This window comes from Pullulanibacillus pueri (assembly GCF_014639255.1).
In the GTDB taxonomy this organism is placed as follows: Bacteria; Bacillota; Bacilli; order Bacillales; family Sporolactobacillaceae; genus Pullulanibacillus; species Pullulanibacillus pueri.
Window position 1 is genome coordinate 1 of the sequence record NZ_BMFV01000036.1, and the last position, 48,837, is coordinate 48,837.

Annotated in this window: 42 protein-coding genes; 36 read left to right on the forward strand and 6 right to left on the reverse strand. The window is 42.2% G+C overall.

The features are described 5' to 3' along the window. Nucleotides 1-179 precede the first annotated feature (179 nt). From IEV91_RS21925 to IEV91_RS17700, 6 genes are all read left to right on the forward strand, one after another. Complete coding sequence (locus IEV91_RS21925) at nucleotides 180-314, forward strand: hypothetical protein (protein WP_268236408.1); 135 nt, start codon at nucleotides 180-182, stop codon at nucleotides 312-314. Between the two features lie 90 nt (nucleotides 315-404). Continuing rightward, the gene (locus tag IEV91_RS17680; protein WP_188498765.1) at nucleotides 405-656 is read left to right on the forward strand and encodes a hypothetical protein; all 252 of its coding nucleotides are present in this window, start codon (nucleotides 405-407) and stop codon (nucleotides 654-656) included. 981 nt (nucleotides 657-1,637) lie between these two features. After that, nucleotides 1,638-2,132 carry a phosphoribosylanthranilate isomerase gene (locus IEV91_RS17685; protein WP_188498766.1) on the forward strand — a complete coding sequence of 165 codons (495 nt, stop codon included), beginning with the start codon at nucleotides 1,638-1,640 and terminating at the stop codon, nucleotides 2,130-2,132. 71 nt (nucleotides 2,133-2,203) lie between these two features. Next, entirely contained in the window at nucleotides 2,204-2,668 is a 465-nt protein-coding gene (locus IEV91_RS17690) for a GNAT family N-acetyltransferase (RefSeq protein WP_188498767.1), read from the forward strand. Between the two features lie 32 nt (nucleotides 2,669-2,700). Further along, nucleotides 2,701-3,165, forward strand: coding sequence for a GNAT family N-acetyltransferase (locus tag IEV91_RS17695; protein WP_229745639.1), 465 nt, complete (start codon nucleotides 2,701-2,703; stop codon nucleotides 3,163-3,165). 100 nt (nucleotides 3,166-3,265) lie between these two features. After that, nucleotides 3,266-3,835, forward strand: coding sequence for a dienelactone hydrolase family protein (locus IEV91_RS17700; protein WP_188498768.1), 570 nt, complete (start codon nucleotides 3,266-3,268; stop codon nucleotides 3,833-3,835). Between the two features lie 309 nt (nucleotides 3,836-4,144). Here the strand turns inward: IEV91_RS17700 and lipL are convergent, their stop codons facing one another. Beyond that, on the reverse strand, nucleotides 4,145-4,996 hold the full coding sequence (gene lipL / locus IEV91_RS17705) for an octanoyl-[GcvH]:protein N-octanoyltransferase (RefSeq protein ID WP_188498803.1): 852 nt from the start codon (nucleotides 4,994-4,996) through the stop codon (nucleotides 4,145-4,147). Between the two features lie 186 nt (nucleotides 4,997-5,182). On the opposite strand from lipL, the gene IEV91_RS17710 reads away from it, so the two are divergent. The 4 genes from IEV91_RS17710 (at nucleotide 5,183) to IEV91_RS17725 (ending at nucleotide 8,701) form a co-directional block, all read left to right on the forward strand. Further along, the gene (locus IEV91_RS17710; protein WP_188498769.1) at nucleotides 5,183-6,472 is read left to right on the forward strand and encodes an HD domain-containing protein; all 1,290 of its coding nucleotides are present in this window, start codon (nucleotides 5,183-5,185) and stop codon (nucleotides 6,470-6,472) included. Between the two features lie 16 nt (nucleotides 6,473-6,488). Then, entirely contained in the window at nucleotides 6,489-7,004 is a 516-nt protein-coding gene (locus IEV91_RS17715) for a YwgA family protein (protein WP_188498770.1), read from the forward strand. Nucleotides 7,005-7,040: 36 nt separating this feature from the next. Further along, nucleotides 7,041-7,577, forward strand: a complete 537-nt coding sequence (locus IEV91_RS17720) for a GNAT family N-acetyltransferase (RefSeq protein WP_188498771.1) — start codon at nucleotides 7,041-7,043, stop codon at nucleotides 7,575-7,577. A gap of 182 nt (nucleotides 7,578-7,759) precedes the next feature. Further along, the gene (locus IEV91_RS17725) at nucleotides 7,760-8,701 is read left to right on the forward strand and encodes a ketopantoate reductase family protein (RefSeq protein WP_188498772.1); all 942 of its coding nucleotides are present in this window, start codon (nucleotides 7,760-7,762) and stop codon (nucleotides 8,699-8,701) included. Nucleotides 8,702-9,620: 919 nt separating this feature from the next. Here IEV91_RS17725 and IEV91_RS17730 read toward each other — a convergent pair. From IEV91_RS17730 to IEV91_RS17740, 3 genes are all read right to left on the reverse strand, one after another. After that, complete coding sequence (locus tag IEV91_RS17730) at nucleotides 9,621-10,535, reverse strand: D-alanine--D-alanine ligase (protein ID WP_188498773.1); 915 nt, start codon at nucleotides 10,533-10,535, stop codon at nucleotides 9,621-9,623. Nucleotides 10,536-10,539: 4 nt separating this feature from the next. Beyond that, on the reverse strand, nucleotides 10,540-11,988 hold the full coding sequence (gene pdxR / locus IEV91_RS17735) for a MocR-like pyridoxine biosynthesis transcription factor PdxR (protein ID WP_188498774.1): 1,449 nt from the start codon (nucleotides 11,986-11,988) through the stop codon (nucleotides 10,540-10,542). A 754-nt stretch (nucleotides 11,989-12,742) separates the two neighbouring features. Then, entirely contained in the window at nucleotides 12,743-14,821 is a 2,079-nt protein-coding gene (locus tag IEV91_RS17740; RefSeq protein WP_229745641.1) for a transglycosylase domain-containing protein, read from the reverse strand. Between the two features lie 433 nt (nucleotides 14,822-15,254). Between IEV91_RS17740 and speE the strand changes: the two genes are divergently transcribed. The 10 genes from speE (at nucleotide 15,255) to IEV91_RS17790 (ending at nucleotide 25,826) form a co-directional block, all read left to right on the forward strand. Beyond that, nucleotides 15,255-16,082: a polyamine aminopropyltransferase gene (gene speE / locus IEV91_RS17745; RefSeq protein ID WP_188498776.1), complete on the forward strand. Its 828-nt coding sequence runs from the start codon at nucleotides 15,255-15,257 to the stop codon at nucleotides 16,080-16,082. A gap of 134 nt (nucleotides 16,083-16,216) precedes the next feature. Next, nucleotides 16,217-17,089, forward strand: a complete 873-nt coding sequence (gene speB, locus IEV91_RS17750; RefSeq protein WP_188498777.1) for an agmatinase — start codon at nucleotides 16,217-16,219, stop codon at nucleotides 17,087-17,089. Nucleotides 17,090-17,242: 153 nt separating this feature from the next. Beyond that, entirely contained in the window at nucleotides 17,243-18,316 is a 1,074-nt protein-coding gene (locus tag IEV91_RS17755; protein ID WP_188498778.1) for an FUSC family protein, read from the forward strand. Nucleotides 18,317-18,667: 351 nt separating this feature from the next. After that, nucleotides 18,668-19,921: an MFS transporter gene (locus IEV91_RS17760; RefSeq protein ID WP_188498779.1), complete on the forward strand. Its 1,254-nt coding sequence runs from the start codon at nucleotides 18,668-18,670 to the stop codon at nucleotides 19,919-19,921. Between the two features lie 75 nt (nucleotides 19,922-19,996). Then, nucleotides 19,997-20,641, forward strand: a complete 645-nt coding sequence (locus IEV91_RS17765; RefSeq protein WP_229745642.1) for an ArsR/SmtB family transcription factor — start codon at nucleotides 19,997-19,999, stop codon at nucleotides 20,639-20,641. Nucleotides 20,642-20,719: 78 nt separating this feature from the next. Continuing rightward, complete coding sequence (locus IEV91_RS17770; RefSeq protein ID WP_188498780.1) at nucleotides 20,720-21,817, forward strand: PRK06851 family protein; 1,098 nt, start codon at nucleotides 20,720-20,722, stop codon at nucleotides 21,815-21,817. Nucleotides 21,818-22,182: 365 nt separating this feature from the next. After that, nucleotides 22,183-22,620 carry a YwiB family protein gene (locus IEV91_RS17775; RefSeq protein ID WP_188498781.1) on the forward strand — a complete coding sequence of 146 codons (438 nt, stop codon included), beginning with the start codon at nucleotides 22,183-22,185 and terminating at the stop codon, nucleotides 22,618-22,620. Beyond that, nucleotides 22,617-24,287, forward strand: a complete 1,671-nt coding sequence (argS, locus tag IEV91_RS17780) for an arginine--tRNA ligase (protein WP_188498782.1) — start codon at nucleotides 22,617-22,619, stop codon at nucleotides 24,285-24,287. The genes IEV91_RS17775 and argS overlap by 4 nt, the downstream gene beginning before the upstream one ends. Before the next feature lie 254 nt (nucleotides 24,288-24,541). Then, entirely contained in the window at nucleotides 24,542-25,339 is a 798-nt protein-coding gene (locus IEV91_RS17785; protein WP_188498783.1) for an alpha/beta fold hydrolase, read from the forward strand. Nucleotides 25,340-25,643: 304 nt separating this feature from the next. Beyond that, nucleotides 25,644-25,826: a hypothetical protein gene (locus IEV91_RS17790; protein WP_188498784.1), complete on the forward strand. Its 183-nt coding sequence runs from the start codon at nucleotides 25,644-25,646 to the stop codon at nucleotides 25,824-25,826. Between the two features lie 70 nt (nucleotides 25,827-25,896). On the opposite strand, the gene cls is transcribed toward IEV91_RS17790, so the two are convergent. Next, nucleotides 25,897-27,105: a cardiolipin synthase gene (gene cls / locus IEV91_RS17795; RefSeq protein WP_188498785.1), complete on the reverse strand. Its 1,209-nt coding sequence runs from the start codon at nucleotides 27,103-27,105 to the stop codon at nucleotides 25,897-25,899. Between the two features lie 322 nt (nucleotides 27,106-27,427). Here cls and IEV91_RS17800 point away from each other — a divergent pair, with 322 nt between their 5' ends. The 9 genes from IEV91_RS17800 (at nucleotide 27,428) to pyrG (ending at nucleotide 41,183) form a co-directional block, all read left to right on the forward strand. Then, nucleotides 27,428-29,545 (forward strand): (Fe-S)-binding protein, encoded by a 2,118-nt coding sequence (locus IEV91_RS17800; RefSeq protein ID WP_188498786.1) that lies wholly within the window; start codon nucleotides 27,428-27,430, stop codon nucleotides 29,543-29,545. Between the two features lie 536 nt (nucleotides 29,546-30,081). Continuing rightward, entirely contained in the window at nucleotides 30,082-31,260 is a 1,179-nt protein-coding gene (locus tag IEV91_RS17805) for an acetyl-CoA C-acetyltransferase (protein ID WP_188498787.1), read from the forward strand. A gap of 176 nt (nucleotides 31,261-31,436) precedes the next feature. Next, nucleotides 31,437-32,294 carry a 3-hydroxybutyryl-CoA dehydrogenase gene (locus IEV91_RS17810; RefSeq protein WP_188498788.1) on the forward strand — a complete coding sequence of 286 codons (858 nt, stop codon included), beginning with the start codon at nucleotides 31,437-31,439 and terminating at the stop codon, nucleotides 32,292-32,294. Nucleotides 32,295-32,310: 16 nt separating this feature from the next. Then, a complete protein-coding gene (locus IEV91_RS17815) occupies nucleotides 32,311-33,450 on the forward strand; it encodes an acyl-CoA dehydrogenase (protein ID WP_188498789.1) in 1,140 nt (379 codons plus the stop codon). A 22-nt stretch (nucleotides 33,451-33,472) separates the two neighbouring features. Further along, entirely contained in the window at nucleotides 33,473-34,615 is a 1,143-nt protein-coding gene (locus IEV91_RS17820; RefSeq protein ID WP_188498790.1) for an acyl-CoA dehydrogenase, read from the forward strand. Between the two features lie 41 nt (nucleotides 34,616-34,656). Then, the gene (locus IEV91_RS17825) at nucleotides 34,657-35,295 is read left to right on the forward strand and encodes a TetR/AcrR family transcriptional regulator (RefSeq protein WP_188498791.1); all 639 of its coding nucleotides are present in this window, start codon (nucleotides 34,657-34,659) and stop codon (nucleotides 35,293-35,295) included. A gap of 21 nt (nucleotides 35,296-35,316) precedes the next feature. Then, a complete protein-coding gene (icmF, locus tag IEV91_RS17830; protein ID WP_188498792.1) occupies nucleotides 35,317-38,568 on the forward strand; it encodes a fused isobutyryl-CoA mutase/GTPase IcmF in 3,252 nt (1,083 codons plus the stop codon). A gap of 322 nt (nucleotides 38,569-38,890) precedes the next feature. Next, on the forward strand, nucleotides 38,891-39,391 hold the full coding sequence (rpoE, locus tag IEV91_RS17835; protein WP_188498793.1) for a DNA-directed RNA polymerase subunit delta: 501 nt from the start codon (nucleotides 38,891-38,893) through the stop codon (nucleotides 39,389-39,391). 178 nt (nucleotides 39,392-39,569) lie between these two features. Beyond that, the gene (gene pyrG, locus IEV91_RS17840; protein ID WP_188498794.1) at nucleotides 39,570-41,183 is read left to right on the forward strand and encodes a CTP synthase; all 1,614 of its coding nucleotides are present in this window, start codon (nucleotides 39,570-39,572) and stop codon (nucleotides 41,181-41,183) included. 180 nt (nucleotides 41,184-41,363) lie between these two features. On the opposite strand, the gene IEV91_RS17845 is transcribed toward pyrG, so the two are convergent. Beyond that, nucleotides 41,364-41,885, reverse strand: a complete 522-nt coding sequence (locus IEV91_RS17845; RefSeq protein WP_188498795.1) for a DUF2529 family protein — start codon at nucleotides 41,883-41,885, stop codon at nucleotides 41,364-41,366. Nucleotides 41,886-42,240: 355 nt separating this feature from the next. On the opposite strand from IEV91_RS17845, the gene IEV91_RS17850 reads away from it, so the two are divergent. The 7 genes from IEV91_RS17850 (at nucleotide 42,241) to IEV91_RS17880 (ending at nucleotide 48,478) form a co-directional block, all read left to right on the forward strand. Further along, nucleotides 42,241-42,612 (forward strand): response regulator, encoded by a 372-nt coding sequence (locus tag IEV91_RS17850; protein WP_188498796.1) that lies wholly within the window; start codon nucleotides 42,241-42,243, stop codon nucleotides 42,610-42,612. Nucleotides 42,613-42,876: 264 nt separating this feature from the next. After that, nucleotides 42,877-43,731, forward strand: a complete 855-nt coding sequence (locus IEV91_RS17855; protein ID WP_188498797.1) for a class II fructose-bisphosphate aldolase — start codon at nucleotides 42,877-42,879, stop codon at nucleotides 43,729-43,731. Between the two features lie 287 nt (nucleotides 43,732-44,018). Further along, nucleotides 44,019-45,314, forward strand: a complete 1,296-nt coding sequence (gene murA / locus IEV91_RS17860) for a UDP-N-acetylglucosamine 1-carboxyvinyltransferase (RefSeq protein WP_188498798.1) — start codon at nucleotides 44,019-44,021, stop codon at nucleotides 45,312-45,314. 382 nt (nucleotides 45,315-45,696) lie between these two features. Continuing rightward, the gene (locus tag IEV91_RS17865) at nucleotides 45,697-45,897 is read left to right on the forward strand and encodes a hypothetical protein (RefSeq protein WP_188498799.1); all 201 of its coding nucleotides are present in this window, start codon (nucleotides 45,697-45,699) and stop codon (nucleotides 45,895-45,897) included. Between the two features lie 181 nt (nucleotides 45,898-46,078). After that, nucleotides 46,079-47,341, forward strand: coding sequence for a transcription termination factor Rho (gene rho, locus IEV91_RS17870; RefSeq protein ID WP_188498800.1), 1,263 nt, complete (start codon nucleotides 46,079-46,081; stop codon nucleotides 47,339-47,341). A gap of 129 nt (nucleotides 47,342-47,470) precedes the next feature. After that, nucleotides 47,471-47,677, forward strand: a complete 207-nt coding sequence (rpmE, locus tag IEV91_RS17875) for a 50S ribosomal protein L31 (RefSeq protein WP_188498801.1) — start codon at nucleotides 47,471-47,473, stop codon at nucleotides 47,675-47,677. A gap of 177 nt (nucleotides 47,678-47,854) precedes the next feature. Next, complete coding sequence (locus IEV91_RS17880) at nucleotides 47,855-48,478, forward strand: thymidine kinase (RefSeq protein ID WP_188498805.1); 624 nt, start codon at nucleotides 47,855-47,857, stop codon at nucleotides 48,476-48,478. Nucleotides 48,479-48,837: the final 359 nt, after the last annotated feature.

A 48,837-nucleotide genomic window follows, 5' to 3' on the forward strand; every position in this document is an offset into this window, starting at 1 on the left:
ATTTCTAAGAAGATTATCGCATGAGTGATCTATAATTTCCTACGTGTAATTTATTTGACGCTTACAGACTGAGGAATCCGTTACATTTATGTGTAATATTTATATTTATCACAGGGGTCGATTTTTTTGATGCATTAGGCTTAGGATTCTGGAAGTATATCATAGGAGTAATACTCTTTATGGCAGTAATGTGGTTATTACAGAAATCTGGAATTACTGAAAAGGAAGTTCCTATTTGGGTAGGAGCCTTTATAATAATAATAGGATTTGTCGTTGGAAACATTCTTGATACACTCGTTGTAAATCATATTTAACTAACGGGGAAGAGACTTCAAGAAGGGGATTGTCTCTTTACATTTGAAGTAACGAAGTAGTAGGGTTGAAAAAAATGGGAGTGTTTTGTTTTGAACAAAAAATTCAGCGTTTCTTCTTTAATAGTAGCTTTAATAGGTTTGTTAGTAATTTTAGCAATATTTTTTTATGGTGCATCCAGTTTGGAAATGTTTTTTGCAATAGTTGGTATAGGTATCTTAATATACATTATTAGTATTATTTTGTGTGTTATGGCTTTTGTAAGAAAAGAAAATGGTCTACAGAAATACATAGTAGTTGTCTCAGTGATAATTGCAATTTTCTTTGTTGGTTACATAAATTAAATGTGATTACCTATAAATATTTGAAGGTTACTTTTGAAAATGGAAGCAATACACAAGAAGCAAGGATTGCTTGACTCCTCCTCAAGGTAACGGGCGGATAATTCAACAAGAGAATTATTAGGTGTGATAAAATCAGAATAGTTCAAAAGAATTACGGGAGAGAGATTATGAAACCATTCATTATATGGTCGATTCGCTTTATAATATTCGGGTTGATTTCTTTGCTAAAGCGGCAGAAAGATGTATTAAGGAGGCGGAAATATTGTTCAGCAACTTTTTACGAAAATTATTTAAACGAAATGAAGGGAATTTAGTAGAGCTGATATCCTTGTTCGTAGGGCTTTTAGCAGTAAGTCTTATCACATCGTATTGCCATTTAGGGCGGAATAATTGGTATTTAATTGTACCTTTGCTTATTTTAGTGTTTATTGTCTATAAGGTTTGTGAGCTGATTATAGCTTTTTTATTTAGAAATAAAAATATAAAAGTGAATGAGAGTTTCTTTGTATTAGCTATAGTTGTTATAGCGTTAATAAACACATTCGTTATTTACTAGCAAATGGGGCTTATCTTTAAGAAGGACCGTCTTTTTTTACAAAGAAGTAAGAAAGAAATTTTGGTCATCAAATAGGTGTTGATCTCCACTTCAGGCTGCTTGCTTTCCTCGGGCACGGCCTCAGCTAACTTGGGATAGACTATCAGGTTTCCCAAGTGGATCTTCGGACACGTGCTGTTCCCGAAGGACTCTAGTTTAGACACCTGTGAGTCAGCGGCGCTGGAACACACTCTATATAAGTGTTCCGAATCTCGCACCTTCCGTTCCAATCAACTGAGTTGCTGACACTGCCTTTTGGTAAAAGACTTTTCAATGTTTCAACGAGGGTCGAGCGCTCTTGACCTGCTTTTTCTAAGGTCAAAACACAAGTTGAATTATGCTAAAATTAAAATAAATTAGGGCTTTTAGGAAAAGGTAGAGGATAAATGGAGCATAACAAGTTTAATGCGTTTATTAAAATTGCGAAGAAGCTAAATGATATTGAAATCATTCCATTGTTAATGGGTTCGGTTGGTTTAGAAGTCGTTACAGGAAAGAGTTGGGATGCACAAGATTTAGACATTCATGTTCCTGGTGATAAAAGAGGGTGGGAGGTACCGCCCGAAACAAATATATATAACTGGAATAACATAGTAGACATCATGATTTCAATGGAGTATAGATTGGTTGATTTGCATGAACATGCGTTCTCTAAAGAGGGATTATCCGTTGAGTTTGGTATTATTGATACTTTACCAAGTTTTGCAGGAGTACAGTTACAGGATTTAGACATGCACAACGTGGGAGAGATAAAGTATTACCTACTCACCCCTAAACAATATTTAAGTGTTTACGAGTCTTCATCCAAAGACAGTTATAGAGCTGATCACAATAACAATAAAGATATTAGAAAAATAGATTTCTTAAAAAGAATGATATAGGGTAACTAAAATTCATACTAAATCTCATTGAGTATATCAGGGGCAAGGGTACAGGGTGAAAGGAGATAGTTATGATGTATACGTTTGAGGTTATGACTCAGGAACAAGCAGAAGACATAGCATTCAATTGGCACTATCAAGGAGACTATTCTTTTTATGATATGGAGGCTGACAAAGAGGATTTAGATGAATTTATAGATCCGGAAGCACGAGGGGACTCTACGTATGTTGTTATGAATCATAATGAATTAATTGGTTTCTTTAGTGTTAATAGAGTAGAAGATCATACATTTGAGATTGGATTAGGGATGAGACCAGACCTCACGGGTAGAGGTAAGGGGTTAGAATTCCTAAAAGCAGGGATAGCGTTTATAAAAGGTGAATATAAACCAGAAAAAATAACATTATCAGTGGCGACTTTTAATCAAAGAGCGATAAAAGTATATAGAAAGTTGGGCTTTAACACTATAAATACGTTTATGCAGGATACAAATGGGAGTACATTTGAATTTCAAAAAATGGAGCACGAATGTTAATTTTGCATTTATTTGTGGAGAAGTCACCGTAATTGACTAAAGGATTTGAGAAAATGAGCTATGATATAAAAGTTGTGTTGGATAATACCGAAAAATTTTCAGCTTTTTTACATAAGAAAATTAGAGCATTTAATAATAAGCATTCCATACATCATCAAGAAGTAAGAAAAAAAGAAGCTGTACAGCCAATAAATATTATTGTTTCAGATGATAATCGTAATTGGATTGGTGGTTTAAATGCTGATGTGTATTGGGGTTGGATGGAGATTAACGACTTCTGGCTTCATGAAGAATACAGAGGTAAAGGTTTAGGTGGAGAACTTCTTGAAAAAGCGGAAAAAATCGCAAAAGAGAAGGGAGCAACTCAATCACTATTAACTACTTTTGAGTTTCAAGCCCGTTCCTTTTACGAGATTAAAGGATATCAAGTTATAGGTGAAATTAAAGATTATCCTCCTGGTAGTAGCTATTATACTATGACAAAAAAACTTATTTAATGAGGTGTATGCTTCTGAACCTTAAAATTCTAGCAGGTCAAACAGGTTTTCTTGTCGAAACTTAGACATATGAAATCCATTATAAATTGGAGGGGAAACAATGGCAGACGTTTTGTTGTTACACCATGTTTTAGGCCGAACAAAGGGGATTGAAGTATTTGCCGATCAATTGAGAGATGCGGGGCATACTGTGCACGCGCCAGATTTGTTTGACGGCCGCATATTTTCCTCTCTGGAGGAAGGCTTGGCATTTGTTAAGGAAATCGGATTTGAAGAAGTGACGGCACGTGGCGTTCGGGCAGCCAGCGAGCTTTCACGCGATGTCGTCTATGCTGGTTTTTCACTTGGTGTCAAGGCAGCACAACAGCTCACCCAAACTCGTGAAGGTGCCAGAGGCGCACTGTTTTTTCATGCCTGCCTTCCGACTTCGGCATTCGAATCTCAGTGGCCACCCGACGTGCCTGTGCAAGTTCACGCCATGAGTGCAGATCCTTTTTTCGTTGAAGACGGCGACATCGACGCAGCTCGTGAGCTTGTGGCGTCGGCCAATCACGGTGAACTTTTTCTGTACGAAGGCAAGGAACATCTCTTCACGGACAGCAGTTTACCGTCCTACGATGCTGACGCGACGAAACTTGTGATCAAGCGAGTTCTCGATTTTCTCGCATAATTATTAACGGAAAAAGTTTTCAGCAGCTGGGACATAACTAGACTATAGTGAGAAAAACTGGGCGTAAAGCATGGCCGGTCCGCATTCAGTTGGACATTAAAAAGTTTTTTTACCAAAATGCTTTGTCAGTATTAAGTGGATTGGAGCGGAAGACGCGAGATTCGGAACACTTATACAGAATGTGTTCCTCAGCGCTGCTCTTATAAGGTCATCCGCAAGGTTATAAACGCTGACACTACCAAAAATCGCTCAGAACCTGAGTGTTTAAGAGGCACTATTTGTCTGCCTAATGAGATCCTAGCGAAAATCTCACTGTTCATACAAAAAAGGAAAGGCCTTTTCGTTGCGATCGACCATGCGTAGATAGTCCTTTTCATACTGCAAGGCTTCTTCGGGTGCTAAGCTTGAAGTGGACAAGCGTCCGAATTCACCAAGTGTTTGATAAAAATTTTTCATGAGTGTCTGCATGGTAATCGGCTGACCCGAAAGTTCTGAGAGTGAAGCCATGACCTCTGGTTTTATCTCGGGATAGTTGATTTTGGTGGGCTGCCCACCGATCGCGATGTCATAAAAATTTTTCACGAGTCTTGCCCGCTCTGAGCCACTTCCATCCACGCAAACATAAATTTGTACGGCTACAGCTTGGCGTAAGCGCCGCTGAGAAATACCCGCAAATTTTCTTCCGCCGATGCTTAAATCATAGCTGCCCGGACAGTATGAGCCCACAATCTCTTCAACAGCAATTTTCATGCCATAAGGTTCAAGCATTTTTTTTATAAAATCGGCCATCGCTTCAAAGCCGTCATCTATAGAGAGCTTGTCTTCTTTTTCTGAGAATAGCAAAGATAAGTTCCAAATACCCTGATCTAACACCACGGCAAGACCACCGGAGTTGCGAACAATATAAGAATAGTTCTGTGCGTCGAGATATTTTACCCCTTCAGAGAGGTAGGGGAGCTTGGAATCCTGGATGCCTAAAACAATTGTCCGGGGATGAACCCATGTACGGGCAACAGCAGGGGATTGCCCAGAACCGACGAACATGCAAAGAGTGTCGTCGATAGCAAAGGATTGCTTCGCTTCAAAAGCGGCATTGGGCATAGACTGATCAATCACGCGCCATTCAGACTGCGTTAATATATTTCTTTTCATCATTTTCATCACCGTTCTATTAGAAAAAAACCTCACGTTTAAAGATACCAAAGCTGGTAGATTTAATCAAAAGCGACTTCATTTCACCTGTGTATTCACTGAAAAATTCCTCATGTTTTAAATTTCGACAATCCATTTCAATAATGGCTAAAAACATCTATAATAATAATAAGTTTAGACAGGATGTGAAAGAATTTGGCTCAAGACTTTGACAAACTTGAAGAAGAAAAGGTATTTAAGGATCCTGTGCATCGCTATATCCACGTGCGAGATCGCTTGATATGGGAATTGATAGGAACGAAGGAATTCCAGAGACTGCGACGCATTCGGCAATTGGGAACCACCTATTTGACCTTTCATGGGGCGGAACATAGTCGTTTTAGTCATTCTCTTGGTGTCTATGAAATCACTCGGCGCATTATCGAGGTTTTTGAAGGGAAGCCTCACTGGGATAATAGCGAAAGACTGCTCGCCTTAGCTGCGGCCTTACTGCATGATGTCGGCCACGGTCCTTTTTCCCATTCCTTTGAGAAGGTCTTTAATACCGATCATGAGGCCTTTTCACGGAAGATTATTTTAGGGGACACTGAGGTCAATCAGGTCTTAAGAAAAGTATCGGAGGATTTTCCTGAAAAGGTTGCTGATATCATCGGGAAAACGAGTGATAACAAACTCATTATCAGTATGATTTCCAGCCAAATTGATGCTGATCGCATGGACTATTTGTTACGGGATGCTTATTTTACAGGGGTAAGCTATGGCCACTTTGACCTTGAACGCATCTGGAGGGTGATGCGTCCGAAAGAGGATCAAGTCGTGATCAAACAAAGTGGGATGCATGCGGTTGAGGATTATATCATGAGTCGCTACCAAATGTATTGGCAAGTATATTTTCATCCTGTGACCCGGAGTGCAGAAGTGATTTTAAGAAAGATCCTTCATCGGGCGAAATCCTTATATCAGACAGGCTATACGTTTAAATATGCGCCTGGTCCTCTTAGTCCACTTTTTACAGAAGACCTAGACCTTGCCGCGTATTTACGTTTGGATGAATCCGTCATTCTTTATTATTTTCAAATGTGGCAAGAGGAAACGGATGAGATTTTAAGCGACCTTTGTCAGCGATTCATGAATCGACGGCTTTTCAAATATGTCGAGTTTACACCAAGTAACTATCAGGCCTATGCCGATTTGAGAGAGGCTTTTAAAGAGGCAGGATTGGACCCGGATTATTATCTTGTTGTCGATTCATCATCGGATTTACCCTATGATTTTTATCGACCAGGGGAGGAAGGGGAGCGACTCCCGATTCATCTTCAAATGCCTGATGGCAGCCTCAAAGAGCTATCAAGAGAGTCAGATGTTGTTGAGGCCATCTCTGGAAAAAAACGGACGGATCACAAGCTCTACTATCCTGCAGATTTTATTAATGACTTTTCTTCACAAAGAGACGCGAAAGAGCGGATATTGCAACTTTTGAAATAAAGAGGGAGGAACTGTGATGCTAGAGGATCACGCAAAAGTGATGACCCTGCTTCAAGTGGCAGGTGAGGTTGTGGGAAGGAAGAAGCTTCAGAAGATTTTGTACATCTTACAAAAGCTGGATTACCCTTTTCAGGAAAAATATCAATTTCATTTTTATGGCCCTTATTCAGAAGAGCTCACCTTGAAAATTGAAGAACTGTGTAATCTGCAGTTTGTAAATGAAGTACGTGAAAAAAAAGGTGGGTATCACCAGTACCGATACCAACTGACGCATGAAGGGGAAGACTTTCTTAAAAACTATCAAATCGAAATGCCGAATATCGATGCATTTATTGAAGACCTCAACGGTGAGAGTTCCAGATTCTTAGAACTGGTTTCAACTATTTTTTATTTCGATCATTTATCGGAGGAAGAAGTGATTGAAAAAGTAAAGATTGTAAAGCAGAAACAAAACTATCAAGAGGAAGAGATTCGAAGTGGTCTTGACTATGTTCAGCGATTAAAAGGCCAACGAATGAATGAAGTGCTTTAAATTACGGCGGGCTATCCAGAGAAGGGATGAGTGATCATGTTTACCTTTAAAATTGACCATGAGATTGAGTTAAAATTGTTAGAACAGGACGATGCGCCAGAGTTATTTAAGGTTTTAGATCAGAGCCGTCGTTATTTAAGAGAATGGCTTCCCTGGGTGGATGGGACTCAAAAACCGGAAGACTATCAATCAGTCATCGAAATGTGGTTAAAACAGTTTGCAGATAGTAATGGCTTTCAAGTGGGGATTTTATATAAGGGAGCGATCGTTGGCATGATTGGCTTCCATGCGATTGATCGCAGTAATAGCGCCACGTCTATAGGCTATTGGCTTGCTGAAGCGTATCAAGGAAAGGGCATTATGACGAGGGCTTGCCAGGCCTTAGTGGATTATGCCTTTCATGACCTTAAGCTGCGGAGAGTGGAAATTCGTTGCGGTACCGAGAACAAAAAAAGTCGTGCCATTCCTGAACGTCTTGGCTTTACACACGAAGGAACGATTCGTTGTGGCGAATTCCTCTATGATCACTTTATTGACGTTGACGTGTACGGATTGCTCAGCACCGATCAATAAGTTTTAAAGATGAAAGCACGTTATCCATTATGGAGCGTGTTTTTTTGTATAGGGAATTGTAAGTAATAGTGCTCAAATCCTATAATTTTCTCTACAAGTCATATCACTTTCTCAAAGGCGGACTCGATGGTTAAACTAGTATAAAGATGATAAAAATACTTGATCGATTCGGAGGAGAGCGTATGAAGATAGTTGTTCTAGGTGCGGGTGCATTAGGCTCATATTTTGGCTTGCGCATGCATGAAATAGGACATGAGATCACTTTTTTAGTGCGGGAGGGCCGGGCGCAGCAACTGAAGGAAAATGGGCTTAAAATTATGAGCCCAAAAGGAGATCTTTCCTGGAAAACACCTCACTATTGTGTGGATGTTTCTGAAATAGAAGCATGTGATCTATTGGTTGTCGGATTGAAGGGGTACCACCTTCAAGGGGCAAGCGAGCAATTACGGCAATTGGCAGACAAAGGCGCTACCGTTTTACCTGTTTTAAATGGCATTGAGCATCTCAAAATCTTGCAGGATATTTTTGGCGAAGACAGAGTGCTTGGCGGTATTGCCTATATTATTGCCACTTTAAATGAAGCTGGACATGTCGTGCATACTGGGGATCAACATGCCTTTCTTTATGGTATGATCGACAAAGGTGCAAAGGATACGCTGGCTCAACGTGTATGTGCTGAGTTGAGTCAGTCAGCAGGAGACGTTAACCTTGATTTAGCCGAAAGTGAGTTTATCTACAAGGAAATGTGGAAGAAATATGTGTTTATTTCAGCCTTCTCTGGGGTGACAACCACAAGTCGCTTGCCTATTGGCCCGATCCGCAATACACCCGAAACCCTGGAGTTAGGAAAAAAGGTCGTTGAAGAAATGGTGGCATTAGCTGAAGCCTACGATGTCCACATTGATGACGGTGTTGAGGAGACCATGACGAAATTGCTTTATGGTTTTCCAGATGAAGCCACCTCTTCTATGCACCAAGACTTTAGAAATCAGCGGCCACTTGAGGTCGATGCGTTATTTGGAGCCGCATTGCGTATGGGCAGAGCGAAAGGATTGGCGCTGCCTCATGTTGAAACCTTACATGCGCTGCTTAAGCCGTATGAGTATCCTCAAGGTAAAAAATAAATGTAGGCGAAATTCGCTGTGAAATTGAATTTTTGAATAATTTTTGAACATTGGGTGAATAACTTGTGTCCGTTTTCATTTAGACGTAAAATAAGAACACACACATATTCTAAGACCCTAAAAACACCTGAGCCATTGGCTCGGGTGTTTTGGGTAGAAAATGAAAAAATCGATTCCAATCGTTTATTGCTATTGATTTAGATTGAGATGTAAGAGGTAGGCGCACAAGACAGGGCTGAAACTAACAAAAGAACGCTGCGCTCGCCCATAAGAAGTTGCTGACTCACAAAAGACAGCTTTAACTCACAAAAGGCGCACAAGACAGGGCTGTAACTAACAAAAGGACGCTGCGCTCGCCCATAAGAAGTTGCTGACTTACAAAAGACAGCTTTAACTCACAAAAGGCGCACGAACCAAGGCTGTAACTAACAAAAGGACGCTGCGCTCACCCATAAGAAGTTGCTGACTCACAAAAGACAGCCTTAACTCACAAAAGGCGCACGAACCAAGGCGAAAACTAACAAAAGAATGCTGAGCCCGCACAAAAGAGGCAGTTAACTAAAAAAACGCATCGGCAGCAAGTAAGTGAATTGGAGCGTAAGGCGCGAGATTCGGAACACTTATATTCAGTGTGTTCCTCAGCGCCGCTGACTCAAAGATGTCTAAACTAGAGTCCAACGGGAATAGCACGAGTCCGAAGATCCACTTGGGAAACTAAATAATCCATTCCCAAGTTAGCTGAGGCCGTGCCCGTGGAAAGCGAGCGACCTGAAGCGGAAATCCACACTATAAGCTCGAGCAGTACTCAACCTGGTGTTACATCGCAATTTCCTTCAACTCTAAAGTACATCTCCTTGAGTAAAGCAACAAGCTTTTTAGAAAAAGGCAAATGAAAATGCTATAGAGTACAGCCGCTTGTCTAAAAGCTTTCCTTCTTTCTCGCTTTGAGTGAGGTTTCAATAATCAAGTCTAAAAGGTCACTGTAAGCAATCCCGGCTGCCTGAGCACTTTTGGGGAGCAAGCTATTTTTAGTCATGCCTGGTAACGAATTGATTTCCATTACATAAGGGGTGCCATCTTTGACCATCATGTCTATCCGAGCATAAACACTACATTTTAAAGCTTTATAACAAGAGATTGCCGCTGAAGCGACTCGTTCGTGTAAGTCAGAGGGCAGTTCAATCACTTCTTCAATGGTCTGAACGTCATCATACTTGGCATTATAATCAAAGAAATCTGCTTGATGACGAATAGAGATGACCGGTAACATTTTTCCGTCAATGATTGAACAGGTGATTTCTTCGCCTTTTATATATTGTTCAATCATAACTTCAGTATCCCACTTAAAGACTTCAGCTACCGCAGAAACCACGGCTTCTCTATCATAGACAAGTTTGACTCCGACACTTGACCCTCCGGAATTTGGCTTTATCACGACAGGATAGCCCATTTGATCAATCGCCTCTAAATCGAGTTCTTCCATAGAAGTGAGTTGAATCCAGTCTGGTGTGGGCACGCCTTCATAACGAAGGAGTTTTTTCGTGATATTTTTATCCATGCATAAGCCGCTCGAAAGCATACCACTACCTGTAAAAGGAACGCCTAATGTGTCTAGTGTGCCCTGGATGGTACCATCTTCACCGTATTTTCCATGGAGCGCCAGAAGGGCAATGTCCAAAGGTTTAGCTTTTTCAACGAGTTCCTCTTTATGGTCAAGACGAATGGGAATAATGTCATATTTATTTTTATCTAAATGAGCGATCATTTCCTCTCCTGTCATAAGTGAGACTTGCTTTTCAGAGGAAACGCCTCCCATAATTACGCCAACTTTCATTTCTTCAACCTCCAAATTCATTTCGAATGGTGTCACCAATGGTTTTGATGCCATTGACAATGTCTTCTTCTTTTAATCGAGAGAAGCCCAGCCTAAAGGTGTTTTGACCTTTTCCATCTGTATAAAAGACATCCCCGGGGGAAAAGACAACGCCTTTGCGGTAGCAACTCTCTAATACTGTTCGTGCATTCAAGTTGTTTTTGAGTTCAATGAAAAGATGTAGCCCTCCATCTCCCGTCATTCTTTTATAGGGAAGATAGCGCTGGCAGGATTCAAGGGCTAATTCATATTTTTTCTTGTAAACTGATTTAGCTTTCTTTAAATATTTTTCAAAGTAACCATCATGTAAATATTGATAGAGTATCGCTTGGTCAAGGGTAGAACTATGAATAGTGCGCGCCCTTTTAATGCTTTCCAAGTAATAAATCAGATCCTTATCGGCCAATATCCATCCAATGCGCAAGCCTGGAAACAGAATTTTAGAGAAGCTACTAATGTAAATCACATTATTCCCAGGACCTGCAAATGTCGCTAACGGGGGCAAGTGAGAGCCTGAAAAGCGTAATTCTTCGTTAAACCCATCTTCTATGATAGGGATATGATAGTGCGAAAAAAGCTTCATCAGTGCCATCCGTTTTTCCGAAGAGGTCACGATGCCTGTTGGATTATGGTAGGAAGGGATGAAATAAGCCAAGTCAAATGTTTTAGTGGACAAGGCTGTCTCAAGTCTTGGGATATCAATACCGTCCTCACACATATCAATGCCGTGGATCTCATAACCATGTAATCGGAAGAGTTTAAGCGCGGTGTGGTGTGTCGGGTTTTCACTAAGGATGTGGCCCCTTTTTTGGCCTAGAGAGGATAAGAGAATATCCAATCCTTCTGTAAAGCCATTGGTAATGAGGATATCCTTATTGGAAACATCCACGCCCTTTAATTCCATGTAATGTAAAAGTGCTTCGATGAGGGGCTTGTAACCTTTGGCATAGCCATAGTTCAGAACAATATCTCCTTCAATAGCCATCCGTGTTAAAAACGCCTTTTTGAAATTCTCGACATCGAAAAGCTTTTCATCAGGTGCAATACTATTAAAGGCAATCATGCCCTTTTTCCAATGGACTCCATGTTTCATTAAATCCAATTGATCAGCCAATAAAGTGTTATTGTTAATTTTTTCTTTCCAATCCAAGTGGATGGAAGGGGCCTTGTGGGTTGCCACCTTGCTGACAAAGTTGCCCTTCCCTTTGACGGCATAAATAAGCCCTTCCTGCTCAAGATCTGCGTAGGCCGTCAGAACTGTATTGCGGCTGAGTGATAATAATGCACTTAATTCACGAGTGGAGGGAAGCTTTTGATCCTCAAGCAGATGACCATTAGTAATCATCTTTTTTAAATAGTCCTTGAGTTGAATATAAATAGGACGATCATCCATAAGCTTGAAATCATGAAACACTGTCTTCATCCCCTTGGTATTATTTTGACATAGCCACAAGGATTCAAAAAGGTCCACTTCCAATGTAATTTCACATATCCGTGGTTGGGAAGAAGACAGTCCTTTAAACACTTGTGATTTTCTTCCCTTAGTATACTCGTGTTAAAGGGGAATTTCGATAGAGGCAGTGGCGGTGTGAAAGTGTGGGTGCCTGTTATAGGCGCATACTGAAGCTCTTTTAAAAAGGGGGGGATCTTAAGTTAGTCTTCAAAGGCGTGGCTCCAAAAAAAAGAGGGGCATTAAAAAGGAACGGGATTGCTCCCGTTCCATGTTACTATCATTAGCTAGAACCTAACATCTTAATTGGCTTTTTTTAAAGTATAAGAATGTATAAAATTTGGTCATCTGGATGGTGTGGATTTCCGCTCCAGAACGCTCGCTTTCCTCATGCCCACACGATGTGGGTAGGGTCGGCGTTCGACGCACAGGATGTGCTAGCTTCGACGTTGTCACACGGATGTGACGGTTTTAGTCGAAGTCCCTTAATGACGTGACGTTTTTAGCCGATCGTCCTTAGTGGCCTCAGCTAACTTGGGAATTGAATACTTTGTTTCCCAAGTGGATCTTCGGACACGTGTTGTTCCCGAAGGAGTCTCGTGTCTTCCACTCCAATCCACTTGATACTGACGAAGCCTTTTGGTAAAAAGCTTTTTAATGCCCAACTGAATGAGGACCGGGCATGCTTTTCGCCCGGTTTTTCTTAATTTGAAAATCTTTACCATGGAAAGAGATCTAGTATCCGGTTAATGAATCCTTTCCCTTTGCCCTTCTTATCTTTGCCATTTTTGTCTGGGCTACCATATGGTGAACCGTGGTGTTCATCACAGTATTCGGTCGGCTCTGTCCCTTTGACATAATACGTTAATCGGGCGTTGGGGCAAGCATCAGTGGCCAGTTTCCCTGTATCAGGATCTACCCAAACTTTGACGACGCCCTTGGGAGCTTTGAAGCTGTTTTCAGGTTGTCCTTTTAAAGCGTCCTCCATGTAATTGGCCCAAAGGGTCTTGGAATAGCCGGAATCTGGGTAGGTATTAAGCGTTTGTCTGTCTTTATAACCGACCCACACGCCTGTTGTTAATTGAGGTGTAAAACCAACCATCCAGCTATCGGTATTGGTTGATCCTGTTTTGGCAGCGACCGTATGGGTTAAGATGTCCTTGACACTCGCACCAGTTACCGTAGAGTAGTCATTTAACTTCGTATCAAAAATGCCTGTCATCATTTGAGCAAGCACAAAACTTGTTGCCTTATCGAGCACCTGTTTACTGGAAGGCTTCCAGTCATAAATCACATCGCCCTGACGATTGACAACTTTAGTAATAAAGCTTGGCGAGACCCTTGCTCCCATGTTGGCAATTGTACTGTAAGCACGCGTCATTTCGAGGATGCTCACTTCTTTTGTTCCAAGAGGAAGGGAAGGGATGGCTTCTAACGGACTCGTAATGCCCATCGTCTTTGCGGTATTGACTAATTTATCCATACCAATGGCCATATGTGTTTTCACTGCGTAAATATTATCGGAAAGGGCTAGCGCCTGCATAAGTGTAATGGGCCCATTAGCATAATACCCGCCATAATTTTCAGGGCTATAACTCTCTTTGCCATTATCAAAAGTAAAGGTTGTCGGTTCACTTGTGAGCGTGGACGAAGGCGTAAATCCATTTTTTAAGGCAGCGTAATAAAGAAACGGTTTAAAGCTTGATCCAGGTTGGCGTTTAGCTGAGACCGCGAGATTAAATTGATCCTTCGTATAATCACGGCCACCGACGAGCGCCTTAACAGCCCCCGTTTTAGGGTCCATTGTGACTAGAGCAGCTTCGATTTTAGAAGCAGGACTAATCGTGTCCTTTACCCATTTATTCGCCTTTTTTTGCAAGCTAGAATCTAAGGTGGTATAAACCTTTAAGCCACCTGTTGCAATCTCTTCCTCTGATAGCCCGAGTTTATCTCTTAGCTCTTGTTGAACAGCATCCTCAAAGTAAGGTGCGATACTTGGAGCGGCTTCATGCTTCTTAATAATATTCAAAGGTTGTTTATACGCCTGATCTGCTTGAGCCTGTGTGATATACCCATTGCTTACCATGGCTTGAAGGACAATACCCTGACGCTTTTTGGCATTTTCATAGTGGTCATCCGGAGCATAGTAGCTCGGGCCTTTAGGAACCCCTGCAAGCATACTAGCTTCAGCAAGCGAAAGGTCCTTGGCTGATTTCCCATAATAATATTTCGAGGCAGCTTCAACGCCATAAGCGCCATGTCCGTAATAGACTGTATTGAGATACCCTTCAAGAATCTCATTCTTTGAGTAATTTGATTCGAGTCTCATGGTATAAAAGACTTCGAGAAATTTACGTTTCCAGGTCTTATCATTGCTTAAATAAAGATTGCGGGCGTATTGCATGGAAAGGGTACTGGCCCCTTGTTTTTTAGAAAAACTAGCAATATCCGCTGCTAATGAGCCAAAGACCCTTTTTATATCGAAGCCATGATGTTTATAAAACCGTTTGTCTTCAACTGCGACGGTAGCATTCATGATGGATTGTGCCATGTCTTCTTTTTTAACCCAGTAACGATTCTGATAACCATGCTCGGCTTCTGCAAAGACCTTCCCATCGTTGGTCAAAAACTCCGTGTTTTGTGAAACCTTTATCGGTGGAGGCCCGAGGATTTTGGCATAGATCCAGAGGCTGGCAATCACAAACAACACAAGCACAATACCTGCAAGTGCGACTCGTATGAACCATTTTAAAAATGACTTTACTTTGCGGATGTTTTGGTCAGTGACGAGTTCCATCCTCATCCCTCCCTTGTAAGCTTTAGTCGTTTAGGTCTCATTTCATCTTCAAATCATTTTTTCGCTATTTTCTGTTGGGAAGTCTGACAATATCTTTGTCTTTTCGACGTTATGTCTACATTATGGTTTAACAAAAACGCTTCTAAACGTCCCGGGTGAATACCGAAAGTATTTTACGCTAAAAAAATATTGATTTCAAATCGCCACGGGCTTGAATTTTGTGTGGCATCGTCTATACTTTTTCTGTATGTCAATTGTCGAAATGTCGCACATTATGCATAGGTGCGCTTAAAAGGAGGGCAAGCGGGGGCGGATAAGGAAGTAGACGTCAGAGAGTTGTCGTGAAGGCTGCCCCAGGGTAATGTGCTTTTTATGGATCCCATGCCTTCTTCACTAATCGCCTAAAGAGATTGAGGATTAGGAGTGAAAGAAAATGGAGCTTTGGTATACCGAGAAACAAACGGAGAATTATGGGATTACCGCTAAGATTAAACGCTCGTTGGCAACGGAAGAGACCCCTTATCAAAAATTGGACATGCTTGAAACCGAGGAATTCGGGAATATGCTTACCCTTGATGGCATGGTGATGACAACCGAAAGAGATGAATTTGTTTATCATGAAATGGTGGCACATGTTCCGTTATTCACACATCCACATCCCAAACATGTGCTCGTGGTTGGTGGTGGAGATGGTGGCGTGATTCGGGAAGTGGTCAAGCATCCCGAGGTGGAGAAGGTCACACTCGTTGAAATTGACGGCAGTGTGATTGAACACTCCAAAAAATTTCTTCCCACGATAGCCTCCGCTTTTGACGACCCCAAGGTAGAGGTCATCGTCGGTGATGGCTTTATGCATATTGCTGAGAGTCGCGAGGCCTACGACGTGATCATGGTCGATTCAACAGAGCCCGTCGGACCCGCTGTTAAGCTTTTTGAAAAAGGCTTTTATGAAGGCCTATCAAGGGCACTCAAGGAAGACGGTCTATTCATTGCCCAAACCGATAATCCTTGGTTTAAAGCCGATTTAATTCGTCAGGTTTATAGTGACGTCAAGGAAATTTTTCCAATAACACGTTTATACACAGCAAATGTACCGACATATCCAAGTGGGTTGTGGACTTTTACCATGGGCTCCAAGAAGCACGATCCATTAGAAGTTAACGAAGCGCGCTTCCATGACATTGAAACAAAGTATTACACGAAAGCTTTACATAAAGCCGCCTTCGTCCTCCCCAAATTTGTAGAGGACCTGACAAAATAAGCCGGGACATAGGGACAGGAACCCTGTCCCGCCAAATACAGGTTCAAAAGATGTGGAAAACGGACGTAGGGTAGAGCTCTATCCTGTAGCGACTAAAGATGCAAGATAAAAGAAGAGAGTGTGGAGGGGTAAAGATGATATTTGATGAAGCTTATTCAGGAAAAGTGTTTATTATGAGTAGACCTGATTATGAAAGTGCGGAGGCCGTAATCTATGGGATGCCTATGGACTATACCGTCAGTTTTCGTCCCGGCTCACGTTTTGGTCCCGCGAGAATACGTGAGGTTTCTATTGGCCTAGAAGAATATTCACCATATATTGATCGCCATTTAGAAGAGGTCAATTATTATGATGCAGGGGATATTTTGTTACCCTTCGGCAATCCTGGTAAAAGTCTCGATTTGATTGAAGGCTATATTGATCAATTATTAGCTGATGGTAAAATGCCGATTGGTCTTGGCGGCGAGCATCTCGTCACTTGGCCGGTGCTAAAAGCCATGCATAAGAAATATCCGGATATGGCGCTTATTCACATTGATGCCCATGCCGATTTACGTGAGGATTATGAGGGAGAAGTTTTGTCGCACGCGACCCCCATTAAGAAAGCTTGTCAACTTCTTGGACCAGAAAATGTCTATTCTTTTGGGATTCGATCAGGGATGCGTGAGGAATTTGAATTTGGACGCACCTCTGGCATGACGATGGAATGCTTTGAAGTCGCGGAACCTTTGAAAAGGCATTTGCCAAAATTAAGTGGTCGAAATGTGTATGTCACTATTGATATCGATGTGCTTGATCCTGCCTTTGCGCCCGGTACAGGTACTCAGGAGGCGGGCGGTATTACTTCGAAGGAGCTTCTCGAAGCGATCACAGCGATCTCTAAATCCGATCTTAATATTATTGGAGCTGATCTTGTCGAAGTGTTACCTGCTTATGACCCTAGCGATCAAACGGCGATTGCGGCCAGTAAGTTTATTCGGGAAATGCTTCTAGGGTGGGTGCGCTAGACCGAGAAAATGGAGATCATTCTTCCTGTGGATAACCCTTGTTGATAATGTGGATAATCATCGTTCGTAAGTCTTTTTCCATTGAAGCCACTTGGAAGTGACTGGCATAACGTTTAAAAGCATTCTATAATATTAATATAGAGCATTGAAACAATGAACCAGGTGAGAGGCATGCAGTGGGTACTCAAAAGAAGTTTTATTGGAAGCCGGATTATCAAAAGCTGTTTAGCGGCATTTGTGACAGCTTTTATTTGTCAGGCTCTCAATTGGCCACCATTATTTGCAGTGATGACCGCGGTAGTTTCTATTGAAAATACTTCCGTTGACTCAGTGAAAAAAGGACTGATTCGTTTTCCGGCATCCGCCATTGGTGCAGCGTTTGCGATGCTGTCGGAGGATCTCTTTGGACGAGGCGCACTGACTTATGGGTTGGCGGCATCCTTGACCTTAATCTTATGTTATAAACTTAAATTATACGATGGCATGGTAGTCGCTATTCTTACAGCGGTGGCCATGATTCCTGAAACCTATGGTCATTATTTGGATTCCTTTATTATTCGACTCGGAACAACCTTGACGGGTATTACAGTGGCAACACTGATTAATTACTTTGTTATGCCACCTAATTACAAGAAAATTGTAAGTCGAAAAGCTGAAGACTTAACGCGGAAAACAGCCAGGCTAATTCAAGTTATGCTTGAACCACCACAAGGAAAGGCACATAATGCCCGTTTGCGTCATATGTACCAAGAGTGCAATAAAACTTTAGAAACAAGCTTTAAACTGATTCGCTTTCAGCGGTCCGAATGGCGGTACCATTTCCATCATACTCATGAAATTAGGGAAATCACTTATGATCAGCGCCGCTTTGAACAATTGCAGAAAGTGATGTATCACATCGGTAACTTGATTTATTCGCCTGTGAATTTGTCTGTTTATAATGAAGAGGAGCAAGCACACATTCGCTACTTTATTAAAATTCTGGCACAGAAATTGGTAGAGGGGACAACAAATAGAGAAACTCAGAAAGCATTCGAAGAGGGTCTCCAAAAAATCGATGCCCTTTACAATTCTATTGTCAGTGAGCAGGCAAAAGGGGAGAATGGCCATCATTACTTAATACCACAACAAATGATCTTGTACGAATTATTGTCGATTTATGAGATTATCGAATTAAACGATGTGTGCTCGGAATCAGCTAAAAAAAGATTCAAGCAACACTCATAGAACCTGTGACCAACCACCTTATTTGAGGTGGTTTTTCTATTATAGCTTATCAATAGACTTAGGCTTCCCGGCACGGGAGAGCATCGAAAAGGAGCCCCACACTTCCAAAACGCGCACAAAAAGAAGCCTCCGGTCCACAAAAAAGTCCCGCATCGAATCATCCCTCCCTAATCATTTGATCAACTATAATCGATTAGTCATAACCAGCGACTTTTATCTTTTATCTATAAATTGTAAAGAAAAGCACACGTTTGTCGAAAATTATTTACAAGAAAAAGCCTTTACATAATTTGTTTTACCGATAAAATTAATTTTAACGATAAAATAAATTTAATCAGGGTGGGACTCACGATGGTTGAACAAGTAGAAGAAGTGGCCAATGCGCCATCACATGAAGGTCTATTTAGGAATTACAAATTCATTAGTCTATGGTTAGCGGGAGCGGTGTCTAGCTTCTCTTTATCTGTATATTTATTGTCTGAAGAATGGTATGTAGTCACAGGCTTGAACTTAGGATCTATGCTTGGCATTGTAATGATGGTCACTTTAATTCCACGGGTCATCTTCATGTTTGTTGGGGGGACACTATCTGATCGTATAGAGCGAAAAAAATTGCTTTTTCTCTCTGATTTTATTAGAGGGATTTTGGTGGGGCTCATGGCACTTTTAGTGTTTCTAGGCATCTTGAACATATGGGTACTCTTATTTTTTGCTTTTGCCTTCGGGAGTTTAGATGCTTTTTATTGGCCAGCGAATCGCTCCTTTCTTCCTTTTCTTGTCCATGAGGATCAACTGACACGGGCGAATTCGGTAATACAGGGAACCAATCAAATGCTGATGATGGCAGGGCCTGCTTTTGGGGCGGTTCTAATTCACTGGGTTGGTTTCAAGGGCGTTTTTGCCATTACAGCTCTTCTTTTACTTGTGGGGAGCCTTTTGAATTTAGCAATTAGAGAAACAGCTAAACCTAGAGCTAACGGTAAACAAGCCCCCCTTTCAATTTTTAAAGATTTTAAGGAAACCCTTGCTTATATTAAAACAGAGCCCTATTTAATAACCTCAATGGGAACGAGTATTGTTATAAATTTTCTATTATCTAGTCCTTTAAGTGTTGGATTACCTTTACTCGTGAAAAATGTCATGCATGGCAATTCGTATCACCTTAGTCTGATGGAAGGTGGCATTACTTTCGGAATGTTTTTGGGTGCAGTGATCGCAGGGGTCTTCAACTTTAAGAAAAAACGAGCGATCCTAAATCTATCGCTTATCGGGATTGACGCTATATTTATCTTTGGCCTAAGTGAGGTTGTTTCTTTGTGGGCTGGGGTGCTCTGTATTGTCTTTATCGGTCTCTTTATTGCTATAGGGAATGTTATTGGACCCGCTCTTTCGCAGTCCTATATTAAAAAAGAGCAAATGGGGCGGGTACAAAGCTTGATGAGCATGTCAAGTATGGGTCTGATGCCCCTTTCCTTTGCGCTTGTTTCCTGCTTACTTTCAGTGGGTCTTTCCATCTCCTTTTTGCTTGTTGCAAGTAGTATTCTTACTTTGATTTTTGTTGTCCTTGTTTTAGTTTTTGTCCGCTCACTTTGGCGAATTGATTGATGGTCTTGAGACTAGTCACGTAACCGAACTCGTGCTATGGTTAAAGAAGTATATGTTTAGGGTGGGTGAACACTTTTGACTGAATGGCGAATGGGCTCCTTAGAACTGATGAAAGTTCTATCAGATCCGAGAAGAATCCAGATATTAAATCTGGCGAAAGAACCGATTACGGTTAAACAAATAGCAGAAGCATTAGATGAAAAGCCATCCCGGCTTTATTATCATGTGAACAAGCTCGTTGAACTTGAGTTATTAAAGATTACTGAAACGAGGCAGACAGGTAATCTCGTTGAAAAATTCTATCGATCAGAACAAAATCTTTTCGTAAAGGGTGATATCCGCTTGCAGGCTGAAAATATCCCCTTTGCTCTGGAAAGTTTACAAAGGGCATTAATGCCAGGGATAAAACTTTATGAAAAGGCTCTGGAGAAGGTCAATGAACAATTAGGAGAAGGCGTTGAGGAAATTAAAAACTTTCCCTATCACATTTCCTTCAACTACTCGAGCGGGAGAATGACAGGGCAACAATGGCGTAGGGCAAATGCATTAGTCTTAAAAACGATTGGTGATGCGTCAGGAGAAAATTCAAACCCACCTGAGGGTTTTTTCCCCGAAGTGACCCACGATGAGGACGAAGAAGAGGGCACCTATCAGCATATTATCATTAGTTATCGGATTGAAGACGCGATAAAGCTCGGTTTAATCGATAGTGAAGAATAGATAAGAAAAACGTTTTTGTTTTTTCAGCATACGATAACGTAGGCAAATACCTAAATCGTTGCTGGGAGTGTGAAAACCATGGTAAGACATTTTTATGCCGGAAGTAATTCAAGTCTTGGTTTTTATTCATTATTTGATGACGTGTTGAAAGGTCTTAACCACCTTTATATTTTAAAAGGAGGCCCTGGCACAGGGAAATCAACCTTGATCAAAAATGCTGGGGCATTGTTTGAAGACAAAGGGTTAGAGGTGGATTATATTCACTGTTCTTCAGATGTGGATTCACTCGATGGTGTGATTGTTCCTAAGCTTAGTGTCGGCATTGTCGATGGAACGGCGCCTCACATTGTCGATCCAAAATATCCTGGCGTCATTGATAAGATTGTGGATTTAGGGAACTTTCGAGACGACGCGAAGCTCTTGTTGCATAAAGAAGAGATCATCCAACTCACGAATGACATCTCTACAGCTTTCTCTAATGCTTACCAATCATTTGCAGAGTCTAAAAGAATTCACGATGAACTTGAAGACATTTATATTGAAGCTCTTGACTTTGAAAAGGCAAATCAGGTGACGGAAGAGCTACGTGAACGATTTTTTTCTACAGAGAATGAAGGGGGTAAACCGGGCAAGCGTGCTGTTTACTTTTTTGGCGCCAATACGCCAAGTGGCCCTGTTCACTATTATGATAACTTAACGCAAAACTGTACGAAACGCGTGATTCTAAAGGGCAGAGCCGGAAGTGGAAAATCGACACTTTTAAAAAAGCTGGCGCGGGCGGCACAGGATGCAGGGTATGATGTGGACATTTACTACTGTTCCTTTGATCCCAACAGTGTCGATATGATTATAGTTCCAGAGCTTCAAGTGGCCATTTTTGATGGAACAGCACCTCACGAAATGGAACCGACGCGTCAAGGCGATGAAGTGGTCGATCTCTTTGAGCGTTGCATGGATACACGTGTGGAAAGTGATAAGAAAGTGGAAATAGAACGGGTAGAATCGGGCTATAAAACACAGATGCAGGAAGGGATTCGTCATTTGAAGCAAGCGAAAGCCTTACACGACAAATTAGAGGCTTTTTATGTTGAGGCGATGGACTTTACAGCTGTGAAACAAAAACAAGAGGCATTAATAGAAGAGATTCTTAACTTTTCATCGTCAAAAACGGTATGATTTAAACTAGCCATGCGAAATCGGCGGGCAGCACGCCTGTTCCTTGTTAAAGTACAGCAAAAATATTAGTACTATAGATACACCATCAGCAAGCGGGTTGATGGGGCGTGCGTTTTGAAGTAGGAATCAACACCTTATGGATAGCCAAAATGTTATACCTGCTTTCTACAGAAAATGGGCGGCAAAACCGCGTCACTTTATAGTGCCGCGGTTTTGTGCTGACAGAAAGTGTCGTCGGTATCGTTTTCTATTCAAAGAATTGGTCCATACTGTGACTAGACTTGTTTTTTTGCAGTTTTTTATATAAGTTATAAGAGGTTCAAAAATAGTTGACTTAAGAGCCAATAGGGATTGGGGTGAGGCTCATGGAATCTCAGATCACGGTCGATATCCGGCTAAAAAGTGAAATGAAAGCAGCCGATATGCCGTTAGAGAGGACCCTTTTACATACTAAAGGCCTATTAAATATTAAAGATGATGTTTATTATTTAAGATACCAAGAGGAAGTGGAGGGCGTAGGTAGCGCCCACCATACGATAAAAATTAAAGGCGATGAAGCTTTGATTTTAAGAAGGGGGCCAGTAGCCCTCAGGCAGCCTTTAAAATTAGGTGAATCTCTAGAGGGGACATATAAAAGCCCCGTAGGAAATATGCAGACTGTGACACACATGAATAAATGTCTCGTAAACTGGCAGGGAAGCAAAAAGAGTGGTTATTTTGTACTCGGCTATCAGCTGTCGATGCAGGGACAAGCCATTGGTCAATTCACACTGACCTTTAAGCTGAGGGAGGCAAAACAATGACAATCGTAGAAAAAGTAAAACAACAGCTGAAACATGAAATCAGACAAGCGGTGCTCTCCGCGGGATTAGCGGGAGAACTAGAAATTCCAGACGTTATTTTGGAAGTACCGAAAGAAAAATCTCATGGGGATTATGCAACAAATATGGCCATGCAATTAGCACGAATTGCAAAAAAAGCACCTAGACAAATCGCAGAAGACATCGCCAGTCACATTGATCGGGAAAAGGCGCATATCCAATCGATTGAGGTCGCAGGTCCTGGCTTTATTAACTTCTTTCTTGATACAAGCTATCTCACCACACTCATTCCAGAAATTTTACAGTCAAAGGATGGCTATGGGGCTTCGGACAAAGGTCAGGGGAAAAAGATTCAAATCGAATTTGTCTCAGCAAATCCTACCGGTAGCCTTCATTTAGGACATGCTCGTGGTGCAGCAGTGGGTGATGTATTAGTCAGAGTTTTAAACAAAGCAGGTTACGCCGCAAGCGGTGAGTATTATATTAATGACGCCGGGAATCAAATTGAAAATTTAGCCCGTTCGATTGAAGCCAGATATTTTCAAGCTCTTGGAGAAGAGCGAGAAGTTCCTGAAGATGGCTATCAAGGGAAAGATATCGTTGCCTTTGGTCAGGAATTAGCTAAAGAGCATGGAGACGGGATAGCGAAAATGGATGACGTTGAACGGATTGGGTTTCTCCGTCGTTTCGGTGTTGACCATTTAATTGCTGGTATCCGTGCAGACCTTGCCGATTTTCGTGTCGCCTTTGACGAATGGTTTTCGGAGTCAACGCTGTATACATCAGGTGAAATTACAGATACCTTGGAAAAATTAAAAGCAGGCGGTCATACGTATGAGGAAGATGGCGCATTATGGTTGCGGTCAACTGACTTTGGGGATGATAAGGATCGCGTGTTGATCAAATCAGACGGAACGTATACTTATCTCACCCCTGATATTGCCTATCACCGTAACAAGCTAGAAAGAGGATTTGACCGACTCATTAATGTATGGGGTGCCGACCATCACGGCTATATTCCGCGTATGAAAGCGGCCTTAGCAGCACTCGGTTATGACGCCGAACGCTTAGATGTGGTGATCATTCAACTCGTTAGCTTATTTAAAAATGGCGAAAAAGTGAAGATGAGCAAGCGGACAGGGAAGGCTGTCACCCTTCGCGAGTTGATGGAAGAGGTCGGAACTGATGCCATGCGCTATTTCTTTGCAATGCGTAGTTCAGATAGTCATTTAGATTTCGATATTGATCTCGCCCTTTCAAAGTCCAATGAGAACCCTGTTTTCTATGTTCAATATGCTCACGCCCGTATTTGCAGTATGTTGAAAAAGGCTGAAGGTTATGATCGTGAAGACTTTAATGGCTATACGTTTAAACACATCGATTCGGAAAAAGAGATTGAATTATTGAAGAAACTTGGCGAATTCCCAGAGGCGGTTGTGGAGGCTGCAGAACGCCTTGCACCCCAACGCTTAACTAATTATGTGTTTGAATTGGCTGCGGCTCTTCACAGTTTTTATAATGCAGAAAAGGTTATCGATGCTGAAGATCAAGAAAAAACAGCTGAACGTGTCGCTTTAATGAAGGCTGTAAAGATTACGTTGAAGAATGCAATGGAACTTATCGGTGTTCAGGCTCCAGAACAAATGTAGGTTCTGAGTCTAAACTCTTCCAACGATCATCCACAAGTTATACACAATTCAAACGTCCACAAAGCGCTTAAGCTCAGAGTGGGCGTTTTTTAATGGGCTTAAATAACAGAATTTTTCAAGTTATCCACTGATTATCCACATTATCCCCAAATGGCCTTAGTGTATAAGATTACATGGCCAGCGGGAGAATAGTGACATGAGATAGACAGTTACACAAAGTCGCTATTTATTGGGAACAAAAAGGGGGGATAGACTTGCCAGAGGTCGCAATGAGAGATGGCATTACATTGTATTACGAAGAGAAAGGTGGGGGCAACAAACCTCTTATTTTTATTCATCCCCCTTTGATGGGACATGTTGTGTTTAAATATCAATATGAGTTGAGCGGAGAATTTCGATGCTTTTTTTATGACTTGCGCGGTCATGGTAGAAGTGGGTATAACGACACGCCACATCTCCAAACTGAAGCGATATTGGAACGTCACACAAACGATCTCTTGGAACTGATCAATCATCTTGACTTGAAGCAGGTGACTCTTGTCGGTTACTCCGCAGCAGGTATGCTTGCTCTTCATTTTGCGATTAACTTTCCAGAGAGGGTTCACAGTTTAATTCTGTCTGGTGGTTTCCCGAAAGTGGATACATGGCTACTCAAACAACAATTTTATGTTGGTATTCAATTAATGAGGAGAAACAAAAGGGATTTTTTAGCAAAGGGTCTCGCCCTTTCACATAAATTGACTCTAGCTGATTTTAAAGAGCTATATCAATACGGTCAAAAGAGTCGTGTTCTTGAAGTTCAAGCTCTATATGAGGCGTATTTGCAGTATGATTGTACACCAGCCTTAGATTCCCTCACTGATATTCCTATCCTTATTCTTTATGGATCACTTAGCCGGCATATCCGCGCACATTATTCTCTTTTTCAAAGCAATCTGCCGACAGCGAAAATAGTGGTCATCGAAAAAGCCTTTCATGAGCTCCCTACGCGGTCACATTTGCTTTTCAATCATATTGTCCGTCAATTTTTGCGAGACATCGCTTGTGGATAGTGTGGATAATATACAAATAAAAAAGACCCTGTAGGGCCATCTTAAAAGGAAAGAAAGTATAAAATTTTTGGCCAGCAGAACAGTGTGGATCTCCACTCCAGAGCGCTCGCTTTCCTCATGCCCACACGACTATGGAAAGCTGCTAAGAGAATAATCCTCGCAAAAAATCGTGTTTTTACGATTTTTTGATGTGGGTAGGGTCGGCGTTCGACGCACCATCGGGGTCCTCGAAAAGTGATTTTTACTTTTTGGGGTGGTAATCGGGGTCCCCGAAAAGTGATTTTTACTTTTTGGGGTGGTTGAGGTGCTAGCTTCGACGTTGTCACACGGACGTGACGTTTTTAGCCGATCGTCCTTAGTGGCCTCAGCTCATTTTGGAATGGATGAATGGTGTTCCAAAATGGATCTTCGGACGCGTGCTATTCCCGAAGGAGTCTCGCGTCTTCCGATCCAATCAACTGAGTTTGCTGACGCTGCCTATTGGTAAAAGACTTTTCAATGTCTAAACGAGGAGCGGGCATGCTTTTCGTTAGGTTTTTCTTAGTTGCTCTCATGCTTTACAAAAGAGGTGCAAGCGGAAGTGAGAGCTGTGTTTTGACTTTTTCAATAAGAGGGCGCTTCTTGAGATCATCATAAGTGAATGTCATGGAGCGCCGAATATCCTCCTTAGTCATTTTCTCAATTTCAGAAATAAGTTTTTTGTCATAAATAAAGCCACTCATTTCATCGTTCCAGAGAAAACTCCGTTGATCAAAATTGGCTGTTCCCATATAGCAGCTGACATCATCCACAATAAACACTTTTGCATGGTAAAAGCCTTGATAAAAGTGATAGACTTTAGCCCCATGTTTTAATAATGGACCGAGGTAGTGGTAGGATACAGGACGCACAAAGGGATGATCCTTCCTTAAGGGCAGAAGTATAGTCACATCAACGTTTCGTTTCAAGAGCTCTAAAAGCGCTTTTTGCAATCCCTTAGTGGGAATATAGTAAGCTGTCCCAATAAACACATGCTTTTGAGCACGGGAAAGGTGGTCAATAAAAAGAGATTCAAGGCCAACGCCGGCAGTCGGAATGATCTTCATCTCATAGTGGCCACGTTCTAATTTGGGGTAATATACATCTCCTGTTATCTGAGTTTTGTTTGCTTTGTTCCAGTGAGATAAAAATTGATCTTGAAGATCTTTGACGCCCCCACCTTCAATTTTGAGGTGATAATCACGCCAGTCACCCATATCGGTCTTCTTGCCCAGGTACTCGTCTCCAATGTTAAAACCACCAAAATAGCCAGTCTTTCCATCAATCACCACTGTTTTGTGGTGATTGCGCCGATTTAAGGCGTAGATAGTAAAAGGAAAGTAGAGCTTGGCCGTATATGCAAATTGAATTTGAGCAGCTTCTAATTTTTTCCGGGCCTTTTTAGGAAATCCCTTGCTTCCTATGGCATCTAATAATAGTCGCACCTCTACGCCTCTATTAGCATGCTTGATAAGAGCTTCAATCATTTCCTTGCCAATTTGATCGTATCTAAAAATAAAAAAAGCAAGATGAATATGATGCTGAGCACCCTCCATGTCCCTTTTTAGAGCATCCATAAAGCGGTGACCATCATTAAACATCGCGACATTACTCCAACGTGCAGAAGGTGAAGGAGCTTGAGTCTTGCCAATACCTTTTTTAAAAGCAATTACAACGTCTAAAATGGCAGCGAATAGAATAAAAATGATAACAACAAGGATAGTCCCAATTGTCAGTAGTATAGGCAAACGGATCTCCTCCTTTACCAACTATCATGCCCCAAACTAAGGCTAAATACAAATAAGTGACTTATCCACAGAACCCACAAGGTTTATCCACAGTTTACACAGGGGAAGAGTTTTGAATTTAATAAATGCTTTAATAAGGATCGGGCATCACTTTGCCCCGTTTTTCTAAAAAAAAATAATGACTGAATGCTCATTCATTATTTAAAATGTGTTATAATAGGGTCAGAAATTTTTATTCTTTCAGAAATGTAAATGCTTACATCGGTTTTGTCCCGTGCCACAGCATTCATTTAAGCTTACATGTTAGGAGGCAGAGGCGTTTATGGATAGTTTATTATTGATCAATTGGCTCGTGTTTCTCATCGTGGTGGGCTATGGCATTTATCTCATGGCTCATGTTATTAAGACAAGAATTACATTTATTCGCCTGGGGAAAAAGGCGGAATGGGATCAGACCCTCAAGGAAAGACTCCAAGCTGTACTGATTAATGTCTTTGGACAGAAAAAGTTACTAAAGGATAAAAAAAGTGGAACCATTCACGTGATGATGTTCTATGGTTTTATTCTCGTCCAGTTTGGTGCAATAGATTTAATTTGGAAAGGGTTGGCACCAGGTTCACATTTGCCTTTTGGTCCTGTCTATCCTGCTTTTAAGTTCCTTCAAGAGTTGGTTACCTTAATGATTATTGTGGCTGTTGTTTGGGCCTTTTACAGACGGTATATCGAGAAGTTAGTGCGACTCAAAAGAGGCTTTAAAGCGGGGCTCGTTCTTTTGTTTATTGGTGGTTTAATGGCTTCTGTTCTTTTAGCCAATGGCTTTGAAGTGATCTGGCTTCAAGACGATTATACTTGGACAGCACCTTTGGCGACAGCCGTTGCCTATATTTTTCAGGGACTCCCCATTGTCGCTGCGAAAGTGTTATTTTATGTTTTTTGGTGGGCTCATTTGCTTATTCTTTTAAGCTTTGCGATCTATGTTCCGCAATCAAAGCATGCCCATCTCTTATTTGGCCCTGCGAATGTTTTTCTCGGTCGGACCCATAAGGTCGGGCGTCTCAAAGCGATTGACTTCGAAGATGAAAGTCAAGAAACTTTTGGCGTTAATAAAATTGAGGATTTTCAGCAAAGTCAGCTGTTAGATCTCTACGCTTGTGTTGAATGTGGGCGCTGTACAAATATGTGTCCAGCAACAGGAACAGGAAAAATGCTTTCACCGATGGATTTGATTGTAAAGCTCCGTGACCATCTGACTGAATATGGCGCATCCGTCACTTCAAGAACACCTTGGATGCCGGCCTATGCCTTTTCTAACACTAAAGCGAACCAAATGGCCTTCGCGTCAGCTCATCACCAACAAGAAACAGCAGCCACAGGTGATGCTTTTGCAGGTGGGATTATCGGCAATGTGATTACAGAAGAAGAAATATGGGCCTGCACGACTTGCCGTAACTGCGAAGATCAATGCCCTGTCATGAATGAGCATGTTGATAAAATTATGGATCTCAGACGTTATCTGGTCCTTACAGAAGGTAAAATGGATGCCGATCAGCAAAGGGCGATCACCAGTATTGAGCGTCAAGGTAATCCCTGGGGTCTTAATCGTAAGGAACGTGAAAATTGGCGTGAGGGCCGTGACGATATTGAGGTCAAAACGGTGAAGGAAGTTGAAAAAGCCGGCGAGAGTTTTGAATTCCTTTTCTGGGTCGGCTCGATGGGCTCCTATGATAACCGCAGTCAAAAAATTGCCATGTCCTTAGCGAAGATTATGAATGAGGCCGGAGTTTCTTTTGCGATCTTAGGTAACAAAGAAAAGAATTCAGGAGATACCCCTAGAAGGATTGGGAATGAATTCTTATTCCAAGAGCTTGCACAAAAAAATATCGAAACCTTCAAGAAGCACGGGGTGAAAAAGATTATTACGGCTGATCCCCATGCCTATAATACATTTAAAAATGAATATCCGGAATTTGGCCTTGAAGATGTTGAGGTTTATCATCATACAGAGCTAATTGACCGTTGGATAAAAGAAGGGCGTATTAAGCCTAAATATCGCGTAGAGGAACGGATTACTTATCACGATTCTTGCTATCTCGGACGTTATAATGAAATTTATGATCCGCCACGTGAAATTCTCCAAGCGATTCCAGGTGTCGAACTTGTAGAAATGGAGCGTAATCGCGAAACTGGAATGTGCTGTGGTGCTGGTGGTGGCATGATGTGGACAGAGGAGAAGACGGGCAGCCGAATCAATGTGGCCCGAACAGAGCAGGCCCTGGAGGTTCATCCGTCGATCATCAGCAGTGCATGCCCTTACTGCTTAACGATGATGTCAGACGGGACAAAAGCGAAGGAAGCCGACGATCGCGTCCAAACGCTTGATATTGTAGAAATTGTTGAACGGTCACTTGTGCCTCCAGTAGAAACTGAACAGGCCGGATAATGAAACCAAGCGGCTCTCGCATAGTAAGGCTGTGAGAGCCGAAAATAATATCCGTTTAAAAATAACGATTCTATTAATCTTTTGATTGCGGTCCAACAATGATTTGTTGTTTAAATATCTTTATAGATATTTTGATTAGACTTTTTCTAGAAGATGGCTGCTGCACGGAGACATGAGTTTTAGGAAGTCGAAGGAAATGGCGTTGTAACGGATAGGGTGGCTGGAGCGGATAATGTAGGATTTCCGCTCCAGGTCGCTCGCTTTCCTCATGCCCACACGACTAAGGATAAGAGGCTCACCAGCCGCCCGCGGATAGCGGAGCGTACTTCCGTAGCGTCAATAACATCGCAATCTATATCAAAAGCGACAAATGGTGTGATTTTAGCCAAAAAGACTCGATCAATTGCTTACGAAAGTATTTTGCTTGAGCAACAATAAGAAAAAGCCACTAAAAGGGCTAAAAACTGAGCGAGCGTTCAATCAGTTCAGGTTTTCTGTTATAATAATGTAAACGCTTACTAAAAAGAGGTGTAGAGATGAAAAGAACAGTGATAACGGCAGCGGCAAGGACTCCTTTTGGGAAATTTGGGGGCGGTCTTAGTTCTTTATCAGCCATAGAACTTGGAGGTCAAGTGATTAAAGCGGTTAAAGAGAGAGCAGGAATTGATGGAGAGGCTGTGGATGAGGTGATCATGGGCATGGTTCTGCAAGGAGGGCAGGGGCAAATTCCCTCCCGACAGGCAGCACAAAAAGCAGGGTTACCCTGGTCCGTTAAAACAGAAACCATTAATAAAGTGTGCGCCTCAGGGCTCCGCAGTGTGACCTTAGGGGACCAGATTATTCGTGCGGGAGATGCCCAGGTCATTATTGCAGGGGGCATGGAATCGATGAGTCATGCGCCATACATACTCCCTAATGCCCGCTGGGGGTATCGCATGGGTGATCAACAGGTGGTTGATTTAATGGTACATGACGGGCTGACGTGTGCCTTTAATGGTGTCCATATGGGGATTTACGGCAGTAATACTGCTGAGAAGCACGGTATTTCTCGACTCGAGCAAGATCAATGGGCACTCAGAAGTCATCAGCGAGCGGCAGCGGCCATTGATTCGGGTAAATTCTCTGAAGAAATTATTCCCGTCGAAGTGCCACAGCGAAAAGGTGACCCGCGCGTGGTTTCAACAGATGAAGCGGTGAGGAGAGACACCACCCTAGAAAAGTTACAGCGCTTAAAACCAGCGTTCAGTCAGGACGGGACAGTCACTGCGGGCAACGCACCAGGCGTCAATGATGGTGCAGGCGCCTTTGTCTTAATGGACGAGGCGGTGGCAGCCGATCAAGGGAAAGAAGTGCTTGCTACTATATTAGGACACACCGCGATAGCCGTGGAGGCAAAAGATTTTCCGGAAACACCAGGACTCGTTATTCGTGAACTTTTGAAGAAAACAGGGAAAACCCTTGCAGATATTGATTTATTTGAAATCAATGAAGCCTTTGCGGCAGTGGCACTAACGTCACAGAAACTGGTCGGCATCGATCCGGAAAAAATCAATGTCAATGGCGGTGCAGTGGCCTTGGGTCATCCCATTGGTGCAAGTGGTGCCCGTATCTTAATGACGCTTATTTATGAATTAAAACGGCGAGGTGGTGGCCTTGGGATGGCTTCAATCTGTAGTGGCGGTGGCCAAGGGGATGCCATCCTCATTCAAGTTTAAATTTCATACACCACAATGTATAACTTAGTGGAAGACCTTATAAGTGTAACTTAGACTTTATTGCTGTTAAGTCTTGGCAACACCCTTAGGATGTGAGTGCGACATCACGAACATCAGGGGTGTGCTTAAGAAAGTGGTGGAGTATAAGCCAAGTTTTCTGAGGAGGGAAAATAACGATGGACTATAATATCAATCGCGTATTGGTTATTGGTGCAGGACAAATGGGGGCAGGGATTGCTCAAGTGTTTGCCCAGTCGGGTTTTTCGGTCTTTCTTCACGACAATAGTGAGGATGCCTTGGATAAGGCAATGGAAAGTATTAAGAAGCGCTTAGAGCGCGAGGAATCGAAGGGCCGCCTAACCACGGAGAACAAAATGACAGCGCTTAATCATATGGAAAAGCTAGTGAACTTGGCAGAGGCCACGAACATTGACTTAGTGGTGGAAGCCGTCACGGAAAATATTCATGTGAAATCAGAGATTTTTAAGACACTTGATCGTTTAATGCCAGCGAAAACGATCTTAGCGACAAATACGTCTTCACTTCCAATTACAGAAATCGCAGCCGTCACAAACCGACCGGAACAAGTCATTGGTATGCATTTTATGAATCCCGTTCCTGTCATGAAATTAGTGGAAGTCATTCGTGGATTGGCCACACATGATGCGGTCTTTAAAGCTGTGCAACACACCGCGCAATCACTGAATAAAACGGCGGTAGAAGTCAATGATTTTCCAGGTTTTGTATCCAATCGCGTCCTCATGCCGATGATCAATGAAGCGATTTATACTGTCTATGAAGGCGTGGCTACCCCTGAGGCGGTGGATGAGGTGATGAAGCTGGGGGCGAACCATCCGATGGGACCGCTGACTTTAGCGGACTTTATTGGCTTGGACACTTGCCTCTATATTATGGAAGTCCTGCACGAGGGCTTAGGTGATGATAAATATCGCCCCTGTCCGCTATTACGAAAGTATGTCAAAGCAGGTTGGTTAGGGAAGAAGACTGGTAAAGGCTTCTATCAATACGCCTAAGGAGGAATGAAGTGCCATGGACTTTCATTTGAATGAAGAACAGCACATGATGCGGCAGATGGTGCGTGACTTTGCCAAAAAAGAAGTGGCGCCTGTGGTTCGAGAAATGGAAGTAACGGATCAGTTTCCTTTAAGCCTTGTCAAAAGGATGGGTGAAATAGGGTTATTAGGTATCCCAATTCCTGAGCGATATGGCGGGTCGGGTATGGATGTGCTCTCTTATATCTTAACAATTGAAGAACTGTCTAAGGTCAGTCCAACGCTCGGTGTTATTTTGTCTGTTCATACATCAGCAGGGACCAATCCTATTCTTTACTTTGGTCATGAAGATCAAAAGCAAAAATACATCCCGAGACTCGCAAATGGTGAATACATTGGGGCCTTTGCTGTGACGGAGTCTAGTGTAGGCTCTGACGCGGCTAGCTTGCAAACACGAGCGAGGCGAGAAGGGAATCATTATATCCTCAATGGCTCTAAAATGTTCATCACGAATGGATCAGTAGCCGATACATTTATTGTGTTTGCCAAAACAGCTCCTGATAAAGGAGGGCGTGGCATAAGTGCTTTCATCGTTGAACGCCAAACGGCAGGTCTTACGATTGGAAAAGCGGAACGCAAGATGGGACTGCATGGATCCAGTTCGGTGCCTTTGATCTTTGATGAGGTTAAGGTCCCTGTTGAAAATCGTTTGGGAGAAGAGGGGCAAGGTTTTAAAGTTGCCATGACAACCTTGAACATTGGACGCATTGGCATTGCTGCTCAGGCCTTGGGGATTGCTGAGGGTGCTTATGAACACGCGCTGGACTATGCTAATCAAAGAAAACAGTTTGGCAAACCTTTAATCAAGCATCAAGGCATTGGCTTTAAGCTTGCTGATCTTGCCACGGGGATTGAAGCCGCACGTTTATTGGTTTATCAGGCAGCCGATTTAGTCATGCGCGGTGAATCGTGTTCGAAGGAAGCCTCGATGGCTAAGCTATTTGCCTCACAAACGGCTGTGAAAACAGCGATAGAAGCTGTTCAAGTGTTTGGTGGCTATGGCTACACTGAGGATTATCCAGTGGAGCGCTATTTCCGTGATGCCAAAATCACGGAAATTTATGAGGGGACGAGTGAAATTCAACGCATTGTTATTAGCAAACAACTTTTAAAATAAAGAGACATAAGGGGAGAAGACCATGCAGTTTAAACTAAGCGATGAGCATGACATGTTGAGAAAAACCGTGAGGGAATTTGCTTTAAAAGAAGTGGCGCCTACCGCAAGTGAGCGGGATGAGGATGAGCGCTTTGATCGTGCTATCTTTGATAAGATGGCTGAATTAGGGCTCGCGGGTATTCCTTGGCCAGAAAATTATGGCGGCATTGGCATGGACTACTTAGGCTATGTTATTGCCGTCGAAGAGCTCTCGAGAGTATGTGCGTCGACAGGGGTGACCCTTTCAGCACATACGTCATTAGCAAGCTGGCCTCTCTATAAATTTGGTAACGAAGAACAGAAGCAAAAGTTTTTGAAGCCGCTGGCGCTAGGAGAAAAAATTGGTGCTTATGGGCTGACAGAACCAGGATCAGGATCGGATGCTGGGGCAATGAAGACCACCGCTAAACGAGAGGGGGACCATTACGTCCTCAATGGAACAAAAATTTTCACAACAAATGGCGGGGAAGCTGAAATCTACATTGTTATCGCCATGACAGATCCAACAAGTAAGCATAAAGGTTCGAGTGCTTTTATTGTGGAAAAAGGCACCCCAGGGTTCACCTTTGGAAAGAAAGAGAAAAAGCTGGGTATTCGTTCATCTCCGACCCTAGAGCTCAGTTTTGATGAGTGTCAGATTCCTAAAGAAAACTTGCTTGGTGAAGAAGGAGAAGGGTTTAAGATTGCCATGATGACACTGGATGGTGGCCGTAATGGGATCGCTGCACAGGCTGTAGGTATAGCGCAAGGTGCCCTCGACGCCGCTACCGCTTATGCAAAGGAACGTAAGCAATTTGGAAAACCTATTGGTCTTCATCAAGGGGTGGGCTTTAAATTAGCGGACATGGCAACGAAAGTAGAAGCCGCTAGACTTTTAACCTATCAAGCGGCCTGGCTCGAAAGTGAGGGACTTCCTTATGGGAAGGCGTCGGCGATGTCGAAGCTTTTTGCTGGAGATACTGCTATGGAAGTAACGACAGAGGCCGTCCAAGTGTTTGGCGGCTATGGTTACACAAAGGATTATCCTGTAGAGCGCTACATGCGCGATGCAAAAATCACACAAATTTATGAGGGGACTAACGAAATCCAAAGATTGGTGATTTCAAGATTTTTACTCAAGGATTGACCTCTTAGGATAGATCATTTAACAGGAAGGAGGGGGCTATCATGACAAAGAAAGTGAAAACATCCGTTAAAAATACCTCGCTGATTGAGATGAGGCGGGAACAGATGATAAAGGCTGCCGTTGCCCTATTTACGGAAAAAGGCTTCCACAGAACGACAACTAGAGAGATCGCTCAAGCATCCGGCTTTAGTATTGGGACCTTATATGAATATATCCGTTCAAAAGAGGATGTCTTATTTTTGGTCTGTGATGATATCTATAACAAATTTAAGGACCGGCTGGAGGAAAGCTTTAGGCAACAAGGGCGGGGTCTCGAGGGTCTTAGACGTGCTATATTGGATTGCGTGAAAGTCATGGATGAAATGCAAGATGAAGTTCTCGTCATGTACCAGGAAGCCAAATCACTTTCTAAAGATGCCCTTCCCTACGTGCTAAATAAAGAAATGGAAATGGTAAAGCTGATTGAAAGACTGCTTGAGCATTGTGCTACAGAGGGGCAGCTCCTGTTGTCGAAGGAGGACATCCGTTTTTATGGCCATCATATTCTTGTGCAATGCCAGATGTGGGCCTTCCGGCGTTGGGGGCTACGGAAAACCTTTACCCGAGAAGCCTTTGCGGACGCTTTAGCGGATGCAGTGACAACAAGCTTATCGACAAAGGTGCTTTCTGAAAAAATATAAAAAGAGAGGGGTTCAAATCACGTGGCTAATCAACTCTATCACCCAAAAAATCATGTGCGTTTTGTGACGGCTTCGAGTCTATTTGATGGTCATGACGCCTCGATAAATATTATGAGGCGGATTTTACAGCAAGGGGGAGCAGAAGTCATTCACTTGGGTCACAATCGCTCAGCTCAAGAGGTTATCCAAGCCGCAATCCAAGAGGATGTTCAGGGGATTGCGATCTCTTCTTATCAAGGCGGTCACCTGGAATATTTTAAGTATATGTATGACCTCTTGCAGGAAAAGGGCGCCGGACATATTCGAATTTATGGTGGTGGCGGTGGGGTCATCATTCCTAGTGAAATCCAGGAGCTTCATGATTATGGCATTGCCCGTATATTCTCACCGGAGGATGGCCGCAAGTATGGGCTTGAAGGTATGATTAGTATCATGCTAGAGGAATGCGACTTTCCTACAGTAACCAAGTTAGAAAGTGAATTAGAAGAAGTGGTGAAGGGAGAGGCCCGTGCGATTGCCCGCTTAATTACTGCTGTTGAGAATAGTGAGGAAGTGAAAGAAGTTTCAGCCGCTTTGGAAGCGCTTCATTCTGAGGGGGATAAAGGCACACGGACGCCTGTCCTTGGGATTACAGGGACAGGAGGAGCTGGGAAAAGTTCTTTGACCGATGAACTTGTACGGCGCTTTTTGATGCAATACCCTGATAAAAGATTAGCGATTTTGTCTATCGACCCAACGAAACAAAAGACAGGTGGGGCCCTTCTTGGCGATCGTATCCGTATGAATGCCATTCATAATCCTCGAGTCTATATGCGTTCGCTTGCTACTCGCCAATCAAAAACTGAGCTCTCTTTGGCCATTCGCGATGCCCTTGCTGTTGTTCAAAAAGCGCCCTTTGATTTGATTATCATTGAAACTAGTGGGATAGGCCAAGGGGATGCGGAGATTACGGATATTTCCGATGTCGCGATGTATGTGATGACCAGTGAATATGGCGCTCCTTCGCAATTAGAGAAGATCGATATGATTGATTTTGCTGATCTGATTGCCATTAATAAATTTGATCGTAAAGGGTCTGAGGATGCTTTGCGCGATGTGCGCAAGCAGTATCAACGCAGTCATCTTCTGTTTGATCGCTCTCCTGAAGAGATGCCCATCTATGGTACCATTGCTAGTCAATTTAACGATGCTGGCATGAACCAGCTTTTTGGGGCCCTTATTAATAAGATACAGGAAGTTACAAAGAAAGAGTGGCCGCTCCCAGCGGTGGGTGAGTTAACCGTCAAAAAGGAGAGCGTTGTGATTCCGCCTGACCGCACCCATTATCTTAATGAAATTGTAAAAACCATACGCACTTATCAGACCTTTGTGTCAGAGCAAGTGAAGATTGCTCGCCGTGCTTTTCAGCTCAATGGCACTATCGAAGCCTTAAAAGAAGAGGCAGAGCCTGATGAGGGGCATCTCAACTATTTAGAGAACTTGAAAGCGAAGACGCTCGACCAGCTTGCTCCTGAATCACGGAAGATTTTAGCCGGGTGGGAAGCGCTCAAACAAAAATATAGTAAAAAGACATTCAATGTAAAGGTCCGTGATAAAGACATTGTCACTGAATTAACAACACGAACCTTATCCGGTTTAGAGATTCCAAAAGTGGCGTTACCTAAATATGAAGATTGGGGAGAAATTCTCCAATGGGTTTATAAAGAAAACGTGCCGGGTTCGTTTCCTTATACTGCTGGGGTATTTCCGTTTAAAAGAAAAGGCGAAGACCCCAAACGGCAATTTGCAGGCGAGGGAACACCTGAAAGGACGAACCGCAGATTTCACTATCTTTCAAAAGATGATGAAGCCAAGCGCCTGAGCACAGCCTTTGACTCGGTGACCTTATATGGAGAAAACCCTGATCGCAGACCGGACATCTACGGCAAGGTGGGCGAAAGTGGTGTGAGCATTTGTACACTTGAGGATATGAAAAAGCTCTATGATGGCTTTGACCTTTGTGCTCCGTCCACCTCAGTTTCAATGACCATTAATGGACCTGCTCCGATTATTTTAGCGATGTTTATGAATACTGCGATTGATCAACAATTACAAAGATTTGAGAGGGAGCAGAATAGAAAGCCCAGTGATAAGGAAGCACAGGAAATCAAGGCATGGACTTTAGCAACTGTGCGTGGAACCGTCCAGGCCGATATTTTAAAGGAGGATCAAGGACAAAATACGTGTATTTTTTCAACAGAATTTGCGCTGCGGTTGATGGGGGATATTCAACAATATTTTATTGATCATAAAGTACGCAATTATTATTCTGTGTCGATTTCGGGTTACCACATCGCTGAGGCAGGGGCGAATCCAATTTCTCAGCTGGCTTTTACTTTAGCCAATGGGTTCACTTATGTGGAATATTATCTCAGTCGCGGGATGGCGATTGACGATTTTGCACCGAACCTCTCATTTTTCTTTTCAAATGGTTTGGATGCAGAGTATACCGTCATTGGCCGTGTGGCACGGCGCATTTGGGCGACAGTGATGAAAAATAAATATGGCGCAAATGCGCGCAGTCAGAAGCTAAAATATCATATCCAAACATCCGGGCGATCCTTACATGCTCAAGAAATCAACTTTAACGATATCCGTACGACCCTACAAGCTCTTATGGCTGTCTATGATAACTGTAACTCTCTTCATACCAATTCATATGATGAAGCCATCACGACACCTTCTGAAGAATCAGTGCGTAGGGCGATGGCGATCCAAATGATCATTTCAAAAGAACTGGGCTGGGCAAAAAATGAAAATCCTTTACAAGGGGCCTTTATTATTGATGAATTGACTGACCTTGTAGAAGAGGCAGTCCTCGCAGAATTTGATCGTTTGAATTCCCGTGGAGGCGTTTTAGGTGCGATGGAGGTCATGTACCAAAGAGGCCGCATTCAAGAGGAGTCCATGCTTTATGAAATGAAAAAGCATAGTGGTGAACTGCCAATTATAGGTGTGAACACATATATTAATCCTAATGGACATGAAGAAGAAATGGAATTAGAGCTTGCCCGAGCAACAAAAGAGGAAAAGGAGGCTCAAATCAAGCATCTGCAAGCCTTTAAAGCGAAACATCAAGAGCAAGTAGGCGAAGCACTTATGAAGCTCAAAAAAGTGGCTTTGGGAGGTGGCAATATTTTTGCGGAGTTAATGGAGACCGTTAAAGTCGCCAGTCTTGGCGAAATAACCAAGGCCCTTTATGAAGTTGGCGGACAATATCGCAGAAATATGTAAAAAAGGTCAGGAAAGCCTTGCTTAATTTGCGATAACCTATTATCTTATAGAGTGAGAGGCGACAGGCATTCCCTCTTGCTCTTTTACATATGTAAGGGATGCCTTTTCTCTGGTCAAAGCAGTCTATTTATGCTAATGTTTTATTTTATACAACTTTTGTTTACACTGTTAGAGTTAAAATGGGTTTTAGCACTATAAGCAAATAAGCTGACATCAGCTTTATAAGTAAAACTTTAATGCTCGCCATTAGAAATGGGCGTGAAGCTAAGGTTTTTCCAAAATAATCTTTTATTGATTAATGGCATTGGAAAGGGTGTACAGAATGGCTGAACAAAAGGTTTCCGAAAAGCCGGTATTGGATCAACTCTATGATCTATTAAACGATAGTAAACAACCTCAAACATTTTATGATTTATTAAAAATGATTTCTGCCAATAAGTTAGACGAAGAAGAGCGGGCTGAATATTATGCACGTGTCTACACCAACTTAAATCTTGATGGCCGCTTCCTGAGTTTAGGGAATAACTTTTGGGGCCTGAAAAGTTGGTATCCTATGGACCAGCGTGACGAAGATGTTGCATCTAAACTCGCACCGAAGCGCAAACGGAAATCATCCGATGATGACGACGATCTTGAAGATGTCTTTGCTGATTTTGACGATGATGATGTTTTTGATGACATTGATGATGATGATATTTATGATGACGATGATGATCTCGATGAAGATTTTAATGATGACGATGATGAATATAGCGATGACGATGATGATCTCGATGAAGAATATGATGATGAAGACGATGAAGATGAGGAAGAAGAGGATTAAGCCAAACAAAGGCTTGCTTCTATTCCTTTTCTCTGATAAAATCATTTTTGGGCTATAAGTCAACTAAACATCAATAAGGTGAAGCCCTCCAATTACTGGGGGAAGCTTCACCTTTTTTATTGTATTTTTTAACTGATTTTCAGAGAACATATAGACATGTTTAAAGGAGTGGAAGATCGTGACAAAATATATTTTTGTAACAGGTGGCGTTGTGTCTTCATTGGGTAAAGGGATAACAGCAGCCTCGCTTGGACGTTTGCTTAAAAACCGTGGATTAAAGGTAACTATCCAAAAGTTTGATCCTTATATCAACGTTGATCCCGGAACAATGAGTCCTTATCAACACGGGGAAGTTTTCGTCACTGACGATGGGGCAGAAACCGATTTAGACCTTGGCCACTATGAACGTTTTATCGATATCAATTTAAATAAAAACAGTAATGTGACAACCGGTAAAATTTATTCCTCTGTTATTCGCAAAGAGCGTCGTGGCGATTATCTTGGTGGAACGGTTCAAGTTATTCCTCATATTACGAATGAAATTAAGGATCGTGTATTTAGAGCCGGTCGCGAAACGGGCGCAGATGTCGTCATCACAGAAATCGGGGGAACGGTCGGGGACATTGAAAGTCTGCCCTTCTTAGAAGCCATTCGTCAGATTAAAAGTGATGTCGGCGTAGAAAATGTCATGTATGTTCACTGTACCCTCGTGCCTTATATTAAAGCAGCGGGTGAAATGAAAACCAAGCCAACACAACATAGCGTCAAGGAGTTAAGGAGCTTGGGCATTCAACCGAATATTATTGTGGTTCGTACGGAGACCCCGATTTCCCAAGATATGAAGGATAAAATTGCCTTGTTCTGTGACATCGAAGCCAAAGCTGTGATCGAGTGCCAAGATGCAGAAACCTTATACCAAGTGCCTATTGCCCTACAACAACAAAACATGGATCAGATTGTTTGTGATCACTTAAAGCTAGATGTTGGACCTGCCGACATGGGAGAGTGGCAATCCCTCGTGGATAAAGTCCTCAATCTAAGTAAAACGACAACGATCGCCCTTGTAGGGAAGTATGTTGAGCTTCAAGATGCCTACTTGTCTGTTGTTGAGTCACTTAAACATGCCGGTTATTCGCATGATGCCGATGTTCAAATCGAATGGATCAATTCTGAAAATGTCCATGAAGGCAATGTGGACGAGCTGCTATCTAAAGCAGATGGTATTCTGGTACCAGGTGGATTTGGTGACCGCGGGATCGAAGGGAAAATTTTAGCGATTCAGTACGCTCGTGAGCACCAGGTTCCATTCCTAGGCATTTGTTTGGGCATGCAGCTGGCTTCTATCGAATTTGCCAGAAATGTTCTCCAGTTAAAAGGCGCTCATTCTTCAGAAATTGACCCTTCAACGCCTTATCCCATTATTGATTTACTGCCAGAGCAGAAGGATGTTGAAGATATGGGAGGCACGTTGCGCTTAGGATTGTATCCTTGTCGCATTCAAGAAGGAACCCATACCTATGAGGCTTATCAAGAACCCGTTGTCTATGAACGTCATCGCCATCGTTATGAATTTAATAACGAATATCGTGAGGCAATGGAAGCGAAGGGATTCATTTTCTCAGGCGTTAGTCCAGACGGGCGCTTGGTAGAAATTATTGAATTAAAAGATCACCCTTGGTTTGTCGCCAGCCAATTTCATCCTGAATTTAAGTCCAGACCAACCAAGCCACAAGCGCTTTTCAAAGACTTTGTAGGGGCAACGATCCCTCATGCCGTTAAAGTTAATCAGTAATAAAGATCATAAAACAGTATGTTAGAGAGGATATTCTCTTTCATACTGTTTTTTTCTTTATAACGCTAGGATTTATAAGTTGGACGCTGTATGGATGTCCTTTTTTGAGTCGTGCATCCATTTGCGAGTCAGCGGGTACTTTAGTGCGTGAGCCATGTTCTTAAATGGTGCCCACCTATGCTACTGATCCTCAAGCACTTCAAGAAGTGTGAAATAGAGTCCGTGGTAGCTGAAAAGGGCAGCGAGAGTGGAGGGGACACCGACTCTGTCTCCACTTTCGGTAGGGATGAGCGCTCTGTGACTATTCAGATTAATATGAACGTCAACGGTCTCAGAAAAAGGGTGGAGGTCTCCTTTTGTAACTGTAGACATTCCGATAGTCATGGCTCCAGTCTCTGAAATTTTCTTAGCGAGTTTAGCGGCTGAGGTATCATCATCCTGTCGCGTGATGAGAATGACGCGATCCATAGGGCTTAAAGTTAAGGGCTCTCTATTGAGTGGCTGAGCATCCGCAATTTTGTTGGGGCTTTCCAGGGCTTCAATGGCTACGGCTCTCATTTCTTCAAAACCGTAGATAAACACAGTGCCATCCGAGACGACAGCTTGAGCGAGTAAACGCGCAGCATCTTCAAAAGTCTCCTCATTCTTTTCGATAAGCTTCTCAAGGACACCGCGTAATTGGGTTAAATATATTTTGAGCATTTAGATCTCTCCTTGTCTTAATTAATGTAATAGCTAAAAGAAGTTTACCTTATCTATCATTTTTCCAAGATTTATGCAGGAAAATCAAGGGGCGAAGGCGAATTAAGCGATTGGGATGTCTTTTTGTACCCAAAGTATAAGCTTTAGAGGTTTGAAAGAACAGGTTATAGGCTAAGGATAATGTTCCGGCTTATAGCCGAGGTGGCATGCTTCTTTGATCACAGTTAAGGGCTGAAGGAGCTTATACTAAAAGGTTACAGTTAAAAAGCATATTAGGTACTTTCCAAATAAGTAGAAGTGATGCCGTACTAATAACCCATTATACATAAAAAAAACAATAAGAGAGGCGACTAATATGACTAAGAAACAAAAGCTGTTAATTGTAGATGATCAATTTGGCATTCGTATTTTACTTAATGAAATCTTTGAAAAGGAAGGCTATCAGACATTCCAAGCGGCTAACGGAGCCAATGCGCTACAGATCGTAGAGAAGGAGAAACCGGGTCTTGTTATTTTAGATATGAAAATTCCAGGTATGGATGGTCTCGAGATTTTAAAACGAATCAAGAAGGACAATAAGGAGATCAAAGTCATTATTATGACGGCGTATGGAGAACTCGATATGATCAAAGAAGCGGTTGATTATGGAGCCATCACACATTTTGCCAAACCCTTTGACATCGATGAAGTTATTGAAGCGGTAAAAAAAGAGCTTCCACTTGAATAATAAATTTTTTTGCACATAATTATTCGATTTAAATTAAATAATATGAAGGTTTAAAGCACAATTTTATTCTTCACAATTTATTGTGGTATAATGGCTAATGTTGAATATGCCTTCATCAGAAAAAAGATGAAATGCGTCACATTTTCTCGATTGTTGGTGAAGCATACTTACATATACGTTTGTGTAATCATTAAATTGTCATAGGGCATTCGCCTGATTGACCGGCCTAATCAAAATGGGAAATTATTAAGGGAGGTTTTTTTCATGCCATTAGTATCCATGACAGAGATGCTAAACAAAGCGAAAGAAGGGCATTATGCTGTAGGTCAATTCAACATTAATAATCTTGAATATACTCAAGCGATCCTACAAGCTGCAGAGGAAGAAAAATCACCAGTTATCCTTGGTGTTTCTGAAGGTGCAGGACGTTATATCGGCGGCTTCAAAACCGTTGTAAAAATGGTTGAAGGACTAATGGAAGATTATAATATTTCTGTTCCAGTGGCCATCCACCTTGATCATGGTTCAAGTTTTGAAAAATGTAAAGAGGCGATTGATGCAGGATTCACTTCTGTTATGATCGATGCTTCTCACCATCCATTTGAAGAAAATGTTGAAATTACTTCAAAAGTGGTTGAATATGCCCATGCAAAAGGCGTTTCTGTTGAAGCGGAATTAGGGACTGTTGGTGGACAAGAAGATGATGTCGTCGGTGGTATTATTTATGCCGATGCACAAGAATGTAAGAAGCTCGTTGAAGCTACACACATTGATACGTTAGCGCCTGCACTTGGATCTGTTCATGGTCCTTATAAGGGTGAACCGAATCTTGGGTTTAAAGAAATGGAAGAAATCAGTAATATCACAGGTATGCCTTTAGTCCTTCATGGTGGTACAGGTATTCCAACAGCGGATATTCAAAAGGCTATTTCTTTAGGAACGGCTAAAATCAACGTCAACACTGAAAATCAAATTGCTTCAACTAAGACCGTTCGCGAAGTATTAGCGGCGGATACTGAAGTATACGACCCACGTAAATACTTAGGACCTGCTCGTGAAACCATTAAAGAAACAGTTATTGGTAAAATGCGCGAATTTGGTTCTTCACAAAAAGCATAATTTTAGCATATTAATGATAAAAGGAATTTCAGTGTATCTTCGACAAAAAGATACACTGATTCTTATAAAGGGACTCATTTTTTTGAGCCCTTTTTCCTAGTTTTTTGATCAAATCTTTTTTTCTTACTACTTTTAACCTCGCTCTACTTCTATTAAGTTGAAATACACCTGTTTTTTCGTTATCGTAGATGAATATGAAGAAACCATTATGAAGGTACCCAATAGAGTAAACGATTATCTTTTAAAGGATATCCTCCTTTGTGGTTATCCAGGAAAAGGAGTCAATCATGGAGAAATTGCTGATTGAAGGCGGCCATCGCCTAAATGGAACCATTCAAGTTAGCGGAGCAAAAAATAGTGCGGTCGCTTTAATTCCCGCAGCCATTTTGGCCAATTCAACCGTAACCATTGACCAATTGCCGGATATTTCGGATGTTCGTCACTTATGTGAGCTTTTGGAGGAAATTGGCGGTAAAGTGGATTTTACTGACAACGTACTGACCGTTGATCCTTCCCACATGATCTCAATGCCCTTGCCAAATGGACGTGTCAAGAAATTAAGGGCGTCCTATTATATCATGGGGGCAATGTTAGGACGGTTTAAAAAAGCGGTTGTCGGTTTGCCTGGTGGATGTAATCTTGGCCCACGGCCCATTGACCAGCACATAAAAGGCTTTGAAGCCATGGGGGCTACAGTCACCAATGAACAGGGTGCCATTTATCTCAGAGCAGATGAATTAAGGGGCGCACGCATTTACTTAGATGTTGTGAGTGTAGGCGCAACGATTAATATTATGCTTGCAGCCGTACTCGCGAAGGGACAAACTGTGATTGAAAACGCAGCTAAAGAGCCTGAAATCATTGATGTTGCCACCCTACTTTCAAGTATGGGGGCGCGAATCAAAGGGGCTGGAACCGATGTGATTCGTATTGATGGGGTCAAAGAACTCCATGGATGCCGGCATTCCATTATTCCAGACCGTATTGAAGCCGGAACCTTCATGGTTATGGCTGCAGCGATGGGTGAACATGTTATTGTTGATAACGTCATTCCTCAGCATGTTGAGTCACTCACAGCGAAGCTCAGGGAAATGGGTGTGGTGGTCAATGTTAAAGATGAACAAATTGAAATCTCGAGAGGGAAGCTTCCTTTAAAAAAAGTCGATGTGAAAACCCTAGTTCACCCCGGCTTTCCAACAGATTTACAGCAACCGCTATCGGTGTTATTAACACAAGCCAAGGGATCGAGTATCGTCACTGATACGATCTACGGAGCCCGTTTTAAACATGTCGATGAATTAAGACGGATGGGTGCAGATATTAAGGTTGAAAGCAGTTCAGCGATTATTGATGGGCCAACACCTTTACAAGGCGCTAAGGTTAAGGCTTCGGAATTAAGGGCAGGTGCGGCTTTAGTTGTAGCCGGGATCATCGCCAATGGGGTGACTGAGATCACAGGTGTTGAGCATATTTATCGAGGGTATAGCCATCTTGTAGAAAAACTCCAAGGCATTGGTGTCAAAATTTGGACTGAGGATCTTGAAGTGGATGAAGAAGAAAATATGTCCATTGATCAATTATAAAAACACCTTTTCCTCGCCTTTTTTGGACATTGTATTTGATAAGAAAAATAGGGCGAAAACCACGCCATTTTCTTATTAAAACATAGAAAAAGTTTTTAATACCAAAAGTGCGAGTCAACGAGCAAGGTGCTTGAAGCGGAAACGCAAGGCTCCAGCGGGAACAGCAACCAGCTTTACTTCATGTGTAAACGTCGAGTTGTTCCGAGAAAGCGGATTTCGAAGCAAAACTCATCGACGCAGGAACAGGGGACACTTATGATAAATACTTGGGAACACAAATATAACAACCAAGGAACTTCGGCTAAATTCGTTACGTCCGTGTGACAACGCTGAAGCTAGCACCTCAACTGTATGAACTCCGATCCTTTTAATATGGGGACGAATGGAACATTTCATCAACGAAACTTTGGGTTGGAGAATTTTAAGGCAATCAGCGAATGGGCTGGTCATCCTTGAAATTCTCCTTCACACGAAGTATAATGAGGCGTACTCCATTTTATTTTTAAAACAACGTTTACTTAACGAAACCTATGGAAAGAATAAGAATCGCTACCATGAATTGAATGAGCTTAAATTATTCTAACTCCTTAATCTCTTCATTTATAAATCCAACATCCAACAGTGTTTAAGAATGAATTTTATTAATAACAAATGTATACAGCGCGCGTTAATCAATAAGGCTGATAATGGACAAGCTTTGTTTATTTTGTGCATTGAGATTTATTTATTTTTTAGAAGAAAACTTAATAAAGAGTGGTGTCATAATGGGAATTTCCTTAGCAGAATTAGAAAATATGAAACTCAAAGATTTGTATCAACAAGCACGCGAATATAAGGTTTCATACTATAGTAAATTAACGAAACGTGAACTGATTTTTGCAATTCTTAAAGCTCAAGCTGAAAAAGATGGCTTTTCATTTATGGAAGGTATTCTTGAGATTATTCCAACAGAAGGCTTTGGGTTTTTACGCCCTATAAATTACTCACCAAGTTCTGAGGATATCTACATATCCGCTTCGCAGATCCGTCGTTTTGATTTGCGAAATGGTGACCGTGTCTCTGGAAAAGTCCGACCACCAAAAGAAAATGAACGTTATTACGGGTTATTGCATGTCGAAGCCGTCAATGGTGAAGACCCTGATACGTCAAAAGAAAGAGTTCACTTTCCAGCCCTTACCCCTCTGTATCCGGATCGCAAAATGACCTTAGAGATACCAGGTCAAAGTCTTTCAACTCGAATTATTGATATGATAGCCCCAGTAGGTTATGGACAACGTGGTTTAATTGTTGCCCCACCTAAAGCCGGTAAAACCATTTTACTTAAGCAAATTGCCAATAGTATTACGGTTAATCATCCTGAGGCAGAATTGATTGTCCTTCTTGTTGATGAACGCCCAGAGGAAGTCACTGACATTGAACGCTCGGTTCAAGGTGACGTAGTAAGTTCGACTTTTGATGAGGTGCCTGAAAATCATATTAAGGTATCTGAGCTTGTGCTTGAACGTGCCATGCGGTTAGTCGAGCATAAGAAGGATGTCATCATTCTCATGGATAGTATTACACGTCTCGCGAGAGCTTATAACCTCGTCATTCCTCCAAGCGGTAGAACCCTCTCTGGTGGTATTGATCCAGCGGCCTTCCATAAGCCTAAACGCTTCTTTGGTGCAGCCCGGAATATTGAAGAGGGCGGTAGCCTCACGATTCTGGCGACAGCTTTAATCGACACAGGTTCACGGATGGATGATGTGATTTATGAGGAATTTAAAGGGACAGGAAATATGGAATTACATCTTGACCGCCGCCTAGCAGAACGACGCATTTTCCCTGCAATTGATATTCGTCGATCGGGTACAAGGAAAGAAGAACTCCTCATTCCAAAAGATCATCTGGAGAAGTTGTGGACGATACGCAAGACGATGGACGAATCATCAGACTTTGTTGAGCATTTCTATAAGCGTTTGAGAAAAACGAAATCCAATGAAGAATTCTTTAGATTGTTTGAAAAAGAGATGAACGGTGTTTCCTAGGCATAAAAAGGGCAATGCTTGGAAATCTCTCTTATGAAGTTGCATAACGGTTCAAATATGTTATAATAAACGCTGTGTTTATATACATCTCTGGTTTGAAAGAATCAGGGCGCAAAGGAGCTGAAAGTGATGCAAGCAAGTATTCAACCTCAATACAATAAAGTTAAAGTACAATGCACAACTTGTGGAAATGAATTCGAAACGGGCTCAACTCTTGAAGGTCCAATTCGTATCGACGTTTGTTCAGAATGTCACCCATTTTATACAGGTCGCCAACGTTTTGCTGATAAAGGCGGACGTGTTGATCGCTTTAAGAAAAAATACAATCTTAAATAATAATGTCGAAAAAGACAGGCAGGGCTTTCTTGCCTGTTTTTTCATTCAAATAAAGCACTAAAGGCTTTTGGAAGGGCGCAGAAAACACCTGCTTAGCTCGAACGAGTTAATAAGAAGCCCTTCTTGAAGCTACAATGAAAGTGACTGTGAAGAAAACGGGTGAAGGGATTAAAAGCGATGCAATTAACACATAATGAGGGTTGGATTGAATGTGTGTGTGGCAGCATGTTTTCTGGTAAATCAGAAGAACTGATTCGCCGTGTGCGCCGCGCCACGTATGGCAAACAAAAAGTACAGGTTTTTAAGCCGGCAATCGATAATCGCTACAGTAATGAGGAAGTTGTCTCCCATGCGGGTCGATCGGTTGTTGCCACGCCCATTCAGAATGCTGAAGAAATACTTAAACTTTTAAAACCGGATACAGATGTGATAGCGATTGATGAAGTTCAATTTTTTGATGAGAATGTCGTAGAAATTGCTCAATCGCTCGCAGATCAAGGGCACCGCGTCATTGTTGCTGGTCTAGATACGGATTTTCGTGGAGAACCCTTCAATCCGGTGCCTGAATTAATGGCGATTAGCGAAACCGTAACGAAACTCAATGCGATTTGTATGGTCTGCGGTTCACCTGCTAGTCGGACGCAAAGACTGATCAATGGCAAGCCGGCTAATTATGATGACCCGATTATTTTAGTTGGAGCTTCTGAAGCCTATGAACCTCGCTGTCGCCACTGTCATGATGTTCCTGGCAAACCCGCTAAAAGTAACGGGGTTGCTGTGATCCAAGAAAGTATTCGATAAGAGATCATTGCTATGATTGCAAATGTTCAACGTGTGGGTTATAGACCCATGCGTTTTTTTGTAAATATAAGAATGATAAAATTCTGGTCACCAGGAAGGTGTGGATTTACGCTTCAGAACGCTCGCTTTCCTCATGCCCACACGACTAAGGAAAGCTGCTAAGAGAATAATCCTCGCAGAAAAATCGTGTTTTATGATTTTTTGATGTGGGTAGGGTCGGCGTTCGACGCACAGGAAGTGCTAGCTTCGGCGGTGTCACACGGACGTGACGGTCTTAGACGAAGTTCCTTAATGACGTGACGTTTTTAGCCGATCGTCCTTAGTGGCCTCAGCTAACTTGGGATGATAATCGAGTTTCC

Excerpts from the sequence above, each read along its gene's own strand:
- IEV91_RS21925 (WP_268236408.1), top strand. The coding sequence starts at position 180 with ATGGCAGTAATGTGGTTATTACAGAAATCTGGAATTACTGAAAAGGAA.
- IEV91_RS17685 (WP_188498766.1), top strand. The coding sequence starts at position 1,638 with ATGGAGCATAACAAGTTTAATGCGTTTATTAAAATTGCGAAGAAGCTA.
- IEV91_RS17690 (WP_188498767.1), top strand. The coding sequence starts at position 2,204 with ATGATGTATACGTTTGAGGTTATGACTCAGGAACAAGCAGAAGACATA.
- IEV91_RS17700 (WP_188498768.1), top strand. The coding sequence starts at position 3,266 with ATGGCAGACGTTTTGTTGTTACACCATGTTTTAGGCCGAACAAAGGGG.
- lipL (WP_188498803.1), bottom strand. The coding sequence starts at position 4,996 with ATGAAAATGATGAAAAGAAATATATTAACGCAGTCTGAATGGCGCGTG.
- IEV91_RS17715 (WP_188498770.1), top strand. The coding sequence starts at position 6,489 with ATGCTAGAGGATCACGCAAAAGTGATGACCCTGCTTCAAGTGGCAGGT.
- IEV91_RS17720 (WP_188498771.1), top strand. The coding sequence starts at position 7,041 with ATGTTTACCTTTAAAATTGACCATGAGATTGAGTTAAAATTGTTAGAA.
- IEV91_RS17725 (WP_188498772.1), top strand. The coding sequence starts at position 7,760 with ATGAAGATAGTTGTTCTAGGTGCGGGTGCATTAGGCTCATATTTTGGC.
- IEV91_RS17730 (WP_188498773.1), bottom strand. The coding sequence starts at position 10,535 with ATGAAAGTTGGCGTAATTATGGGAGGCGTTTCCTCTGAAAAGCAAGTC.
- IEV91_RS17740 (WP_229745641.1), bottom strand. The coding sequence starts at position 14,821 with ATGGAACTCGTCACTGACCAAAACATCCGCAAAGTAAAGTCATTTTTA.
- speE (WP_188498776.1), top strand. The coding sequence starts at position 15,255 with ATGGAGCTTTGGTATACCGAGAAACAAACGGAGAATTATGGGATTACC.
- speB (WP_188498777.1), top strand. The coding sequence starts at position 16,217 with ATGATATTTGATGAAGCTTATTCAGGAAAAGTGTTTATTATGAGTAGA.
- IEV91_RS17755 (WP_188498778.1), top strand. The coding sequence starts at position 17,243 with ATGAACCAGGTGAGAGGCATGCAGTGGGTACTCAAAAGAAGTTTTATT.
- IEV91_RS17760 (WP_188498779.1), top strand. The coding sequence starts at position 18,668 with ATGGTTGAACAAGTAGAAGAAGTGGCCAATGCGCCATCACATGAAGGT.
- IEV91_RS17770 (WP_188498780.1), top strand. The coding sequence starts at position 20,720 with ATGGTAAGACATTTTTATGCCGGAAGTAATTCAAGTCTTGGTTTTTAT.
- IEV91_RS17775 (WP_188498781.1), top strand. The coding sequence starts at position 22,183 with ATGGAATCTCAGATCACGGTCGATATCCGGCTAAAAAGTGAAATGAAA.
- argS (WP_188498782.1), top strand. The coding sequence starts at position 22,617 with ATGACAATCGTAGAAAAAGTAAAACAACAGCTGAAACATGAAATCAGA.
- IEV91_RS17800 (WP_188498786.1), top strand. The coding sequence starts at position 27,428 with ATGGATAGTTTATTATTGATCAATTGGCTCGTGTTTCTCATCGTGGTG.
- IEV91_RS17805 (WP_188498787.1), top strand. The coding sequence starts at position 30,082 with ATGAAAAGAACAGTGATAACGGCAGCGGCAAGGACTCCTTTTGGGAAA.
- IEV91_RS17810 (WP_188498788.1), top strand. The coding sequence starts at position 31,437 with ATGGACTATAATATCAATCGCGTATTGGTTATTGGTGCAGGACAAATG.
- IEV91_RS17815 (WP_188498789.1), top strand. The coding sequence starts at position 32,311 with ATGGACTTTCATTTGAATGAAGAACAGCACATGATGCGGCAGATGGTG.
- IEV91_RS17820 (WP_188498790.1), top strand. The coding sequence starts at position 33,473 with ATGCAGTTTAAACTAAGCGATGAGCATGACATGTTGAGAAAAACCGTG.
- IEV91_RS17825 (WP_188498791.1), top strand. The coding sequence starts at position 34,657 with ATGACAAAGAAAGTGAAAACATCCGTTAAAAATACCTCGCTGATTGAG.
- rpoE (WP_188498793.1), top strand. The coding sequence starts at position 38,891 with ATGGCTGAACAAAAGGTTTCCGAAAAGCCGGTATTGGATCAACTCTAT.
- IEV91_RS17845 (WP_188498795.1), bottom strand. The coding sequence starts at position 41,885 with ATGCTCAAAATATATTTAACCCAATTACGCGGTGTCCTTGAGAAGCTT.
- IEV91_RS17850 (WP_188498796.1), top strand. The coding sequence starts at position 42,241 with ATGACTAAGAAACAAAAGCTGTTAATTGTAGATGATCAATTTGGCATT.
- IEV91_RS17855 (WP_188498797.1), top strand. The coding sequence starts at position 42,877 with ATGCCATTAGTATCCATGACAGAGATGCTAAACAAAGCGAAAGAAGGG.
- murA (WP_188498798.1), top strand. The coding sequence starts at position 44,019 with ATGGAGAAATTGCTGATTGAAGGCGGCCATCGCCTAAATGGAACCATT.
- IEV91_RS17865 (WP_188498799.1), top strand. The coding sequence starts at position 45,697 with ATGGAACATTTCATCAACGAAACTTTGGGTTGGAGAATTTTAAGGCAA.
- rho (WP_188498800.1), top strand. The coding sequence starts at position 46,079 with ATGGGAATTTCCTTAGCAGAATTAGAAAATATGAAACTCAAAGATTTG.
- rpmE (WP_188498801.1), top strand. The coding sequence starts at position 47,471 with ATGCAAGCAAGTATTCAACCTCAATACAATAAAGTTAAAGTACAATGC.
- IEV91_RS17880 (WP_188498805.1), top strand. The coding sequence starts at position 47,855 with ATGCAATTAACACATAATGAGGGTTGGATTGAATGTGTGTGTGGCAGC.